This is a genomic window from Geodermatophilus sp. SYSU D00766, assembly GCF_054049915.1.
On the sequence record NZ_JBJGYI010000039.1, the window covers coordinates 1 to 45,697 of the forward strand.

44 protein-coding genes and 1 tRNA gene are annotated in these 45,697 nt (G+C 75.0%); 10 read left to right on the forward strand and 35 right to left on the reverse strand.

Annotated features, from left to right (window positions below; translation table 11 throughout):
• Positions 1-113: 113 nt before the first annotated feature.
• A complete protein-coding gene (locus ACI8AD_RS20845; RefSeq protein ID WP_456872442.1) occupies positions 114-875 on the forward strand; it encodes a maleylpyruvate isomerase family mycothiol-dependent enzyme in 762 nt (253 codons plus the stop codon).
• A gap of 31 nt (positions 876-906) precedes the next feature.
• Here the strand turns inward: ACI8AD_RS20845 and ACI8AD_RS20850 are convergent, their stop codons facing one another.
• The 5 genes from ACI8AD_RS20850 to ACI8AD_RS20870 form a co-directional block, all read right to left on the reverse strand.
• Complete coding sequence (locus ACI8AD_RS20850; protein ID WP_456872443.1) at positions 907-1,293, reverse strand: VOC family protein; 387 nt, start codon at positions 1,291-1,293, stop codon at positions 907-909.
• A 154-nt stretch (positions 1,294-1,447) separates the two neighbouring features.
• Positions 1,448-2,197: an SCO1664 family protein gene (locus ACI8AD_RS20855; protein WP_456872444.1), complete on the reverse strand. Its 750-nt coding sequence runs from the start codon at positions 2,195-2,197 to the stop codon at positions 1,448-1,450.
• Positions 2,198-2,213: 16 nt separating this feature from the next.
• Positions 2,214-2,765, reverse strand: coding sequence for a DUF3090 family protein (locus tag ACI8AD_RS20860; protein ID WP_456872445.1), 552 nt, complete (start codon positions 2,763-2,765; stop codon positions 2,214-2,216).
• A gap of 55 nt (positions 2,766-2,820) precedes the next feature.
• Entirely contained in the window at positions 2,821-3,519 is a 699-nt protein-coding gene (locus ACI8AD_RS20865) for a histidine phosphatase family protein (RefSeq protein ID WP_456872446.1), read from the reverse strand.
• Between the two features lie 138 nt (positions 3,520-3,657).
• A complete protein-coding gene (locus ACI8AD_RS20870) occupies positions 3,658-4,491 on the reverse strand; it encodes an undecaprenyl-diphosphate phosphatase (protein WP_456872447.1) in 834 nt (277 codons plus the stop codon).
• A 177-nt stretch (positions 4,492-4,668) separates the two neighbouring features.
• Between ACI8AD_RS20870 and ACI8AD_RS20875 the strand changes: the two genes are divergently transcribed.
• The gene (locus ACI8AD_RS20875) at positions 4,669-5,649 is read left to right on the forward strand and encodes an aldo/keto reductase (RefSeq protein WP_456872448.1); all 981 of its coding nucleotides are present in this window, start codon (positions 4,669-4,671) and stop codon (positions 5,647-5,649) included.
• On the forward strand, positions 5,646-7,622 hold the full coding sequence (locus tag ACI8AD_RS20880) for an AAA family ATPase (RefSeq protein WP_456872449.1): 1,977 nt from the start codon (positions 5,646-5,648) through the stop codon (positions 7,620-7,622). The genes ACI8AD_RS20875 and ACI8AD_RS20880 overlap by 4 nt, the downstream gene beginning before the upstream one ends.
• 45 nt (positions 7,623-7,667) lie before the next feature.
• Here the strand turns inward: ACI8AD_RS20880 and ACI8AD_RS20885 are convergent, their stop codons facing one another.
• From ACI8AD_RS20885 to ACI8AD_RS20895, 3 genes are all read right to left on the reverse strand, one after another.
• Positions 7,668-8,429, reverse strand: coding sequence for a DUF2470 domain-containing protein (locus ACI8AD_RS20885; RefSeq protein ID WP_456872450.1), 762 nt, complete (start codon positions 8,427-8,429; stop codon positions 7,668-7,670).
• 69 nt (positions 8,430-8,498) lie between these two features.
• Positions 8,499-8,690 carry a hypothetical protein gene (locus ACI8AD_RS20890; protein ID WP_456872451.1) on the reverse strand — a complete coding sequence of 64 codons (192 nt, stop codon included), beginning with the start codon at positions 8,688-8,690 and terminating at the stop codon, positions 8,499-8,501.
• 288 nt (positions 8,691-8,978) lie between these two features.
• On the reverse strand, positions 8,979-9,239 hold the full coding sequence (locus tag ACI8AD_RS20895) for a hypothetical protein (protein ID WP_456872452.1): 261 nt from the start codon (positions 9,237-9,239) through the stop codon (positions 8,979-8,981).
• Between the two features lie 129 nt (positions 9,240-9,368).
• On the opposite strand from ACI8AD_RS20895, the gene ACI8AD_RS20900 reads away from it, so the two are divergent.
• Complete coding sequence (locus ACI8AD_RS20900) at positions 9,369-9,572, forward strand: DUF5703 family protein (protein WP_089404027.1); 204 nt, start codon at positions 9,369-9,371, stop codon at positions 9,570-9,572.
• A 3-nt stretch (positions 9,573-9,575) separates the two neighbouring features.
• Here the strand turns inward: ACI8AD_RS20900 and ACI8AD_RS20905 are convergent, their stop codons facing one another.
• From ACI8AD_RS20905 to ACI8AD_RS20915, 3 genes are all read right to left on the reverse strand, one after another.
• Complete coding sequence (locus tag ACI8AD_RS20905) at positions 9,576-10,529, reverse strand: NADPH:quinone oxidoreductase family protein (protein WP_456872453.1); 954 nt, start codon at positions 10,527-10,529, stop codon at positions 9,576-9,578.
• Between the two features lie 242 nt (positions 10,530-10,771).
• Entirely contained in the window at positions 10,772-11,578 is an 807-nt protein-coding gene (locus tag ACI8AD_RS20910) for an SDR family oxidoreductase (RefSeq protein ID WP_456872454.1), read from the reverse strand.
• 7 nt (positions 11,579-11,585) lie between these two features.
• Positions 11,586-12,284: an aspartate/glutamate racemase family protein gene (locus tag ACI8AD_RS20915; RefSeq protein ID WP_456872455.1), complete on the reverse strand. Its 699-nt coding sequence runs from the start codon at positions 12,282-12,284 to the stop codon at positions 11,586-11,588.
• Positions 12,285-12,366: 82 nt separating this feature from the next.
• Between ACI8AD_RS20915 and ACI8AD_RS20920 the strand changes: the two genes are divergently transcribed.
• The gene (locus ACI8AD_RS20920; protein WP_456872456.1) at positions 12,367-13,239 is read left to right on the forward strand and encodes a LysR family transcriptional regulator; all 873 of its coding nucleotides are present in this window, start codon (positions 12,367-12,369) and stop codon (positions 13,237-13,239) included.
• 3 nt (positions 13,240-13,242) lie between these two features.
• Here the strand turns inward: ACI8AD_RS20920 and ACI8AD_RS20925 are convergent, their stop codons facing one another.
• On the reverse strand, positions 13,243-14,574 hold the full coding sequence (locus tag ACI8AD_RS20925; RefSeq protein ID WP_456872457.1) for a M20/M25/M40 family metallo-hydrolase: 1,332 nt from the start codon (positions 14,572-14,574) through the stop codon (positions 13,243-13,245).
• A 93-nt stretch (positions 14,575-14,667) separates the two neighbouring features.
• Here ACI8AD_RS20925 and ACI8AD_RS20930 point away from each other — a divergent pair.
• Positions 14,668-14,752: transfer RNA gene (locus ACI8AD_RS20930), tRNA-Leu, on the forward strand.
• A 208-nt stretch (positions 14,753-14,960) separates the two neighbouring features.
• Here the strand turns inward: ACI8AD_RS20930 and ACI8AD_RS20935 are convergent.
• The 5 genes from ACI8AD_RS20935 to ACI8AD_RS20955 form a co-directional block, all read right to left on the reverse strand.
• Positions 14,961-16,085: a 5-methyltetrahydropteroyltriglutamate--homocysteine S-methyltransferase gene (locus tag ACI8AD_RS20935; RefSeq protein ID WP_456872458.1), complete on the reverse strand. Its 1,125-nt coding sequence runs from the start codon at positions 16,083-16,085 to the stop codon at positions 14,961-14,963.
• 210 nt (positions 16,086-16,295) lie between these two features.
• On the reverse strand, positions 16,296-16,937 hold the full coding sequence (locus tag ACI8AD_RS20940) for a hypothetical protein (protein ID WP_456872459.1): 642 nt from the start codon (positions 16,935-16,937) through the stop codon (positions 16,296-16,298).
• A 208-nt stretch (positions 16,938-17,145) separates the two neighbouring features.
• Positions 17,146-18,300, reverse strand: coding sequence for an alpha/beta hydrolase-fold protein (locus ACI8AD_RS20945; protein ID WP_456872460.1), 1,155 nt, complete (start codon positions 18,298-18,300; stop codon positions 17,146-17,148).
• A complete protein-coding gene (locus tag ACI8AD_RS20950; protein WP_456872461.1) occupies positions 18,297-19,220 on the reverse strand; it encodes a hypothetical protein in 924 nt (307 codons plus the stop codon). The genes ACI8AD_RS20945 and ACI8AD_RS20950 overlap by 4 nt, the downstream gene beginning before the upstream one ends.
• A 5-nt stretch (positions 19,221-19,225) precedes the next feature.
• Complete coding sequence (locus ACI8AD_RS20955; RefSeq protein WP_456872462.1) at positions 19,226-20,449, reverse strand: ATP-grasp domain-containing protein; 1,224 nt, start codon at positions 20,447-20,449, stop codon at positions 19,226-19,228.
• A gap of 73 nt (positions 20,450-20,522) precedes the next feature.
• Here ACI8AD_RS20955 and ACI8AD_RS20960 point away from each other — a divergent pair, with 73 nt between their 5' ends.
• Positions 20,523-21,749, forward strand: a complete 1,227-nt coding sequence (locus ACI8AD_RS20960) for a hypothetical protein (protein ID WP_456872463.1) — start codon at positions 20,523-20,525, stop codon at positions 21,747-21,749.
• Positions 21,750-21,760: 11 nt separating this feature from the next.
• A complete protein-coding gene (locus ACI8AD_RS20965; protein ID WP_456872464.1) occupies positions 21,761-22,972 on the forward strand; it encodes an ATP-grasp domain-containing protein in 1,212 nt (403 codons plus the stop codon).
• 232 nt (positions 22,973-23,204) lie between these two features.
• Here the strand turns inward: ACI8AD_RS20965 and ACI8AD_RS20970 are convergent, their stop codons facing one another.
• Together ACI8AD_RS20970 and ACI8AD_RS20975 are read right to left on the reverse strand one after the other, a co-directional pair.
• Positions 23,205-23,801, reverse strand: a complete 597-nt coding sequence (locus ACI8AD_RS20970; protein ID WP_456872465.1) for a hypothetical protein — start codon at positions 23,799-23,801, stop codon at positions 23,205-23,207.
• Between the two features lie 343 nt (positions 23,802-24,144).
• Positions 24,145-24,870, reverse strand: a complete 726-nt coding sequence (locus ACI8AD_RS20975) for an esterase family protein (protein WP_456872466.1) — start codon at positions 24,868-24,870, stop codon at positions 24,145-24,147.
• Positions 24,871-24,972: 102 nt separating this feature from the next.
• On the opposite strand from ACI8AD_RS20975, the gene ACI8AD_RS20980 reads away from it, so the two are divergent.
• Positions 24,973-26,454: a hypothetical protein gene (locus ACI8AD_RS20980; protein ID WP_456872467.1), complete on the forward strand. Its 1,482-nt coding sequence runs from the start codon at positions 24,973-24,975 to the stop codon at positions 26,452-26,454.
• A 67-nt stretch (positions 26,455-26,521) separates the two neighbouring features.
• Here ACI8AD_RS20980 and ACI8AD_RS20985 read toward each other — a convergent pair whose 3' ends face one another.
• The 13 genes from ACI8AD_RS20985 to ppk2 all read right to left on the reverse strand — a co-directional run bounded on the left by ACI8AD_RS20985 (position 26,522) and on the right by ppk2 (position 40,550).
• Positions 26,522-26,974, reverse strand: coding sequence for a cupin domain-containing protein (locus ACI8AD_RS20985; protein WP_456872468.1), 453 nt, complete (start codon positions 26,972-26,974; stop codon positions 26,522-26,524).
• Between the two features lie 353 nt (positions 26,975-27,327).
• Positions 27,328-27,456, reverse strand: a complete 129-nt coding sequence (locus ACI8AD_RS20990; protein WP_456872469.1) for a hypothetical protein — start codon at positions 27,454-27,456, stop codon at positions 27,328-27,330.
• A gap of 103 nt (positions 27,457-27,559) precedes the next feature.
• Positions 27,560-28,813, reverse strand: a complete 1,254-nt coding sequence (locus ACI8AD_RS20995; protein WP_456872470.1) for an ATP-grasp domain-containing protein — start codon at positions 28,811-28,813, stop codon at positions 27,560-27,562.
• Between the two features lie 68 nt (positions 28,814-28,881).
• A complete protein-coding gene (locus tag ACI8AD_RS21000; protein ID WP_456872471.1) occupies positions 28,882-30,297 on the reverse strand; it encodes a M20/M25/M40 family metallo-hydrolase in 1,416 nt (471 codons plus the stop codon).
• Positions 30,298-30,483: 186 nt separating this feature from the next.
• Complete coding sequence (locus tag ACI8AD_RS21005) at positions 30,484-30,789, reverse strand: muconolactone Delta-isomerase family protein (RefSeq protein ID WP_456872472.1); 306 nt, start codon at positions 30,787-30,789, stop codon at positions 30,484-30,486.
• A 171-nt stretch (positions 30,790-30,960) separates the two neighbouring features.
• Positions 30,961-32,349 carry a pyridoxal phosphate-dependent decarboxylase family protein gene (locus ACI8AD_RS21010; RefSeq protein ID WP_456872473.1) on the reverse strand — a complete coding sequence of 463 codons (1,389 nt, stop codon included), beginning with the start codon at positions 32,347-32,349 and terminating at the stop codon, positions 30,961-30,963.
• A 110-nt stretch (positions 32,350-32,459) separates the two neighbouring features.
• The gene (locus ACI8AD_RS21015; RefSeq protein ID WP_456872474.1) at positions 32,460-33,380 is read right to left on the reverse strand and encodes an NAD-dependent epimerase/dehydratase family protein; all 921 of its coding nucleotides are present in this window, start codon (positions 33,378-33,380) and stop codon (positions 32,460-32,462) included.
• Positions 33,381-33,426: 46 nt separating this feature from the next.
• Positions 33,427-34,467 (reverse strand): alcohol dehydrogenase catalytic domain-containing protein, encoded by a 1,041-nt coding sequence (locus ACI8AD_RS21020; RefSeq protein WP_456872475.1) that lies wholly within the window; start codon positions 34,465-34,467, stop codon positions 33,427-33,429.
• A 54-nt stretch (positions 34,468-34,521) separates the two neighbouring features.
• Positions 34,522-35,562, reverse strand: coding sequence for a patatin-like phospholipase family protein (locus ACI8AD_RS21025; RefSeq protein ID WP_456872476.1), 1,041 nt, complete (start codon positions 35,560-35,562; stop codon positions 34,522-34,524).
• 73 nt (positions 35,563-35,635) lie between these two features.
• Positions 35,636-36,109, reverse strand: a complete 474-nt coding sequence (locus tag ACI8AD_RS21030; RefSeq protein WP_456872477.1) for a DUF7144 family membrane protein — start codon at positions 36,107-36,109, stop codon at positions 35,636-35,638.
• 74 nt (positions 36,110-36,183) lie between these two features.
• Complete coding sequence (locus ACI8AD_RS21035; RefSeq protein ID WP_456872478.1) at positions 36,184-36,681, reverse strand: NUDIX domain-containing protein; 498 nt, start codon at positions 36,679-36,681, stop codon at positions 36,184-36,186.
• A gap of 152 nt (positions 36,682-36,833) precedes the next feature.
• Positions 36,834-39,638 carry a cation-translocating P-type ATPase gene (locus tag ACI8AD_RS21040; protein ID WP_456872479.1) on the reverse strand — a complete coding sequence of 935 codons (2,805 nt, stop codon included), beginning with the start codon at positions 39,636-39,638 and terminating at the stop codon, positions 36,834-36,836.
• 57 nt (positions 39,639-39,695) lie between these two features.
• Positions 39,696-40,550: a polyphosphate kinase 2 gene (gene ppk2 / locus ACI8AD_RS21045; protein ID WP_456872480.1), complete on the reverse strand. Its 855-nt coding sequence runs from the start codon at positions 40,548-40,550 to the stop codon at positions 39,696-39,698.
• A 243-nt stretch (positions 40,551-40,793) separates the two neighbouring features.
• Between ppk2 and ACI8AD_RS21050 the strand changes: the two genes are divergently transcribed.
• Complete coding sequence (locus tag ACI8AD_RS21050) at positions 40,794-42,395, forward strand: MFS transporter (protein WP_456872481.1); 1,602 nt, start codon at positions 40,794-40,796, stop codon at positions 42,393-42,395.
• Positions 42,396-42,430: 35 nt separating this feature from the next.
• Here the strand turns inward: ACI8AD_RS21050 and ACI8AD_RS21055 are convergent, their stop codons facing one another.
• The 3 genes from ACI8AD_RS21055 to ACI8AD_RS21065 are packed head-to-tail and all read right to left on the reverse strand — an operon-like array spanning position 42,431 to position 45,467.
• On the reverse strand, positions 42,431-43,495 hold the full coding sequence (locus ACI8AD_RS21055; RefSeq protein WP_456872482.1) for a YeiH family protein: 1,065 nt from the start codon (positions 43,493-43,495) through the stop codon (positions 42,431-42,433).
• The gene (locus ACI8AD_RS21060) at positions 43,492-44,112 is read right to left on the reverse strand and encodes an RBBP9/YdeN family alpha/beta hydrolase (RefSeq protein ID WP_456872483.1); all 621 of its coding nucleotides are present in this window, start codon (positions 44,110-44,112) and stop codon (positions 43,492-43,494) included. Before ACI8AD_RS21060 ends, ACI8AD_RS21055 begins: the two co-directional genes overlap by 4 nt.
• Complete coding sequence (locus tag ACI8AD_RS21065) at positions 44,109-45,467, reverse strand: MFS transporter (protein WP_456872484.1); 1,359 nt, start codon at positions 45,465-45,467, stop codon at positions 44,109-44,111. The genes ACI8AD_RS21060 and ACI8AD_RS21065 overlap by 4 nt, the downstream gene beginning before the upstream one ends.
• Positions 45,468-45,697 lie beyond the last annotated feature (230 nt).

Consider the following 45,697-nt stretch of genomic DNA (forward strand, 5'->3'; position numbering starts at 1 on the left):
CGGGCCGGGGCCCGCGCACACCCGCGAGTCTCCCCCACCGGCGAGGCCAGCGGGGTGCCCGGTGGGCCGCCGACGGCGTTAGCGTCGCCGCGCGGGCACGAGGGAGGACGGCGATGCACAGCGACCGGATGCACACCCACGCGGCGGACACCCACGCGATGGACACCGCGGAGTACCTGCCGGCGCTGAGCCGCACCGACGCCCGCTTCGCCGACGCCGCCGCCGAGGCCGTGCTGGCCGCCGGCTGGCGGGCGCCGGTCCCCGGCTGCCCGGACTGGACGCTCACCGACCTGGTGCGCCACCTCGGCGAGGTCCAGCACTTCTGGGCCTGGGTGGTGCGCACCCGCGCGACCTCCCCGGAGGGCTACCCCGAGCCGCCGCGCCACCCCGACGACGAGCTGCTCGGCTGGTCGGTCGCGCAGGCGGCGGAGCTGGAGACGGCGCTGGCCGCCGCCGACCCCGCCGACCCGGTGTGGACGTGGGCGCCGCCGCACGACGTCGGCTGGGTGCTGCGCCGGCAGTGCCACGAGGCGGTGGTGCACACCGCCGACGTCGAGCAGGTCCTCGGCGACGTCCGGCCCATCCCGGCCCGGCTCGGGCTCGACGGCCTCGACGAGTGGCTGGAGGTCATCGTCCCCGGCGCGCTGCCCGACGGGCCGCCGCCGGGCGCGCACCCGGTGGTGCTGCACGCCATCGACGCCGGGGTGGAGCGGACGCTGTTCCCCGGGTCGCGCCCGCACCCGGTGGCCACGCTGCGCGGCACCGCCGGCGACCTGCTGCTCACCTGCTGGCGGCGGCTGCCGCTGGAGGTGCTCACCGTCGACGGCGACGGCCTGCAGGCGGCGGCGATGATCGGCGCCGTGCGGTCGGAGTGAGCCCGCTCGGGCAGGTGCTCGGGGTCCGCGCTCAGGGCCAGGTGCGGGCGTGGCGCTCGAAGGCCTCGCCGGTCTGGACGCCGACCACGCAGAACACCAGCCCGGCCGGGTCGGTCATCTGCCAGAACGAGCCCATGTCGGCCTTCCGCCGGGCGCCGAGGGCCTCCAGCCGCGCGACCTCGGCGGGGATGTCGTCGGTCTCGACGTCGACGTGCCAGCGCGGCGGCGTCCCCTCCCCGGTGCGCTGGACCTCCAGGGACACCGCACCGCCGAGGAACCCCAGGGAGTTCCAGGCGGGGTCGGCCATGTCGGGTTCGACGGGGTTGCCGGTGGCCGCCGACCAGAAGTCGAGCCCGGCGGGGTGCACCTCCGGCGGCAGGTCGAGCAGCAGGACGGCGAGGCGGCTGCGGTGCGGCATGCCGGTCAGGCTGGCAGAGCGCGTGCAGGCGCGCCGTGTTCCGGCACGCGGAACGCCGCACGAGCGCACCCGTTCGCGAAGCGGTGTGCTCTTCCGGCGTCCGCAGAGCGGTGACTGCGCCATCCGCGCACACCACCTCGGCGGAGCCGAGCGCTCAGAAGGGCGGCCAGGGCAGCGCGGGCCAGTGCCCCGACGGCTCGGGGTGCAGCTTGCTGCGCAGCAGCTCGGCCACCCGCTGCTGCGTGCAGCGCACCTCGCGGCGGGTCAGGTGCTCGTGCAGCGCCTCGCCGAGGTCGCCGCGCAGGTCCTCGGCCAGCCGCTCGAGCACCTCCAGCGCCGCCAGGGGCAGCGGCTTGCCCGCCCAGCGCCACAGCAGGGTGCGCAGCTTGGGGTCGGGCGAGAAGCAGATGCCGTGATCGACGCCGTACACGTGGCCCTCGGCCGTCGGGATGATGTGCCCGCCCTTGCGGTCGGCGTTGTTGACCACGGCGTCGAACACCGCCATGCGGCGCAGCCCGGGGTGGTCGGTGCGGACGAAGGCGGCGAGGTCGACGTCGGGGTCGCCGTCGATCCACAGCTGCACCATGCCGGGGCCGAACGGTCCCTCCCGCAGCACGGTGGGCGGCACGACGCCCCACCCGGTGGCCTCGCTGACCAGCGCCGCCGACACCTCGCGGCCGGCCAGGGTGCCGTCGGGGAAGTCCCACAGCGGCCGCTCGCCGGCGACCGGCTTGTACACGCACTCTGCCTGCAGCTCGGCGGTGCGGATGGCGCCGACCAGCGTGACGTTGCTGGCGTCGAGCATGCGGCCCTCGAGGTCGATGTCCCCCTCGAGCAGCAGGGCACGTGCCTCGGCGTCGCTGCCCGGCGCGCGCAGCTCCTGCGCCGGCTGACCGCTGGTCATCGCACCGGCCCCGTGCTCAGCGGCGGTAGCCGTTCTGCCGCGGGCACACGTGCCCGGTGGGGTCCAGCGGCAGCGAGCACAGCGGGCAGGCGGGGCGGCCGGCGGCGACGACGCGGCGCGCCCGGGCGACGAAGGAGCGCGCCGCGCCGGGGGTGATGGTGACCCGCAGCGCGTCGGGGCCCTCCTCGGCGTCGGAGAGGATGGCCTCCTCGTCGACCGGCTCGTCGGTGGCAGCCACCGCCTCCACGACGACGGCCTGCGCCTCGCCGTCCCAGGCCAGCCCCATCGCCGCGACGCGGAACTCCTCGTCGACGGGCGCGGTGAGGGGGTCGAGGTCGTCGACGTCGGCGGTCGCGGGGACGGCGGTGCCGGGCCGGGAGGCGATCTCGTCGAGCAGCTCGTCCATCCGCTCGGCCAGCACCTGCACCTGGGACTTCTCCAGCGCGACGCTGACCACGCGGCCGTCGTCGTCGGAGGCCTGCAGGTAGAAGGTGCGGTCCCCCGGCTGACCCACCGTGCCGGCGACGAACCGGGTCGGACGCTCGAAACGGAAGACCTGGCGCGGCACGCTGCCAGGTTACGCGGCGGTACGGACACCGGCCGCGACGTCGGGGACCGCGCCGTCAGGTCGCGCCGGCTCCCCCGCCGACGACGGCGTCGGAGTCCCGGCCCCGCCGGCGGCGGGGCCGCTTCTTGGGCGGGACGAGCGCGGCGACGTCGCCGCCGGTGTCGTTGACCCGGACGACGAACGGGCGGGTCTCGGTGTAGCTGACCACCGAGATCGACGCCGGGTCGACGACGATCCGCTGGAAGGCGTCCAGGTGCAGCCCCAGCGCGTCGGCGAGGACGGCCTTGATGACGTCGCCGTGGGAGCAGGCCAGCCAGACCGCGTCGGGGCCCAGCCGGGCGTTCCACTCGCGGACGGCGGCCACCGCGCGGGCCTGGGTCTGGGCCAGCCCCTCGCCCTCGGGGCCGGGGAACACCGCGGCGGAGGGGTGCTGCTGCACGACCTTCCACAGCGGCTCCTTGACCAGCTCCTTGAGCGCCCGCCCGGTCCAGTCGCCGTAGCGGGCCTCGCCGAGCCGGTCGTCGGTCTGCAGCTCGAGGTCGCGGCCGTCGAGCACCGCCCCGGCGGTCTGCCGGCAGCGCTCGAGCGGGCTGCTCACCACCGCGGCCAGCGGCACCGGCGCGAGCCGGGCGCCCACCGCGGCCGCCTGCGCCTGCCCCGTCTCGTCCAGCTCGACGCCGGGGCTCCAGCCGGCCAGCACCCCGCCGGCGTTCGCCGTCGTCCGGCCGTGTCGCAGGAGGATGACGGTGGTCACGGAGCCGAGGGTATGGGACCGGCGCCGTCGTCCTCCCCCACCGCAGGGGATCCTCCCGCACCGCAGCGCGTCCTCCCCCACGTCCCACCGTGCGGGAGGACGCCCCACGATCAGGTCACCTGATCGTGGCGGGGCGGCTCAGTTCGGGGCGAGCACCCCGGCGCCGACCAGCGCCAGCAGCGCCAGGCCGAGCACCACCCGGTAGACGACGAACGGGGTGAAGGTGCCGCGGTCGAGGTAGCGCAGCAGCCAGGCGATGACCGACAGCCCCACGCCGAACGCGATCGCCGTGGCCAGGACGGTCGGCCCCCAGGAGATCGTCTCGCCCTCGACGCCGCCGGTGAACGTCTCGTAGACCTGGAAGAAGCCCGAGCCGAGCACCGCCGGGATGGCCAGCAGGAAGGAGTAGCGGGCGGCGGCGGCGCGGGTGTAGCCGAGGAACAGGCCCATCGTGATGGTGCCGCCGGAGCGGGAGACGCCGGGCACCAGCGCCATCGCCTGCGCCAGCCCGAACAGCAGCCCGTCGCGGACGGTGAGCTGGCGCAGCTCGCGGTCCTTGCGGCCCACCCGGTCGGCCCAGTAGAGGACCAGCGAGAACGCGACCAGCGCGATCGCCACGATCCGCAGGTCGCGGAACGTCGTCTCGATGTCGTCCTGGAACAGCAGCCCGAGGAGCACGATCGGGATGCTGCCGACGATGATCAGCCAGCCCATCCGGGCGTCGGGGTCCGACCGCTTCGACCGGTCGGTCAGCGCGCGCAGCCACGCGACGACGATGCGCGCGATGTCCCTGCGGAAGTACAGCAGGACGGCGGCCTCGGTGCCGATCTGCGTGATCGCGGTGAACGCCGCCCCCGGGTCACCCCAGCCCGACGCCTCCCCGACCACCCGCAGGTGCGCGCTGGAGGAGATCGGCAGGAACTCCGTGAGCCCCTGCACCAGCCCCAGGACGATCGCCTCGAACCACCCCACGCCGCTCAGTCCCGGCGGCGGGTCGGACGGCGGACAGGGCGGGACGGGGGTCGCGACGGCACGGGGGGTCAGCCTACGGCGGCCGCCGCGGCCGGCCCGGGCACGACCCGGCGCGCGCCGTCCACACCCGCCGCGCCCCCCGGCTCCCGTCGTCCGGCGGCGGTAGGTTGGCCCGTCGTGGAACAACGGGCGCTGGGGCGCAGCGGCCTGGTCGTCTCCCGGCTGGCGCTGGGCACCATGACCTGGGGCCGGGACACCGACGAGGACGAGGCGGCGATGCAGCTGACCGCCTACGTCGACGCCGGCGGCACCCTGGTCGACACCGCCGACGTCTACTGCGACGGCGACAGCGAGCGCACCCTCGGCCGGCTGCTGGCCGACGTCGTCCCCCGCTCGGAGGTGCTGCTGGCCACCAAGGCGGTCGGGCGCACCGGGCCCGGGCCGCTGGGCCGCGGCGCCTCCCGCGGGCACCTGCTCGGCGCGCTGGACGCCTCGCTGCGGCGGCTGGGCGTCGACCACGTCGACCTGTGGCAGCTGCACGCCTGGGACGACCTCACGCCGCTGGAGGAGACCCTCGCCGCCTGCGACGCCGCCGTCGCCTCCGGCCGGGTGCGCTACGTGGGGGTCAGCAACTTCACCGGCTGGCAGACCGCGCAGGCGGCCACCTGGCAGCGCGCCTGGCCCGGGCGGACGCCGCTGGTGAGCACCCAGGTGGAGTACTCGCTGCTGCAGCGCGGCATCGAGCGCGAGGTGGTGCCCGCCGCCGAGGCGCTCGGGCTGGGCGTGCTCCCCTGGTCGCCGCTGGGCCGCGGGCTGCTCACCGGCAAGTACCGCACCGAGACGCCGGAGGGCTCCCGCGGCGCCTCCGCGCAGTGGGCCGGGTTCCTCGACGACCTGCGCTCGGCCACCGCCGACCGGATCGTGGAGGCCGTGGTCACCGCCGCCGACGGCCTGGGCACCACCCCGCTGGCCGTCGCGCTGGCCTGGGTGCGCGACCGGCCCGGCGTCGTCGCCCCGGTGGTCGGCGCCCGCACCGCCGCGCAGCTGCAGGAGTCCCTCGACGCCGACGCCGTGCGGCTGCCGGCGGCGATCCGCACGGCGCTCGAGGACGTCTCCGCGCCGCACTTCTCCTACCCCGACCAGCGGGCCGCCCGATGACCACCCAACCGACCGGCACCGCGCCGTCCCCCGCCGCGCCCGACCCGGTCTTCGCCGCCTTCTGCGCGGCCGGGCTGTGGCCGAGCCTGGGCAGGCGGGCGGCCGCCGAGCTGCCCGCGGCCGGCATCACCACGCCCGACGACGTCACCGTCGCCAGGCTCCTCAAGCTCCCGCGGGTGGGCAAGCAGCGCGCCGAGCGGCTGTTCTCCTCCTTCCTGGCCGCGGCGCCCACCTACGACGTCGTCACGCTGCTGGTGCGGGCCGGGCTGGAGGCGAGGCTGGCGTCCTCGGCCGCCGACACCCTCGGCGACGACGCCGCCCGCCGGCTGCGCGACGACCCCTGGGCGCTGCTCGGCCTGCACGGGGTCACGCTCACCGACGCCGACCGGCTGGCGATCTCCGTCCTGCCCGGCGCCGACCGGCAGGACGGCCGGCGCGGCCGCGCGATCGTCGTCCTGACGCTGCGCACCGCCAGCCGCGACGGGCACACCGTGCTCCCGGCCGACCTGGTGGTGGCCGCGCTGCGCGCCGAGGGCGTCGCCGACCCGGCGGCGGCGATCGTGGCGGCGGTGGAGTCCGGCGACGTGCTCGACCACGACCCGCCGGAGCCGGAGGAGGACGAGGACTCCGACACCGAGCCCCCGGAGCCCGACCCGGCGCTGCGCACGCTGTCGCTGGCCCGCTACGGCATGGCCGAGGAGGCCGTCGCCGAGGGCGTGGCGCGGCTGGCCGCCACCGCGGAGCGGATCGCCGACCCCGCCGCGGTGCGGTCGGTGGCCAAGGGCCTCGACGAGGCGCAGAAGCAGGCCGTCGCGCAGGTGCTCGGCGCCGGCGTCTCGCTGCTCACCGGCGGTCCGGGCACCGGCAAGAGCCGCACCGTGGCCGCCGTCGTGCGGCTGCTGCGGGCCAAGGGCACCGAGGTGGCGCTGGCCGCCCCCACCGGCCGGGCGGCCAAGCGGCTGGAGGAGCTCACCGACCACCCGGCGGTGACGGTGCACCGGCTGCTGGGCGCGCAGGGCTTCGGCGGCGGGTTCACCCGCAACGAGGAGTGGCCGCTCGACGCCGAGGTCGTCGTCGTCGACGAGGCCTCGATGCTCGACGTCGAGCTCACCGCGGCGCTGCTGGAGGCCTGCCCCGACGGCACGCACCTGCTGCTCGTCGGCGACCCCGCGCAGCTGCCCTCGATCGGCCCGGGCCACGTGCTCGGCGACCTCATCGACTCCGGCGCGGTGCCGGTGACCGAGCTGACCACGCTCTACCGGCAGGCCGAGGGCGGCGCGATCGCCCGGCTGGCGTCGGCGGTGCGCACCGGGCAGCTGCCGCCGGTCGACTCCCCCGACCGCGAGGTCGTCGTCGTGCCCGCGACGGGCAGCGGCGAGGCGGCGCGGCGGGTCGTGCAGCTGGTCACCGACTCCATCCCCCGGGCGCTCGCGATCGACCCGCGCAACGTGCAGGTGGTGACGCCGGTGCACCGCGGGCCGGCCGGCACGATCGAGCTGAACCGGGCGCTCAAGGAGCGGCTCAACCCGGGCGAGGGCACGGTGTTCGGCTTCGACGTCGGCGACCGGGTGGTGGCCACCGCCAACCACCTCGACCTGGAGCCCATCGGGTTCGCCAACGGCGAGGTCGGCGTGGTCACCGCCACCGGCGAGGGCTCGCTGACCGTCGACTTCGCCTCCGGGCCGGTCACCGTGCCCGGCGACGCGCTGCCCGACCTCAAGCACGGCTGGGCGATCACTGTGCACCGCGCGCAGGGGTCGGAGTGGCCCGGCGTCGTCGTGGTGCTGCCGCCGGAGGCCGGCGGGATGCTGTCGCGGCCGCTGGTCTACACCGCGCTCACGCGGGCGCAGCAGCACCTGTCGATCGTGCACGCCTCGGGCGCGGCGCTGGCGCGGGCGGTGCGGGAGGTCGACGTCCGCCCGCGGCGCACCCGCCTGGCCCGCCTGCTGCGCGAGGACGCGTCCCAGGCATAGGAAGCTCTCCGCACGTCCTGGGGCCCGGGACGTGCGGGAAGCCTCCTATGCCTCGCGGCTCCCGGCGCGCAGGGCGCACAGCAGCCGCGACGTCGCCGCGTCGACCTGCCCGGCGCAGGTCAGCGGGCGCGCGAAGGGCACCCGGACGTCGCGGTGGCCGCCGGCGCCCTCGACGCGCAGCCGGTAGCCGAACCGGTCGAGGCCCAGCGGGCGCGCCGTCTCCCCCGCCGCCACCGGCACCCGGCTGCGCAGCACGGCGACCACCTCGGGGTGGTCGCGGTCGAGGTGGCGCAGCAGCCGCTCCTCGATGCCGGCCAGGGGGTCGGGGCGCGCGGCGGCGTAGTCGGCCGGGGAGACCTCCGCGCAGCCGGGGCCCTCGCGCAGCACCACCTCGGCGAGGTCCAGGCGCAGCAGGGTGGCCGCGCCGCCGACGTCGAGCAGCGCCTCCTCGGGGCGGACCTCGGCGAAGGCGACGGCGGCCGCGCGCCGGTCGGCCTCGGCGACCGGGGTCAGCCAGCCCGACAGCCAGAGCGTGGCGCGCACCGGGTCGCGCAGCGGCACCGGCGCGCGGTCGCTGACCATGAGCAGCGCGCTGACGTCGGGCGTGCGGTCGAGGGCCGCGGTGACCGCGCCGTCGCCGGGGACCAGCACGAGCACCTGACCGGCGGCGGTGGTGGCGTGCGCCAGGGGCCGGCTCGGGTCGCGCCCGGCGAGGCAGAGCGCGGCCGCGGCGCGGGTGGCCACGGTCCGCGCCCGCTCGGGAGCGGCGGCCACCGGCAGCGCCTGCGGACCGTTGCAGGTGGTCATGACTCCCCCAGGGTGTCGAGTTAGGGAAGCCTAACCACAGTGGGTCGCCCTGGGAAGCGGTCTCGCCGCTCAGGAGGACGGCGGCCCGCTGTTGCGCTCGATCACCCGGCGCGGGCCGGTCGCCACCCGCCAGGCCGGGTACGCCAGGAGGACCGGCCAGAGCACCGCACCGGCGAAGGGCGACAGGGCCTCGGCCCAGCCGGCCTCGGCCGCCCGCGACGCGAGGCCCGCCCCGGCCACCAGCAGCACCGCGGCCCACACCAGCAGCCGGACCCGCCGCCGGCGCGCCGAGCGCTGCCGGGCGGCGTCCAGCGCGACCTGGGTGCTGCGCGACCAGTCGACGACGGCGGCCCGCAGCCGCGGGTCGGTCAGCTCCCGCCCCCAGGTCGCCGCCCGCCCAGCCAGGACGCCAGCAGCGGCAGCCCCACGAGCAGGACGACGATCGAGACGACGGCGGCGGTCACGCCGGCGATCGTCGGGACCGCCGTCGGTCGGCGCGACGCGCTCCCCCGATCGGGTGCCGCACCCCACGGGCGCGGACGGGGCGGCTCAGAGCGAGCGGTCGTCCTCGTCGTAGGGCACGTCGGCCTCCTGCTCGAGGACGTCGGCCTCGTTGGCGTCGACGTCGCCGACCGACCGCAGCGACCCGGCCGCGCCGGGCGCGGCGGCCAGCTGCTGCTCGAGGGCGTCGGCCTCGGGGACGCCGTCGGCGATCGGGTCGGCCTCCCCGGCCAGCTCGGGCGCGGCCGGTTCGAGGAGCGCCTCCTGCTCCGCGCGGTCGGCGTCGCTCGCGGTACCGGGATCGGTCACGGGTCCTCCTCGTGCTGCGGACGGTGCTGGGGAAGGCGCTGTCCATCCTGCCGCCCGACCGCAGCGGGAGCAGTCCGGGAGGCGGCCGACACATGACCGGCGGGTGTCGTGCGTGGCACCATCGGCCGGGTGAGCGCGGCCGACGACTGGGAGTACGCGCCGCTGCGGATCCCGCCGGGTACGTCCCGTTCCGCAGCGGCGACCATGCTGAGCCTGCAGGTGGACGTCGGCGGCTGGGAGCTCGCCCGTCTGCAGCTGCACGCCGACGGCACCCGCAAGGCGATCCTGCGGCGCCGGGCGCGGCTGTCCTACCTGCCGATGCCGGTCACCTGAGCCTCAGGGCAGCAGCACGACCTTGCCGACCGTGCCGCGGTCGGCGAGTGCGGCCAGCGCCTGCGGCGCCTGCTCCAGCGGGAGCACCTGGCCGACCAGTGGGTCGATCGCCCCGTCGGCGACCAGCCGCACCAGCGCCTCGTGCGTCTGCCCGATCACGGCCGGGTCCTTCTTCTTGTACAGGCCCCAGTGCAGGCCGACGACGCTGTAGTTCTTGACCAGCGCGTGGTTGGCCGGCGCCTCCGGGATGCGGCCGCTGGTGAACCCGACGACGACCAGCCGGCCCTCGAACGCGATGCACTTCCGGCTCTTGTCGAACACGTCGCCGCCCACCGGGTCGTAGACGACGTCGGCGCCCTCGCCGCCGGTGACCTCCTTGACGACGGGGACGAAGTCCTCGGCGGTGTAGTCGATGACGTGGTCGGCGCCGAGCTCGCGGCACACCTCCACCTTGTGCGCGCCGCCGGCGGTGGCGATGACCTTCGCGCCGGCGGCCTTGCCGAGCTGGATCGCCGCCGACCCGACGCCGCCCGCGCCGGCGTGCACCAGCAGCCACTCCCCCGCCTGCAGGTTCGCGCGGCGGTGCAGGCCGACGTGGCCGGTCTGGTAGGTGAGGTAGAGCGCGCCGGCCTTCTCGTCGCTCAGCGAGTCGGGCACCGGCCAGGCGTCGTCGGCGTTCATCAGCGCGTACTCGGCGAAGGCACCCGGGCCCCCGGCCGGGCTGCCGATGACCCGCCGGCCGTCCTCGGTCTCCCCGCACAGCTCGACGCCGGGGGTGTAGGGCAGCGGCGGGCGCTCCTGGTACATGCCGGCCGCCATGAGGACGTCGGGGAAGTTCAGCGCCGCCGCCCGCACGCGGACCAGCAGCTGCCCCTCGGCCGGGGTGGGCGTCTCGACGTCCTCCAGCTGCAGGACCGTCGAGGGGTCGCCGAGCTCGTGTACCCGCCATGCGCGCATGCGCCCGACCCTGCCAGACGCCCGGTGACCGCCGTCACCGGCCCCGGGGGGGGGGGGGGGGGGGGGGGGGGGGGGGGGGGGGGGGGGGGGGGGGGGGGGGGGGGGGGGGGGGGGGGGGGGGGGGGGGGGGGGGTGGGGCGTCCTCCCGCACGTCCCACCGCGCGGGAGGACGCCGCACGGTGTGGGAGGAGGCCCCAGGCGCACGGTGAGGGACGACGCCGACCCGAGCCGGGACGGCGCCGTCAGAGCATCGACGGCGGGCGCAGCGCCTCCGGCACGACGGCGGTCTCGCCGGTCGCCGTCTTCGCGCTGGGCACGCCCTTGAACCGGTAGGGCACGGTGCCGACGCCGGGCTGGATGACGTAGGCCGCGCCCGCCTCGCCGGACTCCCAGGCCATGACCATCGCGTCGGCGACCTCCGCGGCCGGGATGACCGGGAAGCCCGCGGCCTCGAACTGGTCGCGGATGCGGTCGATGATCGCGGTGTCGGCGAAGCCCGGGCAGATGGCGGAGATCGTGATGCCCTCGCGGGTCAGCCGCGGCGCCATCGACCGCACGAACGCGATCGCGCCGCTCTTGGCCACGCTGTAGCCGGGGTCGGTGGGCATCGGCGACAGGCCCGCGAGCGAGGCGGTCACCACGATCGCGCCGCCGCCGGCCCGCGCGATGGCCGGGCGGGCGGCGACCGCACCGTAGACGACACCGAACAGGTCGATGTCGACCACGCGCAGGAACTCCTCGAGGTCGAGGGCGTCGTCGCTCTTGGCCGCGGAGATGCCGGCGTTGAGGTAGGCGGCGTCGAGCCGGCCGTGCTCGGCCTCGACCTGCGCGACGACGGCCTCGTTGGCCGCCCGGTCGGTGACGTCGAGCGCGGCGAACGGGCAGCCGAGCTCCTCGGCGACCGACCGGTTGCGCTCGGTGTCGAGGTCGGCGAGGACGGCGGTGACCTCCCGCTCGCGCAGCTTCGTGGCGAGGGCGCGGCCGAAGCCACCGGTCCCTCCGGTGATCAGGGCGACGGAACCGGGGCGCAGGCGCGTGGGAGAGGTCACCCCGGCATCACACCACGAGCGCCGACGGCGCCAGCGCGGCGTCGACGGCGGCGGTGGCGTGCAGCCGCGCGGAGGGCAGGAGCGGCACCGGCGAGTCCTCCGGCCGCAGCAGCAGCTCCAGCTCGGTGCACGACAGCGCGACGGCGTCGGCGCCGCGTGCGGCCAGCCGGGCGGTCACCGCGCGCAGCTCCGCCCGGGTGCCGTCGGAGAGCACGCCGCGGCACAGCTCACCGAAGATCGCGTCGTCGACCCGGTCGACGTCGTCCTCCGGTGGCACCAGCACCGTGAGGCCGGCCGCCGCCAGCCGCTCCCGGTAGAACGGCTCCCGCACGGTGCCGGCCGTCCCGAGCAGGCCGACCACCGGTCCGGGCGCGGCCGCGGCCACCGCGTCGGCGATGTGCAGGAAGGGCACCGTCAAGGCGGCCTCCAGCGCCGGGGCGACCTTGTGCATGTAGTTCGTGCAGAGCAGCACCAGGTCGGCGCCGGCGGACTCCAGGGTCCGCGCCTCGGCGGCGAGCAGCGCCGCGGCGTCGTCCCACCGGTCCTCCACCTGGCAGGCCCGGACCTCGCGGAAGTCGAGGCTGCGCACCAGCAGCGAGGCGCTGGCCAGGCCGCCGAGCCGGTCGCGGACCAGCTCGTTGGCGACGCGGTAGTACAGCGCGGTCGACTCCCAGCTCATGCCGCCGAGCAGTCCGATCGTCCTCATGGGTCCCAGCCTCGCCCCGGCCGACCTCCCCCACCAGACCGCGGGGTCGACCGGCGGACCCAAGCGCTGCTTGGATGTGGCCGTGGACTCCCGCCGCCTGCTCGTCTTCCGGGAGGTCGCCCGCGCCGGATCGCTCGCCGGCGCGGCGCGCGCCCTGGGCTGGACGCAGCCGGCGGTGAGCCAGCAGGTCAGGCGGCTGGAGTCCGAGGCCGGGACGCCGCTGGTGGTGCGCGAGGGGCGCGGCGTCGTGCTCACCGAGGCCGGCCGGCGGCTGCTGCGCCACGCGGAGGCGATCGCCGACCGGCTCGCCGCGGCCGAGCAGGACATGGCCGCCCTGACCGGGCTGGCCACCGGGGTGGTCCGGGTCGCCGCGTTCCCGACCGCGGCCACGGTGCTCGTCCCCCCGGCACTGGCCGCGCTGCGCGACCGGGCGCCGGCGCTGGAGGTCCACTTCGCCGAGCTGGAGCCGCCGGAGGCCGAGGCGGCGGTGCGGGAGGGCGCCGCGGACCTCGCCGTCGTCTTCCGGCACGAGGACGACGACGACGAGGTGCCCGGCGACCTGCTGCGCGAGCCGCTGGCCCGGCACCCGGTGCAGGCGGTCGTGCCCGCCGGGTCCCCGGTGCCCGCTGCGCTGGCCGACCTGCGCGACGAGCCGTGGATCGCCGGGTGCCTCCGCTGCCGCCGGCACCTGCTGCGCTGCGCGCGCCGTGCGGGCTTCGTCCCCGACGTGCGGTTCGCCACCGACGACCACGTGGTGGTGCAGCGGCTGGTCGCGCGCGGGCTCGGGGTGGCGCTGCTGCCGGCGTGGGCGTTCGCGGTCGGCGCCCAGCCGGGCGTGGCCGCCGTCGAGCTGCCCGACGTCGACGGACGGGTGGTCGAGACCCTCGTCCGCCCCGACGCGCGGCGGGTGCCGGCCGTGGCCGCGGCGCTGGGGGCGCTGCGGGCCGCCGGCTGAGGATCAGACCGCGCGCAGGAACCGGTCGAGCACCCGGACGCCGAAGCGCAGCGACTCCACCGGCACCCGCTCGTCGATGCCGTGGAACAGCGAGGCGAAGTCGAGGTCGGCGGGCAGCCGCAGCGGGGAGAAGCCGAAGCAGCGGATGCCCAGGCGCTCGAAGCTCTTGGCGTCGGTGCCGCCGCTCATGGTGAACGGCACCGGGCGGGCGCCGTCGTCCTCGCTCTTCAGGGCGGCGACCATCTGGTCGACCAGCGGGCCGTCGAAGGTGGTCTCCACGGCCTGGTCGTGGACGATCCACTCGCGCTGGATCCCCTCACCGATCAGCGAGGCGAGCTGGCGCTCGAACTCCTCGGCCTGGCCGTGCAGGAAGCGGCCGTCGACGGTGGCGCTGGCGGTGCCGGGGATGACGTTGGTCTTGTAGCCGGCGTCGAGCATGGTGGGGTTGGCGGTGTTGCGCAGCGCCGCGCCGATCATCCGGCTGATGCTGCCGAGGCGGGCGAGGGCCTCCTCGGGCTGGTCGGGGTCGATCTCGATGCCGTAGGCCTCCTCGACGGCGGCGAGGAACTGCCGCATCGGCGGGGTGAGCACGGTGGGCAGCCGGGTCGAGCCGATCCGGGCGACGGCCTGGCACAGCCGGGTGACGGCGTTGTCGTCGTGGACGAACGAGCCGTGCCCGGGCCTGCCGCCGGCGGTCAGCCGCATCCAGGCCAGGCCCTTCTCCGCCGTCTGCACCAGGTAGAGGCGCAGGTCGTCGCGGACGGTGATGCTGAAGCCGCCGACCTCGCTGATCGCCTCGCTGCAGTCGGCGACCAGGTCGGGGTGCTCGTCGACCAGCCACCGCGCGCCGAGGGTGCCGCCGGCCTCCTCGTCGGCGAGGAAGGCCAGCACGATGTCGCGGGGCGGCCGGACGCCGGTGCGGGCCCAGTCGCGGACCAGCGAGAGCACCATCGCGTCCATGTCCTTCATGTCGACGGCGCCGCGGCCCCAGACGTAGCCGTCACGCTCCTCACCGGAGAAGGGGTGCACGCTCCACTCGGCGGGGTCGGCGGGGACGACGTCGAGGTGGCCGTGGACCAGCAGCGGCGGCCGCGAGCGGTCGGTGCCCTCGATGCGCGCGACCAGGCTGGCCCGCCCGGGCTCGGACTCGAGGATCTGCGAGCCGATGCCGACCTCGTCGAGCTTGCCGGCCACCCACTCCGCGGCGACCCGCTCCCCGGCGCTGGTGGCGGTGTCGCCGGTGTTGGTGGTGTCGATCCGGATGAGCTCGCTCAGCAGTTCGGCGACCTCGGCCTGGGCCTGGACGGGACCTTCGACGGGACCTTCGCTCTCCACCCGGCGAGCGTAGGGCTCCCCGGCCCCGACGCGACCCGGCGCCGGGCCCTCCTCCGGACCGGGCCGGTGGGTTGCTATCGTGGTCCCGCACTCGTCCGGGTGGCGGAATGGCAGACGCGCTAGCTTGAGGTGCTAGTGCCCTTTATCGGGCGTGGGGGTTCAAGTCCCCCCTCGGACACAGATCGGCCGCAGGGGGCGGCGGACCGTCGGCTGTGATCAGCGTGACACGCACGTTCCGGTCCTCCGACAGACGGGCCGCGATCACCGCGCCAGCGGATCCGGCCCCGACGACGACGAAGTCCACGCTGCTCGGCACGCGGCGAACCCAGCGCCGGTGGACCACCGAGGGAACCCGACGGATCGGCACCGTGACGTGGGTCGACGGGTCAGCCCCAGACCTCGCCGGCGGTCTCCACGATCAGTGCCAGCTTCGCGATCTGCTGGTCGCGGGTGAGCGCGTTGCCCTCGACGGTCGAGGAGAAGCCGCACTGCCCCGAGAGAGCCAGCTGGTCCAGCGGCACGAACTGCGACGCGTCGTCGATCCGCCGCTTGAGGTCGTCCTTGGACTCCAGCTCCGGCCGCTTCGTCGTGACCAGGCCCAGGACGACGCGCTTGCCCGGCGGCACGAAGCGCAGCGGCTCGAAGCCACCCGACCGGGCGTCGTCGTACTCCAGGAAGAAGCCGTCCACCTCCAGCCCGCCGAACAACGCCTCCGCCACGAAGTCGTAGCTGCCCTCGGCCACCCACGATGACCGGAAGTTGCCCCGGCACATGTGCGTGGTGACGGTCAGCCCGGCGGGACGGCCCGCCAGCGCCTCGTTGATCTGGCGGATGTAGCGCTCGTGCAGGTGCTCGGCGTCGCGGCCCTGGGCGGCGATCTCGGCCCGCTGGGCCGGATCGTTGAGGTAGGCGAGGCTGGTGTCGTCGAACTGCAGGTAGCTGCAGCCCTGCGCGGCGATGCCCCGCACCTGCTGGCTGTACGCCGCCGACAGGGCCTCCCAGAACTCGTCCTCGTCCGGGTAGACCTGCGGATCGATCGCCGCGGCCCCGCCGCGGTAGTGGACCATCGACGGCGACGGGATGGTCAGCTTCGCCGTCTGCCCCTCCCCCACGACCGACTGCAGGAAGGCGAAGTCCCGCCCGAAGATCGGCTCGTCGATGCGCAGGGGACCGTCGACGTGCAGCCCGGCGGGCGTGAAGTCGATGGTGCCGTCCTGGTTCTTGAAGTGGACGACGATGTTCTGGTCGCTGACCTTGGTGATGCCGCCGATGGCGTAGATGAAGTCCATGTGCCACGAGGCTCGGCGGAACTCGCCGTCCGTGGCCGTACGCAGGCCGACGTCGGCCTGCATCCTCACCACGTCGCGGATCGCCTCGTCCTCGATGCCCCGCAACTCCTCGTCGTCGATGTCGCCGGCCGCGTGCTTCGAGCGGGCCTCCAGCAGGTCCGCGGGGCGCAGGAGGCTGCCGACGTGGTCCGCGCGGAAGGGCGGTCCGGACGCATCGCTCATGAGCACAGCATCGTGACTGCTGCTGCACGGCGCAGCCCCTGGGCCAGGACCGCGCACCATCGACAGTGGCCGAGCTCCCCCGTGAGCGCGGGGGACGAAGGCGTGTGCTGGAGTACCGTGCCGCCCCTCGGACACGCGATCGCCCCGGTGCTCCTGCAGGTCAGGAGCCCGGGCGGGTGCGTTTTCGGACCAGCACGGTCTCGCCGGGGATCAGCCGGCCAGGGTCAGCACGCGCTCCCCGCCCTCGGCCCGGAAACCGGTCCGGGCCAGGTAGGCGTCCGCGGCCCGCACGTCGCGCGGGGCGAGGACCCGGCGCACCCCGCTCACCGCGAAGGGACCGTCGGGGCGGTACACGAACTCGCCGGGCGTGAAGTCCCGGTAGCGCGGCAGCACGTAGTCCACGTCGATGCGCGCCGTCGCGGGCTCACCGGTGCGGTGTGCCAGGACGACGCCCGCCGTCTCCCCGTCCCCGTCGCCGACCGCCAGCACGAGGAACGCCAGCGGCTCCCCCTCGACCGGCGGCCACTGCACGTCGGGGTGGAAGCGCCGGATGTCCTCACCGTGGCGCTGCAGGACGTGGCGCAGGTAGGGCTCCTCCGCGCCGATCGGGACGACGTCGTACCGGCGCACGTCGTGCCGGCCGCGCTGCATCCGCCAGATGACCCCGGCGTTGATGGCCGCGATGACGACGTTCATCGCGACCATCGGCCACACCGCGATGACGGCGTTGTAGCCGACGAGGACCAGCGCCGCCAGCAGGTTGAGGACGCGGAAGCGCAGGACCCGCGTCTGCAGCAGCGAGTAGACGAGCAGCGCCGACCCGGACCAGCCCACGAGGTCGATCACACCCACGCTCAGAACCCCTCCGGCACCCTCAGAACCCCGGACGGGACCGTCACGGGGAGCCGCCGACTCGACGGGCGCGCGAGCGCGGACGAGCCCGGCGGGAGGGCCGGGACGCCCGGATCCCGCGGCGGACCGGTCGGACACCCCGCAGGGTAGCCGCGGCCCTCCGAGGTCCGTCGCGGCGACCGCACCCCGGTCCGGGGCGCGGGCGACCTCACTCGTAGTAGAGCTTCTGCGGGCCCGGGTAGATCCAGGACAGCGCGTCGCGGAGCCGGTCGCGCCAGTTCTCCCAGGAGTGACCGTCCCGGGCCTCGGTGTAGCGGACCTGCATGCCGGCGTTCTCGAACACGTGCACCATCGACCGGTTGGGCACGATCAGCTGCTCGTAGACGCCGCAGGACATGAAGATCCGGTCGGCGACCGCACGCGGCTTCGCGCGGTAGCGGTTCACGAACTCCACGACGGGGTCGAAGACCGGCCCGCCGCCGTGGTCGCTGCCGATGTCGGTGAACACGAACGACCCCGACAGCAGCACCAGCGACCCGTACGTGTCGGGCGAGCGGTACGCGGCCGACAGCGACGCGACCCCGCCGAACGACGAGCCCAGCAGGCACCGCCCCGAGCGCTGCCCGACGAGCGGGAGCGAGGACTCCAGCTCCGGCAGCAGCTCGGAGGTCAGGAACCGGGAGTGGGCTGCCGAGTTCGCGTACTCCTCCAGCCGCTCCCCCGGGTGGGTGAAGGCGACCACGGTCTCGGCGACGTCGAGCCGGTGGATGAGGTTGTCGAGGACGGTCTTCATCGACGCGTACTGCAGGAAGTCCGCACCGTCGTGCACCACCAGGAGGGGGTACGACGCGGTCGGCCGGAACCGGGCCGGCAGGTACAGCGTCACGTGCGCGTCGCGCCCGAGGGCCTCGCTGGGCAGGACGAGATCCCTCAGCTCGCCCTGCCGCGCCTCGGGGTCCGGGAGCACCCAGTCCGGGGTCCGGTACCCGACGCCGAAGGCCAGGGACGACGACCCGACGGGACCGTGCGACCGCTTCTCGTTGAGCGGGTCGTTGAAGCGGTCGTGGTGCTCACCGCGCCGGATCTCGATCTGGTACTCGACCCGCGAGCCCTCCGGCAGCTCGAGCACGAGGTACCAGAGGTCGGTGCCGTGCAGGCGGCGCATGGGGATCCGGTCGGGCAGCCCGACGATCCGCTGGCAGACCCACGCCTCGTCCGCCTCGCCCCGCCAGAGGAAGGTGCACCGCGCCCCCTCGACCACGGGCACCTCGTGCCGGTCGAGGAACGCCTGCACGGCCTCCGCGTCCAGCGGCTCCGTGTCCTCGAGCCGGTTGATCGCGAGCTCGCCCTGGGCGGCGGTCACGCCGTCGCCCCGGCGATCAGCCCGTTGGTACCGACCACCCGCGCGTCGGGCGGCAGGGCGCCGCCGGCACCCAGGTCGACCCGCACACCGTCGTCCAGGACCAGGCAGGGAGCCGGCGCGAACCGGCGGGCCAGCGCCGACATCCGGAGGACGTCGTCGGTCAGCAGTCGCCGCCGCGCGTGCGGCAGCAGGACCAGGCCGGGGATCACACCGATCCCGGCGTCGAAGACCTCGGTCGGCGAGGCGCCCTGCGCCGCCCGGTCGTGGAAGAGCACCACCCGGTCGGTCAACGCCATCGCGCCCGCCGACCACGCCACCACCGTCGGCGGCAGGTGCGGCGCCAGGTGGAACAGGTGCACGAGGCGCACCAGCTCGCCGACGTGCCCACCGGCGACGACCAGGCACTCCGCCGTCGACAGGAGGTCGCGGACCTCCGCGCGGTGCCCGGCGATCGGCCCGCGCGACTCGAGCTCCCAGGTGCCGTAGAAGGTGTCGTGGAGCTCCTGCACCCGGGCGAGGTGGGTCGCGTCGAGCAGCCGGACCGCCTCGAGCGCGTCGGTCGCCGCCATGGCCAGGGTGTGCGCGTGCCCGTCGGTGCGCGCGGTCACCGCGGCCTCCGCCTGCAGCGCGTGGTCAAGCCGGATCAGGTAGAGCTGCCGGAGCTCGTCGAGGAACTGCCGGTGCTCGCGCTCGGCCTCGGCGTACTCGGGGTCGGCCCGCAGCACGTCCACCCAGCGGGTGAACAACCGCAGGTTCGTCGCCCGCTCACCGGCCAGCGCGAGGATCTCGGCGTCGTCGGACTCCCGCTCCTGCCAGCCGGCGTTGACGACGGCCACCGGGCCGGTGACGCCCAGGGAGGACAGCACCCGGTCGAGGGTCGGCCGCCGCTGCGGGCCGAGCAGGGTGATCGAGGGGGCCACGGGCGTCAGCCGGCGTGGACGTGCACGGTGCGCCCGACGTCGTCGAGCATCCCGCGCAGCGTGTCGAAGTCCGGGTGCCGCATGCGCACGTAGGCGTTGGCCATGTACCCGGCCGCCACCGGCTGGGTCGGCGTCCCGGGCGGGGGCAGGTGCGCGTCCAGGACCCACTGGCCGTGGCGCGCCTGGACCTCGTCGACACCGGAGTACCCCGAGATGGTGCCGTCGCCCTCCGGGCGCAGCGCCACGATGCCGGCCGAGTACTGCCGCGACGGCCGCCCCCAGACCTGCCCGTGCACCACCGAGTCGGCCCACTGGCGGTAGACGTCGAGGTCGTTGGCCGCCGAGTAGAGGTCCCACGCGCCGACACCGGGCGGCCGGCAGCCGATCTCGCTGAACCGCAGCCCCTTGGGTCCGAAGAACCACTCCATGTGCGTGGCGCTGGTGCCGATCCCCAGCGCCTCGTTGACCCGCCGGCCCATGTCCCGCAGCTCCTGGTAGTCGGCCACGGCGTCGATCCGGTTGGTGGCGACGAACTGGGGCGAGATCCAGCGGGTGCGCATCGCCTCGAGCACGTTCGGGAAGTAGTGCGACACGAAGTCCAGCGCCGGGACGCCGTCGACCGACAGCGTGTCGTAGAAGCCCTCGTGCCCCTCGACGAACTCCTCGACGGCGATCGAGTCGACCTGCTGCGCGCCGAACGCCCCCAGGGCCGCCTCGAGCTCGCCGTCGCCGTCGACCCGGGTGGTGTCCAGCGCGCCTGCGCCCGTCCGCGGCTTGAGGATGAGCGGGTAGCCGATCTCCCGCGCGAAGGACCACACCTCGCCGGCGGTGGACGCCGCGGTGGACGCCGCCGTCGGCACGCCGGCCGCCCGGAGGACCTCCTTCATCGACGGCTTGTCCCGGCACAGCCACGCCGTCCGCACCGACGTCCCGGGGATCGTGCAGTTCTCCCGCACCTGCGCGGCGGCCAGGGTGTGCGACTCGATGGTCGCCTCGAGCCGGTCGACCCAGACCCTGTCCTGGATCCAGCGGACGGCGTCGGTCATCACGCCGACGTCGGTGACGCTCGGGACCTGGTGGTAGTGCGCCAGCCACGACCGCAGCTCGTCGTCGAGCCACTCCCCCGGGCGGTCCCCGACGCCGTAGACCGACGCCCCCACCTCGGCCAGGGCGCGCACGAAGTGGCGTTGCGTCGACGGGAAGGCCGGATCGACGAACACCACGTTCATGGGCGGGAGCCTAGGAGCGCCCCGGCCTCCTCGCTGGACTGCCCCTTCCGGCCGGTGGCAGTAGCGTCCGCGCATGGTCGTCGCCGCCTTCGTCGCGCCGTACCTGATGGAGGCCACCACCCGGTTCGTCTCCGTCGCCGCGGAGCTGCCCGGCGTCCGGCTCGGGCTGGTCACCTGCGAGCCCGTGGAGCGGGTCCCGGCGCACCTGCGCGAGCGGCTGGCCGGTCACTGGAGGGTGGAGGACGCGCTCGACCCGCGGCAGCTGGCCTGGGCGGTGGCCGGCCTCTCGGGACAGCTGGGCCGGGTGGAGCGGCTCGTCGGGGCGCTCGAGCAGCTGCAGGTGCCGCTGGCGCAGGTGCGGGAGTCCCTCGGCATCGAGGGCATGGACGTGCGCACCGCGGTCAACGTGCGGGACAAGTCGCGGATGAAGGAGACGCTGCGGGCGGCCGGCATCCCCTGCGCCCGCCACGCGCTCGTGCGCTCCCCCGGCGAGGCCGTGGCCTTCGCCGAGCAGGTCGGGTTCCCGCTGGTGGCCAAGCCGCCGGCGGGGGCGGGGGCGCAGTCGACGTTCCGGCTGGACGACGGCGACATGCTCCGCGGCTGGCTGGCCGCGGTCCCGCTGGGCTCGCACGACCCGGCGCTGCTCGAGGAGTTCCTCACCGGCGAGGAGCACACGTTCGACAGCGTCACGATCGGCGGGTCGACCGTGTGGTCGTCGATCGCCGACTACCGCCCGCCGCCGCTGGAGGTGCTCCGCACCCCCTGGATCCAGTGGACCGTCCTGCTCCCCCGCGACACCAGCGGCCCCCGGTACCAGGGCATCCACCGCTGGGGGCCCGCGGCGCTGGAGGCGCTCGGCGTCACCGACGCGCTCACGCACATGGAGTGGTTCGCCCGGCCCGACGGCTCGGTCGCCGTCTCGGAGGTGGCCGCGCGGCCGCCCGGGGCGCAGCTGAGCTCGATGCACGGCTACGCGCACGACTTCGACCTGTACCGGGCCTGGACCGAGCTCGTGATCCACGGCCGGTTCGACCCGCCGGAGCGCCGGTACGCGGCCGGTACCGCCTACCTGCGCGGCATGGGCTCCGGGCGGGTGCGCGCGGTGCACGGCCTCGACGCCGTCCAGGAGCAGGTCGGGCACCTGGTCGTGGAGGCCCGGATCCCCCAACCCGGGCAGCCGGCCGCCACCGACTACCTCGGCGAGGGCTACGCGATGGTGCGCGACCCCGACACCGCGGTGGTGGAGGACGCGCTGCACCGGATCGTCAGCGGGGTGCGCGTCGAACTGGCCGAGGCCTGAAGGAGGTCCCCGTGGACGTCGTCGTGCTCTCCCCCGGCTACCCGGCGGAGATGGCGTACTTCACCCGGGCGCTGGCCGGGGTCGGCGCCCGGGTCATCGGGGTGGGTGACCAGCCGCCGGACGCGCTGCCCGAGGCCGCCCGCTCGTCGCTGGCCCACTACGAGCACGTGGACCTCGCCGACGAGGGCGCGGTGCTCGGTGCGCTGCGTGGGCTGTCGCGGCACGTCTCGATCGACCAGGTGGAGTGCCTGTGGGAGCCGTACATGCTCCTGGCGGCGCGCATCCGGGAGGTCTTCGGGTTGCCCGGCATGACGGTGGAGCAGACCCTGCCGTTCCGCGACAAGGAGCGGATGAAGCGGGTCCTCGACGCCGCCGGCATCCGGACGCCGTGGCACGTCAGCGCGCGCACGGTCGCCGAGGTGTGGGCGGCCGCGGAGGAGGTGGGCTACCCGCTGATCGTCAAGCCGATCGCCGGCGCCGGCTCGGCGGACACCTACCGGGTGGACTCGCCGCAGGAGCTGAGCGAGGTCCTCCCCCTGCTGCGGCACGTGCCCGAGGTCAGCGTCGAGGAGTTCGTCGACGGCGAGGAGTTCACCTTCGACACCATCTGCGCCGACGGCCGGATCCTCTTCGAACACGTCCTCTGGTACCGCCCGCGGCCGCTGCAGATGCGCATGCACGAGTGGGTCAGCCCGGTGTCGATCTCGCTGCGGGACCTGTCCGTGCCGCACCTGGCAGACGGACGGCGGATGGGCGAGGCGGTGCTGGCCGCGCTCGGCTTCCGGTCCGGCTTCACGCACATGGAGTGGTACCTCAAGGCCGACGGCGAGGCCGTGTTCGGCGAGATCGGTGCCCGCCCGCCGGGCGCCCGCGTCGTCGACCTGATGAACTTCGCCACCGACGGCGACACGTACGTCGGCTGGGCGCAGGCCGTCGTCCACGGGTCCATGCAGCCCCTGGAGCGCCGGTACAACGCCGGCGCGGTCTTCAAGCGCGCCCGCGGCTCCGGGCGGATCACGCACTCGGAGGGCCTCGACGCGCTGATGGGCCGGTACGGCGAGCACGTGGCGCTCATCGACCTGCTCCCGGTGGGCGCGCCGCGCCGCGACTGGCGCTCGACGGTCACCGGCGACGGCATGGTCGTCGTCCGGCACCCGGAGCTGCAGCAGGTGATCGAGATGACCGAGGCGTTCGCCCGCGACTTCCAGATGTTCGCGGGCTGAGTCCGGTCGGCGAGGTCTCGCTCCGTCCTCCGACCGAGACGGGGACACCACGTGCGTTCGCGGTCACGTGACGCGGGATGACCGCGTCGATGCGCCTCGGTGCGAGACCCGGTCACCGCTCCCATCGGCCGCCTCAGCCGGACGGACGGCGAGTGTCCGTCAGCGGCCCGTCCAGGGACAGCTGCCGCGCTGCTGACCGCACGGACGCTCGTGGGCAGGGTGGCTCGGCTCGTCACGTCGGCGGGCGCACCCGCTCGGTGTCCGGTGCCTCCACGATCCGCTCGAGCAGCCGGCACAGCGGTGCTGGGACCTGCTCGGGCTCCAGCGCTGCTGCGAGCGCGGCCGCCAGCAGGGCCTTGCGCCCGGACGCGATGCCCGCGAACCGGTGCAACTGGTGCTCCACGGGGCGGCCCCGCCAGGTCAGCTGGTTGCAGAAGGCCGCGAACCTCCCCCGCAGGCCCACCCGCTCCAGGACGTCGAGGACACGGTCCGGGCCGCAGGCACGGATGAGCTCGTCCTCCAGGTCGGCGTCGCAGACGGAGAACCCGTGGCCAGGCAGTTGCCGTGGGCCGTCGAGGCCGAGCGCCCGGACGACGACGTCCGCCTCCCCGGCGTCGCACATCCCGACGACCCGGACGGGCACCGGCCGGGCCCGGGAAGCCACCAGGTGGCGGTGGACGTTGGTGACACCTCCCATGTCGACGAGCCGGTACCGGTGAGCGCTCTCGAGCAGGCCCAGAGCCGCCGCGACCGTCCGGACCGCGGCCACGTCGCTGCGGCCCTCGAGCAGGACGACCGTGTCGACGGTGTCGCAGCGGTCGGGCAGCATGCACGGACTGTCGCACCGTCGTCGTGGTCCCGTCGCCGCGATCGCGGCACCGGCGCGTGCGGCAGTCTCGTTCGCCCGGGTGGCCCCCGGTGTCGTCCGACGCGAACCGGCGTGTGCCGCGGCCACACGCCGGTCGAGGCCGACGCGCCACGTCGGACACGTCAGCAGACGGGGCCGCCGGCGGGCAGACGGGCGCTCGACGCAGCTGACCGTTCGTCCGGAGGCCGCCCTCCGCGCGACGTAGGTCGCTCAGGTGCCCCTCGGGGACAGTCCTCGTTCTTGCCGGGATGGCCGTCCGTGATCCGAGTGGGGGCAGTGACGGTCCCCGTCGACGGCCCTGGACTCAGCAGAGCTCGTCGAGGTACTGCGGCAGCATCCGCTGCCAGGTCTGCCAGTCGTGCGGCCACTCCGGGCCCCAGACGTCGACCCGGTTGGGCACGCCCTTGCTGCCGAGCACGTCGCCGGCGTCCCAGGACGCGTCGACGTCCTCCCACGCCCCCCGGCCGGTGGCGATGACGGCGAACCGGGTGCGCAGCAGGTCGAGCTGCTCGCCCTCCAGCCCGGGGAGGAAGTCCAGCGGCGAGGCGAAGAAGAGGTCCGGCGAGGACCGGTGGTCGAGGAACTTCTGGATCCGGTAGGTGCCGCTCATGCCCACGGCGGCGCGGAACACGTCGGGGAACCGGCAGAGGACGGCGAGGGAGTTGAACGCCCCGATGGAGGCGCCGGTGACGACGATCGGCGACTCGTCCCCGCCGGAGTCGGCCCGGATGGCCGGGACCACCTCGTGCCGGATGGCGTGGTGGTACTGGTTGAACAGCCACATCCGGTACTCGGGCGGGCCTGCCTTCGCCACCATGGCCTGCCCGGGCACGCTGTCGCAGGAGTAGAGCTTGACCCGGCCGCTCTCGATCAACGGCCAGCAGGCGCCGACCACGCCGTTGCGCTCGATCTCCTCGGCGTCGCCGCCCGCCGTGGGGAAGACCAGGACGGGCGTCCCGTAGTGGCCCCACCGGGCCAGACCGATCGGCTGGTCCATCCGCTCGGAGTGCCAGCGGTCGGTCACCTTCACGCCGGGAACCCTGACACGGCCCCCCGCCGGCGACAAACGCGGCAGGCCAGCGCGTTCTGTGCCAACCTGGCCGCACGTCGGCACCGATGGGAGGCGACCGTCGTGGGGCAAGAGGTCGAGGCCCGGACGTTCTCGCGCGCGGACCGCCTGCGCTACCGGGAGAAGCTGCGCCGCTGCCTGGACGTCTTCGGCCGGATGCTCAACGAGTCGAAGTTCGACTTCGAGCGGCCGCTGACCGGCACGGAGATCGAGTTCAACCTGGTCGACGCGCAACAGGACCCGGCGATGCGCAACGAGGAGGTCCTCGCCGCGATCGCCGACGAGGTCTTCCAGGCCGAGATGGGCCAGTTCAACATCGAGATGAACGTGCGGCCGGCCACGCTGGCCGGCACGGCCGCCGCCGAGCTCGAGACGGAGTTGCGGGAGAGCCTCAACGCCGCCGAGGAGCGCGCGCGGTCGGTCGGCGCGCACATCGTCATGATCGGCACGCTGCCGACCCTCGGGCCCGAGCACGTCACCGGCGCGGCGATCACCGCGCACCCGCGCTACGCGCTGATCAACGAACAGATCTTCGCCGCCCGGGGCGAGGACCTGCACATCGCCATCTCCGGGCCCGAGCGGCTCGACGTGCACGCCGACACGATCGCGCCCGAGGCCGCCTGCACCAGCACCCAGTTCCACCTGCAGGTCAGCCCCCAGGACTACGCGGCCACCTGGAACGCCGCGCAGTGCATCGCCGGCGTCCAGGTGGCGCTCGGTGCCAACTCGCCGTTCCTGTTCGGCAAGGAGCTGTGGCGGGAGACCCGGATCGCGCTGTTCGAGCAGGCCACCGACACCCGCCCGCTCGAGCTCAAGGAGCAGGGCGTCCGGCCCCGGGTCTGGTTCGGGGAGCGCTTCATCACCTCCGTGTTCGACCACTTCGAGGAGAACGTCCGCTACTTCCCCGCGCTGCTGCCGGTCTGCGACGAGGAGGACCCGGTCGCCGTCCTCGACCGCGGCGACATCCCGCAGCTGTCCGAGCTGCGCATGCACAACGGGACCGTCTACCGCTGGAACCGCCCGGTCTACGACGTCCACCGGGGCCGGCCACACCTGCGGGTCGAGAACCGCGTGCTGCCAGCCGGGCCGACCATCGTCGACGTGTTCGCCAATGGCGCCTTCTACTACGGGCTGCTGCGCACCCTCGCCGCGCAGGACCGGCCGGTGTGGTCGCAGATGTCCTTCGCCACCGCCGAGGAGAACTTCGACGAGGGCGCCCGCAACGGCATCAACGCCCAGCTGTACTGGCCCGGCCTCGGCACGGTGCCGGTGACCGAGCTGGTGCTGCGCCGGCTGCTGCCCATGGCCCAGCAGGGACTGGCCGAGTGGGACGTCGACACCGCGGTCAGCGACCGGCTGCTGGGCGCCATCGAGCGACGCTGCACCGCCTACCGCAACGGCGCGGAGTGGCAGGCGGAGGTGTTCCACCGGATCGACGAGCAGCGGCAGCCGCTGGACCGCCGTGACGCGCTGCGGGAGATGCTGCGGCGCTACAGCGAGCTCATGCACGCCAACGAGCCGGTCGCGGACTGGCCGCTCGACTAGGGCCTGTCCTGCGGATCTCGTGCGCCGCTCACGTCCCTGGAGGCGGCCTCAGGGACAGGTGAGGCGGTCACGGCAGCCAGGTGATCCCGTACTCCCGGGACGCCCGCGCGTAGGCCTCGTCCATCGGCCCGCCGGTCTGCGTTGCCTCGGCCAGGATCCGGAAGAACCCCTCCAGGCCCCCGGGCACCAGGATGCAGACGAGCCGTCCGAAGCCAGGTACGAGCCGCCGGTGGGCGTGAGGGATCCCTCTGGGGAGGAAGACGAGGCCGCCCGGCCCGGCATGGAACTCCTGCCCGCCACAGACGAAGACGTGGTCACCCTCGACCACGTAGTACATCTCGTCCTCGCGAGAGTGCACGTGGGTCGGAGTGTCGAGCAGCGGAGCCACTTCCTCCAGGACGGTGCAGGAGCCGCCAGTCGTGTCTGCTGCCGCTCGCAAGACCAGGGTGGTGCCACTGAAGCTGAACCGTTCACCACCGTCGCGGGGGACGACGAACGGCGGCACCGACGACGGTGTCACGGCGGCAAACTACGCCTCGCCGACCCGTCCCGGGAGCCTTCCGTGCTCAGGCGCCCGGGCCCTCGTCGCGAACGGGCCGCAGGCCGTGACCATCCCGGTCCGAGGCTCTCACCTCGCTCACGGGACCGTCCTCGGTGGAACGACGCGGAGCACTGCCCCTGAGTGGGGCCCTCGGAGACAGGCGGATGCTCACCACGGAGCCGCTTTGAGGTCCTCGGCCTCCAGGTAGGCGTTCCCGCGGGAACGTCGTCAAGGGCACGGGCTTGCGCACGTTCCCGCGGGAACGCCTCCGGACCGAGCCGGCCCCGAATGGGGCGCCGAGGGGACACCGGCCGACTCGCCGGGCACGTGACTCAGGCCGGAGCATCCACCCGGTCCTGGTCGACACGGCCACCGGAGGACCCGAGCGCTTGCCGATGTCCGTGCTCGTCCTCCCAGGAGAAGACGACGTACTCGTGGTCGCCGTCGACGAACAGGTCCACTGCCGCCTGCGACCGTCGTCCGTGGGCCGGGCAGACCTGTCCCGTGCTGGGCCGATCGGGGATGCCGGCAGCCGTCGCGGCGCACGCGATCCGCAGGACGGCCCTAGATGCGGCTGAGCCGGTTCTCCTCGTCGCGCGTCCACATCCCGAGCAGCCCGCGGTAGTGCGCGATGAAGTGGTCGTGCTCGTGCGGGGGGAACGTGGACCGCACCGTGTCGACGAGCAGCCGGTCGAAGTCGGCGCTCTGCACCCACTCGAGCACGACGGCGTCGAGGTGGGCGAGCCGGCTGGCGCAGAAGTCGGAGTAGGCCTCGACCTGGAAGTAGTCGTCGGCGAGTCCGCGGTAGGCCCTGAGCTTCTCGTCGTAGCCCAGGTCGTCGCGGTCGGCGATGTCGAAGTACCGGCGCGTGTCGAGGTCGTAGCGCGGCCGTCGTCCGGTGGCGGTGCAGTACACCGACCACCGGACCAGCGCCTTCAGTGCCCACGGGAAGTAGTAGTGCAGGCTGGTCAGCGCGATGTCGGGGCAGGCGTTGGCGTAGTCGATGGGGTGGACGACGCCGTCCTTGATGAGCGTCTCGCAGGAGTTGAACTCCCAGCGGAAGAACGCGTTGACCAGCCGGCCGATGCTGACCGTCTCCTCGCCCGTGGCGGCGTCGAGGAAGCCGTGGGCGACCGAGTACCGGCCGTGCATGGGCTGGTCGGGGTCGAACTTCATCACCATGGTCTCGGGGCCGATGGACAGGCTCCGCGCGAAGACGTCGTACCCGGCGACGGCCTTCTGCAGGTGCATCAGCCGCTGTCCCGAGGCGTCGTAGGCCCGCTGCAGCTCCTCGGCGTCGCGGATCATCGTGACGCCGACCCACGCGCCGCCGTCGTAGGGCTTCATGAACAGCGGATAGCCCATCCGCTCGGCGATGGCCGTGAGGTCGAACGGCCGGTTGTACTTCTCCGCCGTGTAGGCGTACTTGGCGTGGTCCGGCGGGTTCTTGTACGGGATGAGCACCGTGTCGGGCACGCGCAGCCCCAGCCGGAGCATCGCGCAGTACGCCGCGTGCTTCTCCATGCTCTGGAAGGTGAAGGGGCTGTTGAGGAGGTAGACGTCGTCCATGAGCGCGGCCTTCTTCAGCCACTCACGGGGGTGGTAGTACCAGTAGGCCAGCCGGTCGATGACCAGGTCGTAGCGCGGCTTGGCGCACAGGTCGAACGGCTCGACCGTGATCCGCTCGACGTCGTAGTGGTGGGCGGCGCCGGCGCCGTCGTGCACGGTGCCGAGGCGGCGCACGATCGCCTCGAAGGCGGTGGGCCAGTCCTCCTCGGTGCCGAGCAGCAGCCCGATGAGGTGCCGGGAGTCGGACATCGACGCTCCTCCAACGATGGCAGGGCCTCCCGCGTCGCTCCGGTGACCTGGGCGGACGCGGACGGAGCCTATGACCGGCCGGGGATCCCGGCGAGTTCGCGCCACAGGTGCGCGGCGGCCTCGGCCCCGCGGTGCAGCATGGGCAGCAGCACCCGCTCGTTCGGTGAGTGGATCCGGTCGGTGGGCAGCATCGCGCCCAGGAACAGCAGGGGGGCGCCGAGCCGCTCGACCAGGGCGGCCTCCGGTCCGCTGCCGCCCTCGCGCAGGTGGAGCACCTCGTCGGGATCGCCGTCCCAGGCCCGGGCGAGCGCCCGCCGCAGGGCGCCCATGCCGGGCGAGTCGAGGTCGCTGGCGCACGGGGCGACGCCGGCCTTCTCGGCGCGCACCTCGGCGGTGATCCCCGCCGGCAGCCGCTGGTCGACCCAGGCGCGGACCTGGTCGGCCACGTCCGCGGGCACCTGGTCGGCCACCAGCCGGAAGCTGATCTTCGCGTGCGCCTCGGCGGGGACGATCGTCTTGTGGCCAGGACCGGTGTAGCCGCCCCACACGCCGTTGACCTCGGCGGTGGGCCGGGCGCCGATCCGCTCCAGGGTGCTGAACCCGGCCTCCCCGTACGCCGCGGAGCCCGCCGCCGGCCCGGCCAGCCACGCCTCCTCGTCGAAGGGCTGCCGGGCCATCAGCTCGCGCTCGCGGTCACCGAGGGGCCGCACCTTGTCGTAGAAGCCGGGCAGGGTGACCCTGCCCTGTTCGTCGTGCAGGCCTGCGAGCAGGGTCGCCATCGCGTGCAGGGGATTGGGGACGGCGCCGCCGAAGGACCCGGAGTGCAGGTCGACGTCCGGCCCGCGCAGGGTGATCTCCGCACCGGCCAGCCCGCGCAGCGAGACGACGGCGCCGGGCACGTCGGGAGCCGCCGTGCCGGTGTCGCTGACGACGACGACGTCGCAGTCCAGCCGGTCCCGGCGCTCGTCCAGCAGCGCGGTGAGGTGCGGCGACCCGGACTCCTCCTCACCCTCGACGAGCAGCTTGAGGGTCACGGCCGGGGTGGACCGGCCGGTGGCGGCGAGGTGGGCGCGCACGCCGAGCAGGTGCATGGCGACGTTGCCCTTGTCGTCGCTCGCGCCGCGGGCGTGCAGCTCCGGGCCGTCCGGTCCGTCGACGGCCGTCGGCTCGAACGGCGGGTGCACCCACAGCTCGAGCGGGTCCACCGGCTGCACGTCGTGGTGCCCGTAGACGAGCGCGACCGGGGCGTCGGCGTCGTCCGAGGGCCACTCGGCGAAGACCGCGGGCGCGCCGGGGGTCGGCCAGACCTCGACGGTCGGGAAGCCGACCCCGCGCAGTGCCCCGGCCAGCCACTGCGCGCTGCGGGCGACGTCGGGGGCGTGCGCGGGATCGGCGGAGATCGACGGGATGCGGAGCCAGGCGTCGAGATCGGCGCGCAGGTCGTCGCGGTGCGCGGTCACGAACTCGCGCTCGGGGCTGGTCACGACCCCCGACCGTAGCCCGCCGCCAGGGCGTGTCCGACGGACCCGTGCCGATGGGAGCGCCGGTCAGGTGCTTGCTCCGCGAGGCCGAGGAGCCGCCGGACACCGGGTCGTGTCCGGCGGCGCCTCGAACGCAGCGGAGCGCCGCCTGGGCGGTGCTACCGAGGCTGGAGGTCCGTCGGACACGCCCTAGGACTGCCAGCGTGCGCGCACGTCGTCGGCGAAGGCGGCGTACTCCCGGACCGGGAGGACCTCCTCGAGGGTGAGGTGGTGGCTCATCGGCAGGGCACCCATCACGATCTGGTCGAGCTGGTCGTGCGACTCGACCTCCACGATGCCGATGACCCGGCGCTGCCCGGCGACCTTGTACAGGCTCTTGATGACCCCGGCCTCGATCGCGCCGAGCGCCGCCTGCGTCTCCCGCTCCCACTCGTCCCAGAACTCGTCGCGGTCGAGCCGGGTGTGTTCGACGCGGAAGCTGACGTGGAACAGCATGGGGGCGCTCCAGGGACTCGGGCGGCGCCCGCCGACGCCGCGGCTGGTCGATGGCCGACAGCGTGCCCGCGCCCCACCCGGGGGACAAGACGTCGCGGGCCCCGCAGGTGCCGACCGCGGGGCCTTCGGCGTTCCCCCGGCCGACCCGACGTCAGCCCTCCCTCCGGGCCGTCACCCCCCACCGCGCCAGGCGGTCAGGACCGCTCTCGCGGCCCGGTCGACGTCCACCTCGGTCGTGGACCAGTTCGACACGGAGACCCGCATGAGCCGCATCCCGTGCCAGGTCGTGGCGCCCATCCAGCACTCGCCCGAGCGCTGCACGGCCGCCACCACGGCATCGGTCCTCGCGTCGTCGTCCCCGAACCGGACCAGGACCTGGTTGAGGACGACGTCGTTGACCACCGCGACGCCGTCGACGGCGGACACCTGGGCGGCGAACCGCCGGGCCAGCGCGCAGCAGCGCTCCACGAGGTCGGCGACGCCCGCACGCCCCAGCTCGCGGAGGGCCGCCCACGTCGCGAAGCCACGCGCCCGGCGGGAGGACTCCGGGACGTGGTCCCCGGGCGCGCGCAGGTCTCCCAGTCCCTGCCCGGTCAGGTACGCGGCCGTGTACGCCATCGCGGCCCGGTGCGCCTCCGGGTCGGCGCAGAACACGTAGCCGCTGTCGTAGGGGACGTTCAGCCACTTGTGCCCGTCGGTGGCCCAGGAGTCCGCGGCCGCGAGGCCCTCCACCAGGGACCGGGTGCTCGGGGAGGCCGCCGCCCACAGCCCGAAGGCACCGTCCACGTGCACCCAGGCCCCGTAACGGTGAGCGAGGGGGACGGCGGCGGCGAGGTCGTCGCAGGCGCCGCTGTTCACGTTGCCCACCTGCAGGCTGACGACGAGCGGCCCCGGGGGGCCCTCCTCCAGGGCACCGGCGAGAGCGGCCAGGTCGATCCGCCCCTGCTCGTCGGTCGCCACGGGGCGCAGGACGCCCGCACCGAGCCCCAGCAACCGCAGCGACCGGTCGATGGTCGCGTGCCGCTCCACCGTCGCCAGCACCCGGATCGCCGGGGCGCCCCCGAGCCCGTCCTGCTCCACGTCCCAGCCGGCGTCGGCGAGCACGCGGTGCCGGGCAGCGGCCAGACCGACGGTGTTCGCTCCCTGGGCGCCGGTCACGAACCCGACGGAGGTCGTGTCCGGCAACCCGAGCAGGTCCTTGAGCCACGCGCCCGCCACGTCCTCCACGACCGCTGCCGCCGGCGACGTGACCGCGTTGAACGCCGGCTGGTCCCACGCCACGGCGAGCATGTCCGCGGCGGTGGCCGCGTCCAGGGCACCGCCCACCACGAAGCCGAAGTACCGCGGCCCCGTCGTGGCCACCAGCCCCTGCTCGACGGCCGCCGTCAGCTCCGCCAGGACGACCGCCGGGTCGGTGCCCCCCTCGCGCAGCCGGCCCAGCCCGGCGCGCACGGCGCCCGCCGCCTCCTCCCGGGGGAAGACCACGGCGTCCCGGACACCGGCCCGGTAGTCGGACGCCCGCACCGCCACGTCGCTCAGCAGGGTGTGCAGATCGGTCATCCCCGGATGGTCACAGACCACGACCCGGCGGACACCCCCCTCGCGGCCGGGGACCCCGCGGCCCGGCGGCCGGGCCGACCGCGGTCACCGGCTCCGACGGGACGCCACCCTCACCGGTGCGACCGTGCGTCCGGCGCCAGGCCCTGCCGCAGCTCCTCGAGCGCCTGGGCGAGGCCCACCCGCGGCGCCCAGCCCCACCGGCGCGCGCGGTCGGTGCGCAGCTGCCCGGTCCAGACCGGCTCGTCGGTCCACTCCGGCGCGACGCCCAGCGCGTCGGTGACCGTGCCGAGGTAGTCCCGCCACGTCGCGGGCTCACCCGCCACGTCGACCGCGGTCGTCGCGCCGGCGACGGGGCCCTGCTCCGGGTCGTCGGCGGTCGCGATCGCGCCCGTGGCGAGGTCCGCGACGAAGCCCGCGAGGTCCTCGACGTGCACCCAGGCCCAGGTCTGCGCCGGGTTCGCGCGGCGGTCCCCGTCGCGGACCTCCCGCGGCCGCAGCGTGTTCCACACCGACGTCTCGCCGGCACCCAGGATCGCCGGCGGGCGCACCAGCACGGTCGTCAGCCCGCCGACCCGCGCCAGCGCGGCGTCGGTGGCGTTCTTGGTGTCGGCGTAGTCCCCGCTCCCCTCGGGCAGGAAGGGACCGTCCTCGGTCACGTCGCCGACGCCGGCCGAGCGGTCGTAGACCCCGGCCGTGGACAGGTGCACCAGGCGGGACACGCCGGCGTCCCGGGCGGCCCGGGCGAGGACCGGCGTGCCCTCGACGGCGACCCGGCGCTGCACCTCCCGGGGCGAGCCCATCGGGTGGACCGTCGTGACGACCGCGTCGGCGCCCCGGGTCACCGCGCGGGCGAGGGACTCGTCGGCGAAGTCGCCGACGTGCTCGGTGACCCCGTCGAGCGCCGGCGCGCTGCCGGCCCGGCGGACGACGGCGCGCACGCGCGCCCCGCGCTCGACGAGCGCCCGGCAGACGGCGCTGCCGACCAGTCCGTTCGCACCGGTCACCACGACGACGGGAGAGGAGTCGGCCACGCCGTCCACCCTGCCAGCGGCACCCCGACGGCGCCGCCGGGAGGCGTCAGCGGGACGGGTCGACGATCGTCATGCCGGCCACCGGTGCGCGGTCGAACGCCGGCAGGAGCGCCGCCGCCTCCTCGAGCCCGATGGTGCGCTCCACCAGCCGCTGGGGCTGCAGCGCGCCCTGCTCGACGAGCCGCACCATGCCGGGGTAGTCGGCCGCCGCCATCCCGTGGCTGCCCAGCACGTCGAGCTCCCAGCCGATGACCCGCTCCATCGGCACCCGCGGGTGACCACCGACGGGGGGCAGCAACCCGACCTGCACGTGCCGACCCCGACGGCGGAGGCCGAGGACCGCGGCGGCGCAGGTCTGCTCGCTGCCCACCGCGTCGACGGCGACGTGGCTGCCACCGCCGGTCAGGTCCGCGACGGCGGCCGGGACGTCGGCGCCGTCGGCACGGACCACGTGCTCGGCGCCGAGGGCGGAGGCGACGGCGAGGGCCTCGGGGTTGCGGTCCACCGCGACCACCCGACCGCCCAGCGCGCGGGCGATCATCACGGCGCTCAGCCCGACACCCCCGGCCCCCACCACGGTGACCCACTCCCCCGCGGTGAGCCGGGCGCGGGCCACCAGGGCGCGGTAGGCCGTGGCGAACCGGCAGCCGAGGCTCGCCGCAGCGGTGAGGTCGACCTGCTCGGGGACGGCGACCAGGTTCGCGTCCGCGGCGTGCAGCGCCACGTACTCGGCGAAGGACCCCCAGTGGGTGAAGCCCGGCTGCTGCTGGTCGGGACACACCTGGGCCTCACCGGCCCGGCACCACTCGCACCGGCCGCAGCCGCACACGAAGGGGACGGTGACCCGGTCGCCGACCCGCCAGCGGCCCACCCCCGCACCGAGCTCCGCGACCACGCCGGCGAGCTCGTGCCCCGGGACGTGCGGCCACGCGACGCCGTCGTCGTGCCCGGCCCAGGCGTGCCAGTCGCTGCGGCACAGCCCCGTGGCCACCACCCGCACCACCACGCCGCCGGGCGGTGCCACCGGGTCGGCCACCTGCCGGACCTCGGGCCGGGCCCGGACACCGTCGACGACGAGGGCACGCATCCCGGCATGGTGTCAGCCGCCGGCCGGCCGGGGCGCGCCCGGCACCGACCCACGTCAGGCCACGCCGTCGACGTCGCCGCACCGGACGGAGGCCGCCGCACCCGGGAGCAGCTGCGCCGTCGTCGTCCGCACCGCGGTCCGGAAGACCCGGCGGTGCCGGCCGGCGTCCATCCAGTCGGTGCCCATCGCCGCGAGGTCCTCGGGCGTCGGCGCCAGGACGCGGACGCTCGTCCCGGCCTCGATCAGCCGCCACACCTCCCAGCGCAGCCGCTGGGACAGCAGCGGGCGGCGCCAGTGCCCGAGCCGGGCGGTGGTGGACGACCGGGGAGCAGAGGCGGGCGGGGCCATCGGTGCGACGACCAGCACCTCGTCGAGGCCCTCCCCGGCCAGCAGGTCGGCGTTCGTGACGGAGACCGCGCCGCCGTCGACGTACCGGCGGCCCCCGATGGGCCGGGGCGGGAACCGGCCGGGCACCGAGCAGGAGGCCATGACCGCCTCCGCCGGTGTCGTCACCGGCTCACCCGGCGCCCCGAAGGCCACCCGCTGCCCGGAGTCGAAGTCCATCGCCACCAGCCAGGTGCGGGGACGGACGGGCCAGCCGCGGTCTCCCCAGAACCCGCCGACCAGCTCCCCCACCGGCGCGAGGTCCCCCCGGCCCCGGGGTGCGAGCGCCGCCGCCGCGGTCCGCACGGGCCGGCGGCCGGGCTGCCCCAGGGTCCGCGCCGCCAGCCGCAGGTTGCCCGGGAGGGGCACCGGCCGGGGGATGTCGCCGAGCGTGGCGCGCACCCGGCCCGACACCTCCGGCGGGACGGGGGCGGTGCCGTCGAGCGGGGACCCGTCGTCGGGGAACAGCCCGAGCATCTCGGAGGTCGGCACGCCGGCGGCGACGAGCACGGCGACCAGCGACCCGGCCGAGGTGCCCACGACGACGTCCGCCTCCGTCACCGGGAACGTCCCGGTCGCCTCCAGCGCGCACAGCGCGCCCGCGGCCCAGGCGCCGCCGACGGCACCACCCGCACCGATGACGAGGCCGCGGCGCCGGGTGCCCCGGCGGGGGACGGAGGCCGGGGCAGGGCCGGCGGGGCGGTGTTCCATGCCGCGAGGGTCGACCGGAGGGCGACCGCCGCGCCTCACCACCGGTGGGTGAACGCGGCCCGTGCCGGTCGCGTCAGGCGAGGGACTCCTCGATGTCCCGGCCGTGGACCAGCAGTCCGTAGATGACGAGGACGTCGAGGGCGAGGACGAGGATCGACGACGCCGGGTAGGCGCTCATGTAGGTGAACTGGGCGAGGGCGTTGATCCCGGCCAGGACGACCGTGCTCAGCCGGACCGCGCGCGTCGGCCGGGTGACCAGCAGGACGCCGAGGGCGAAGAGGGCCACCCCGAGGACGAGGTGCACCCAGCCCCAGACGGTGAGGTCCCAGACGAGCACGCGCCCGGTGCGGGTCACCGAGTAGTACGAGTCGTCGTAGATGGCGATGAGGCCGCTGATGGCGGTGGCGAAGCCGCTGAGCATCGCCATCGCGCCGGCGAACCACGCGACACCGACCCAGCCGGGACCGGTGGAGGTGCCGACCGGGGGCGGCCGCGTCGCGAAGGTGCCGGTGTCCGTCCGCGGGCCCGAGGGGGAACTGGTGGTCATGCGGCCCATCGTCGGGACCGGGGCCGCCGGCGCCTCACCCCGCGCGGGCGATCGCGCGCCGACGGCCGGGGACCTCAGCGCAGGACCGGCGGCTCTCCGACCGCGACCGCCTGCGCCACCCAGGCGCGCACCGGCGGTTCCATCGGCAGGCCCGGGATCTCCGCGACGGGGACCCACGCGGCGTCGCTGGTCTCGTGCCGGTCCCCGTGTGGCACCCCGCCGAGGTGGCGAGCCCGGAACAGCAGCGCGAACGGCTGGTGCACGTCGCCGTCCGCCGAGCGGACCACGTGCCCCGGATCGCTGAACAGGCCGGCGAACCCGGTGACCTCGACCCGGACACCGGCCTCCTCGGCGGTCTCGCGCACCGCGGCCTCGGCGGCGCTCTCGCCGACGTCGACGTGCCCGCCCGGCAGCTCCCAGGCGCCGCTGTCGCAGCGCCGCACGAGGAGCAGGGCGCCGTCGTGCCGGCGCACCGCGACGAAGACCGAGGGGACGACCCGGGTCGCCGCCGGGGCCAGGGGATCGTGGAAGTACACCTGCCGCGTCACTGCTGCGCGGTCGGTCGTGGTCATGGCGGTGCCCGTCTGCGTGGTCCGGAGCCTGCTCCGGACCAGCCTGCCGCGCCCGGGCGTCGCCGGCATCCTGCGCGCGGGGTGAGCCGGCGACACCCCCTGGTGCGGCCCGCCTCACCTCCGGCAGCGACGGCGCGGTCGGGGCCCACCGCTCACCGCGCACCACCGTCCGACGCCCCGGCGACGGCCGGGGCCTCCCACGCCGGGACCCGGCGCTGGTGCCGGAGCTGGAGGACCTTGTCGACGGCGACGACCGTCGGTGCGAGGAGGGAGAGGCCGAGCACGACCAGCCACTGCCCGCCGCTGAGGGACGTGGTGTCCAGCAGCCGCTGCAGCATGCCGAGCTCCACGGCGGCCCACGTCAGCACCCAGCCCAGGACGATCCACCCGAGGTAGGGGAACACCGGGGAGGACCAGGGCGCCTGCCGCTCGCGGCGCATCACCAGGCCGATGTTGACCGCGGACAGCGAGACGACGGCGAAGGTCATCGTCATGGCGACCGAGGGCTGCGTGGTGCTCGGCTCGCCCGGTCCCCACTGCAGCACCGACAGGGCGGTGGCGGCGACGACGAACCCGAAGACGAGCCAGCGGACGATCCACGGCCGGGTGACGATCCTCGTGCCGGGCCGGCGCGGCGGCCGCTGCATCACCCCGGGGTCCGGCACGTCGACGATGAAGCCGATGACCACGGTGATCACCACGAAGAACTTGCAGAAGAGCAGCTGGAGCGGGAACAGCGCGACGCCGCTGTTGATGTTCAGCACGGTGGCGAACACCATCAGCTGCAGCACCGACGACAGGACGGTGAGCTGCATCCGGATGTAGGTCGAGATCCGCCGGTAGATGTCGCGGCCCAGGTCGACGGCCTTGACCAGGGTGGCGAAGTTGTCGTCGGTCAGGACGATCTTCGCCGCCTCCTTGGACACCTCCGACCCGCTGCCCATGGCGACGCCGACGTCGGCCTGCTTGAGCGCCGCCGCGTCGTTGACGGCGTCCCCGGTCATCGCGACGACCTGGCCGTCCTGCTGCATGAGCTTGGCCAGCCGCAGCTTGTCCTCGGGAGCCACCCGCCCGAACACGTGCAGGCGGGGCAGCCGGCGCAGCACCTCGTCGTCGGACAGGTGCTGCAGCTCGGTGCCGGTGACCACACCCGGCCCGAGGCCCAGCTCGTCGGCGATCGCCCGGGCGGTCACGGTGTGGTCGCCGGTGATCATCCGCACGTCGATCCCGGCCCGCAGGGCGACGTGCACCGCGTCCCGGGCCTCGGTGCGCAGGGGGTCCACGATCCCCACGAGCGCGATGAGGACGAGGTCGGTGACCGCGGCCATGGGGTCGGTCAGCGCCGCTGTCATCGCGGCGTCGTCGAGGTCCCGGGCGGCGAAGGCGAGGACCCGCAGCCCGCGCTCGGACAGCTGCCGGTTGGCGGCCAGGATCTCCTCCCGCACGGCGGCGACGGGGACGACCTCGCCGTGCCAGAGCGCGGTGGCGCAGCGCTGCAGGACCACGTCCGGGGCGCCCTTGACGCTGGCGAAGTGCGGCTGGGTGAGGATCCCGCCGGCCAGCGCCTCGGGGCGGTCGTGGAACGTCGCCATGAACTTGTACTCGGAGTCGAACGGCACCTCCGCCCGGCGCGGCAGCGACTCGCGGGTCCGGGCGGCGTCGGCGCCCATCTTGGCGGCGAGCACCACGAACGCCGCCTCGGTGGGGTCCCCGATGACCGAGCCGTCGTCGCCGACGGTGGCGTCGGTGCAGAGGATCAGGCCCAGCGCCAGGCGGTGGAAGTCGGGGGGCCTGCCCCCGGCCACGCCCAGGATGGCGCCGGTCTTCTGGTAGCCCGGGCCCTCGATCGTGTACCAGTCGCCGCCCGCCAGCATCGTGGTGGCGGTCATGGCGTTCATCGTCAGCGTGCCGGTCTTGTCCGAGTTGATGACCGTGGTCCCGCCCAGCGTCTCCACGTCCGACAGCGACTTGACCACCGCCTTCGCCTCGGCGAGCCGGCGCGCCCCGGACGACAGCATGGCCTGGACGAACGTCGGCAGCCCCGTCGGGATGGAGGCGATCGCCGTCGAGATGCACAGCAGCACCAGCGTCGTGGTGTCCATCCCCCGGACCAGGCCGAAGGCGGCGATGACGGCGACCGCCACGAAGGCGAGCGCGCCGAACACCTTCGTCATGCCGTCGAGCTCGCGCTGCAGGGGGGACCGGGTGCGCTCGGTGGCGGTGACCATCCCGGCGATCTGGCCCATCTGGGTCGCGGCGCCGGTGCCGGTCACGACGAACACCGCCGTGCCGCGGGTGACCTGGGTGTTCTGGAACACCAGGTTGGTGCGGTCGCCCAGCGCGACCTCGTCCCCGGGCAGGGTGCCGGGGTCCTTGGGCACCGGGGCGCTCTCCCCGGTCAGCGCCGCCTCCTGCACCTCGAGGGTGGCCGCGGAGACGATCCGCCCGTCGGCCGGGACCACGTCGCCGGCCTCCAGCAGCACGATGTCGCCCGGCACCAGCTGGGTCGAGTCGAGCTGCTCGACCCCGCCGGACCTGCGCACCCGGGCGTGCGGCACCTGCAGCTTGGCCAGCGCCTCCACGCTGGACCGGGCCTTGAGCTCCTGGTTGGTGCCCATCACGACGTTGAACAGCACCAGGCCCAGCACCACCAGCGCGGTGGCGATCTGGACGATCGCGAAGCTGGCCCCGACCACCAGCAGCAGCATGACGTTCATCGGGTTGGCCAGCTGGCCCCGGGCCACGGCCCACGTGCTCGGTGGCGGCTGCTCGGGCAGCTCGTTCGGCCCGTACTCGGCCAGCCGCCGCTCCGCCTCGGCGGCGGCCAGCCCCTCGTCCGCGTCGACCCCCAGCTGCGCCGCCACGTCCAGCGCCGGCAGCGCGTACGGGGCGAGGTTCTCGACGGGGTGTTGCGCGATGACCATGTCGGCTCCCCAGGTGCGCTGCACCCGCGCCACGGCGGGCGGGGTGGTCTACGAGTCGTGCCGTCGTCGTGGCGGGCCCTCCCCGGCCGGTCAGAACGGCGCGGGGATCGTCCGGGCGTGGAGATCCGGCTCCGCGTAGCCGTCGGCCCGCTGCCGTTCGGGCAGCCTGACGTCGCGGAGGGCGAGCGGTTCGTACGGGACCTGGCCGAGCAGGTGGCTGATGATGTTCAGCCGTCCCCGCCGCTTGTCGTCGGTCCGGGCGACGAACCACGGCGCCCACGCGGTGTCGGTGGCGGCGAACATGGCGTCGCGGGCGCGCGAGTAGTCGTACCAGCGGCTGTAGGACCGCAGGTCCATGTCCGAGAGCTTCCAGACCTTGCGCGGGTCCTGCACACGGCTCATCAGCCGCCGCGTCTGCTCCTCGGAGCTGACCTCCAGCCAGTACTTGAGCAGGTGGATCCCGGCGTCGGTCATCGCGCGCTCGAACTCCGGCGTCATGGCCAGGAACCGCGCGGTCTCCTCCGGCGTGCAGAAACCCATCACCGGCTCCACGCCGGCGCGGTTGTACCAGCTGCGGTCGAAGACCACGACCTCCCCCGCGGCCGGGAGGTGCGGGACGTAGCGCTGCATGTACATCTGCGATCTCTCGCGCTCGGTCGGCGCGGGCAGGGCGACCACCCGGAACACCCGCGGGCTGACCCGCTCGGTGATCCGCTTGATCGTCCCGCCCTTGCCGGCGGTGTCCCGCCCCTCGAACACGACGCAGACCTTGGCCCCCGTCCTCCTGACCCACTCCTGCATGGCCACGAGCTCGCCGTGCAGCCGCCGCATCTCCGCCTCGTAGTCCCTGCGCTTGAGCCGTGCCGGCGGGTCGGTGCCGACGTCCCCGGCCGGGACCGGGGACGACGGGGCACCCCTCGGGTGCTTCCTGTCCTTCTTGGCCACGAGTCCCACCCCCCAGGCGCTGCGACGGGCCGGGGCGGGCCCGTCGGTGCTCGGTCTCCGTCGCCTGAGGGCGAACCCACGCGAACGTCCGTCCCTCTCGATCATGGAGGGCGGACACGCGCAGGCATCCTCCGAGGCGGATGGTTCGCCGTCGGACACCGCTGGGCACCCGACCGCGCCGGCGACGGGCGATCACCACGACGGGATGAGGCCCTCCGGAGCCGTCCCGCCCACGCTGGCGCGATGGCGACCGACCGCGCGGACCCGCCCTCCCCGCCGCGGGCGGCGGGCAACCGTCTGCTCGCCCTGCTGCTGGCCATGGCGATGTTCGTGCTCGTCGTGGACACGTCCCTGATGAACGTCTCGATCTCGGCGGTCGTGGCGGACCTGGACACCACCGTCTCGGGGGTGCAGTCCGCGATCGCGCTGGAGGCGCTGGTGTCGGCCGCGTTCATCCTGATCGGCGGGAAGGTCGGCGACCTGTTCGGCCGCAAGCGGGCCTACGTGCTCGGCCTGCTCGGCTACGCCGTCGGGGCCGTGGCCATGACGCTGGCCCAGGACCTCGTCGCGATCATCGTGTTCTGGGCGCTGGTCGGCGGACTCGGCGCGTCCCTGCTGCTGCCGGCCATGCAGTCGCTCATCCACGGCAACTTCGACGGCGCGGCCCGCACGAGGGTCTACGCCCTCGTCGGCGCCGCGGCGGCGATCGCGGCGGCGGTCGGCCCCCTGCTCGGGGGCTTCATCACGACGTTCCTGTCCTGGCGGGTCGGCTTCCTCCTCGAGGCCGTGATCATCGCGGTGGTGCTCTCGGGCATCCGGCTGGTGCGCGATGTGCCCTTCACCGGGCCGCGGCACGTCGACCCCGTCGGCTCGCTGCTGTCGGTGCTCGGCATGGGCGGCATCGTGCTGAGCATCCTGCTCTGGCAGGAGGGCGGCGAGTACGTGGGCGCGGTGCTGGCAGTGGGCTTGGTCGCCATGGGCGGGCTGGTCTGGTGGCTGCGGCGGCGCAGCCGCTCCGGGCGGCCCACGCTCCTCGACCCGGGGCTGTTCGCATCCCCGTACTTCAGGCTGGGGGTCTCCCAGCAGCTGCTCCAGCAGATCGCCCTCGGTGGCACCATGATCGTGCTGCCCATCTACCTGCAGATGGTGCTGGAGTACGACGCGCTGGGCGCGGGCCTGTCCATCGCGCCGTTGTCGCTGAGCATGTTCGGCATCGCCCTGCTCGCCGGCCGGCGGGCGGGCCGGCGGCGCCCGGCGACGATCGTCCGCTGGGGGTTCGCGTTGCTGACGGCCGGGCTCCTGGTGCTGCTCCCGCTGGTCCCCCGGGCCGACTCCGGCTGGTACCTGCTGGTGCCGCTGGTGATCGCGGGCTCGGGGCTGGGCCTGCTGGTCTCGCAGCTGAACAACTACACCCTGAGCCCGGTCTCCGACGAGCGGGTGAGCGAGGCCGCCGGCGTGAACTCCGCCGCGGGGTCGTTCGGCCTGTCCTTCGGGCTGGCCTTCGCCGGGGCGGTCATGCTCGCCGCGCTCTCCGTCGCCTTCACCAGCCGCGCCGAGGACAGCGACGTGCTGTCGGCGGCCGAGCAGCAGCGGGTCGCCGAGGTGCTGGAGGAGGACGCGCAGCTGCTGAGCACCACCGGCCTCGAGGAGCTGCTCGCCGACCAGCCCGCGACGACCCGCGAGGAGATCGTCCGCATCAACACCGAGACCCGGCCGCTGGCGCTGCAGATCGCCCTGCTCATCCCCGTCGCCGCGGGCCTGCTGGGGCTGGCCAACTCCTTCCGGATGTCCCGGCTGCCCGACCCCACCCCGTCGGGCTCGGCCGAGGGCGTGGTCCTGGGCTGAGGTCCCGGGCGTGACACCGCGCCGGCCGGGCGGGGTCAGGCCCCGAGCAGCAGGACCCCGGCCAGGGCGGTGCCGGCCAGGAAGACGGTCGACGCCGCCGACACCGCGAGCACCGGGCCGCCGCCCCGCAGCAGTGACCGCAGCCGCACCCCGGCGCCCATCCCGAACAGCGCGGCGGCGAGGGCGGTCACCTGCACCTGGGAGATCGCTGCCAGCGCACCCGCCGGGACCGCGCCGGTGCTGCGCAGCGCCACGCAGGCGACGAAGCCGACGACGAACAGCGGGACCAGTGGCGGGCGCCTCGCGCCGGCCTGCCCGCCGTCCCTGGTGAGCCGGCGGACGGTGCTGACCACCGCCACGACCGGCGCGAGCAGCAGCACGCGGGTCAGCTTGACGACGACGGCGACGCCCACCACGGCGGCGCTGCCGGCGCCCGCGGCGGCGACCACCTGGCCGACCTCCTGGATGCTCGCGCCGGCCCAGGTGCCGAACTGCTCGGCGCTGAGGCCCAGCGGGTGCCACAGCAGCGGCAGCGCGACCATGGCCACCGTCCCGAAGAGCGTGACCATCGCGATCCCGACGGCGACGTCCTCGTCGTCGGCGCCCGCGGTCTCCTCCATCGCCGCGATCGCCGACGCCCCGCAGATGGCGAAGCCGGTGCCGATGAGCAGGCTGCGGGCGCGGCCGAGTCCCAGACGGCCGGCCAGCCACGTGGTGAGGACGAGGGTCAGCACGAGGGTCACCGCCACCAGGGCCACCGTGCCGAGCCCGAGCGCGGCGATGGAGCCGAACGACACGGCGAAGCCCAGCAGGACGATCCCGATCCGCAGCAGGCGCCGGGTCAGCCGGCCGAGGGCCGCCCGGGCCGCCGACGGCAGCAGGCCGGTGTTGCCGGCGACCACGCCGAGCGCGACCGCCCAGGTGAGGACGCCGACCGCCGGCACGAGGCGGTGCGCGACGACGGCGGCGGCGAGTCCGAGCGCGGCGGCCAGCAGGCCCGGCCACCGGCGGGGCGACGCTGCCCCGCCGGCGACCGGACCCCCCGCACGCTCCCCGCCGGCGGCCGGGACGACCGCGGCCGGGGGGCGGACGGCGGTCACGCCGGCACGAGGTCGAGCGCCCGCCGGAGGCCGGCCCCGTCCGCGTCGCGCTCGACCGTGCCGGCACGGAGCCGCTCGACCAGCTCCGCCGCCTCCGGCCCGTGCCCGGAGCCGGAGGCCGGCTCCAGGTGGCCGACGGCGCCCAGATCGTGCACCTGGCTCCCCCACGCCGACGCGAGGGCGGCCACCCGGACGGGGTTGCCGAGCGGGTCGTCGCTGCTCACCGCGACGATGCTGGGGAACGGCAGCGGCCGTCGCGGGACGGGCAGCCAGCCGCAGGCCCGCAGCCGGGCGATCGGGGGGTACCCCGGGGGGAGCTCCGTGGCGAGGGCCGGCGGGGTGGCCAGCAGGGCACCGACCACGCCCCGGGTGTCGTACCGGGCGGCCCAGTGCACCGCGACCAGGGCACCGGCGCCGTGGGCGACGAGCACCACCGGGCCCGGCACCTGGGCGACGACCCGGTCGAGCACGATCACCCGCGCCCGCAGGCTCGCGTTCGTCCGGCCCAGCGGCGGGACGGTCCGCGCCCCGGGCACCGAGGCGGCCAGCCGCGTCTGCCAGTGGTCCTCGTCGTGCCCGCGCAGCCCCGGGACGCAGACGACGGTCGCCGGGCTCACCGGGACACCGCCGAGGTGCCGACCGTGGCAGCACCCGGGGTGCCGGCCGTGGCACCGACGCGGGCGAGGCTGCGCGGGTAGGCCCGCCGGCCCAGGACCAGCGCCACCAGCGCGCCGACCGCGGCCAGCGGCACCAGCGCCATGGCGCTCTGCAGGCCGAGCCGGTCGGCCAGGATGCCGGTGACGACCGGCCCGGCGGCCAGGCCGAGCAGGTTGTTGGCGAGCGTGAGCGTCCCGAACGCGGTCGCCCGGATCGACTCGTGGGTCAGGTTGGCCACCATCGCACCGGCCGGGCCGGTGGTGCCGGCGGCGAAGAAGACGCCGACGGCCAGCAGCAGCAGCTGCGGCGCACCCGGTGCCATCGCGAAGCCCGCGCCCAGGCAGACCAGCGACACCAGCGAGTACACGATCGCCGTCGTCCACTTGCGGACGGCCACGTGCCGGCTCAGCCGGTCGGTGACCCAGCCGCAGACGATCATCCCGACGCCCATGAACAGGATGGCCACGGCGGCCAGCGCGGCCGCCCGGTCGGGGGCCAGCCCGTAGGCGCGGTTGAGGTAGCTGGGCAGCCACGCGAACAGCGAGCCGGCGATGAACAGCTGCAGTCCGCTGCCGAGGTAGGCGAGGACCACCGAAGAGGTGCTGAACAGCGTGCGCAGGGGGACGCGCCCGCCCCGCACGGAGACCGGCTCGCCCACGGCGGCGTCATCGACCCGGAACCGGTCGAGCGTGCGGTCACTGACCAGCAGACGGAAGAGCAGGACCAGGACGAACCCGAGGACGGCCATCGCGCCGAAGGACCAGCGCCAGCCGAGCTGGACGGCGAGGGCACCGCCCAGGGCGACGCCGAGCACCGAGCCGAACGAGCCACCGGCCATGAACGCGCCGGTGAAGGAGGCGCGCCGGGTGGCCGGGAAGACGGCGAGGACGACGGCGAGGCCGACGCTGCCGTAGGCGGCCTCGCCCACGCCGATGAACAGGCGGGCGAGCATGAGCTGCTCGTAGTTGGCCGCGACCGCCGACCCGGCGGTCGCCAGGCTCCACACGACGGCCATGAGCACGATCGCCCGGACCCTGCCCCAGCGGTCGCCGAGCAGGGAGAGCGGGACGGCCAGCAGCCCGACGGTCAGCGCGACGACACCGGTGAGGGCGCCGAGCTGCGTGTCGCTGAGCGCCCACTCCAGCTTGAGGAAGGGGAAGACCGCCGCGAGGACCTGCCGGGACATGTAGTCCGACAGGAGCAGCGCGAAGGTGAGGGTGAAGACCACCCAGGGGAAGACCCGGCGGGCCCTCCGGGAGGGCTGCGGGTCGACGACGGTGACGTCGACCCTGCCCTCGGTGACCAGTGATGCCATGACGACGCTCCGGTGCGCGTTCCGATGTCGGGGTCCGGGGCCCCGTCCGGGAACGGGCGGACCGGGAGGGGTCGACCTCGAACACGCCGTTCGCAGTCGACGGGGTGGGGGGGGGGGGGGGGGGGGGGGGGGGGGGGGGGGGGGGGGGGGGGGGGGGGGGGGGGGGGGGGGGGGGGGGGGGGGTGGGGGGGGGGGCGGGGGGGGGGGGGGGGGGGGGGGTGGGGGTGGGG

What these genes read in the sequence shown, in the direction of transcription:
- ACI8AD_RS20845 (WP_456872442.1), top strand. Translation starts at nt 114, where the DNA reads ATGCACAGCGACCGGATGCACACCCACGCGGCGGACACCCACGCGATG.
- ACI8AD_RS20850 (WP_456872443.1), bottom strand. Translation starts at nt 1,293, where the DNA reads ATGCCGCACCGCAGCCGCCTCGCCGTCCTGCTGCTCGACCTGCCGCCG.
- ACI8AD_RS20855 (WP_456872444.1), bottom strand. Translation starts at nt 2,197, where the DNA reads ATGACCAGCGGTCAGCCGGCGCAGGAGCTGCGCGCGCCGGGCAGCGAC.
- ACI8AD_RS20880 (WP_456872449.1), top strand. Translation starts at nt 5,646, where the DNA reads ATGACCACCCAACCGACCGGCACCGCGCCGTCCCCCGCCGCGCCCGAC.
- ACI8AD_RS20885 (WP_456872450.1), bottom strand. Translation starts at nt 8,429, where the DNA reads ATGACCACCTGCAACGGTCCGCAGGCGCTGCCGGTGGCCGCCGCTCCC.
- ACI8AD_RS20905 (WP_456872453.1), bottom strand. Translation starts at nt 10,529, where the DNA reads ATGCGCGCATGGCGGGTACACGAGCTCGGCGACCCCTCGACGGTCCTG.
- ACI8AD_RS20915 (WP_456872455.1), bottom strand. Translation starts at nt 12,284, where the DNA reads ATGAGGACGATCGGACTGCTCGGCGGCATGAGCTGGGAGTCGACCGCG.
- ACI8AD_RS20935 (WP_456872458.1), bottom strand. Translation starts at nt 16,085, where the DNA reads ATGAGCGATGCGTCCGGACCGCCCTTCCGCGCGGACCACGTCGGCAGC.
- ACI8AD_RS20955 (WP_456872462.1), bottom strand. Translation starts at nt 20,449, where the DNA reads ATGAACGTGGTGTTCGTCGATCCGGCCTTCCCGTCGACGCAACGCCAC.
- ACI8AD_RS20960 (WP_456872463.1), top strand. Translation starts at nt 20,523, where the DNA reads ATGGTCGTCGCCGCCTTCGTCGCGCCGTACCTGATGGAGGCCACCACC.
- ACI8AD_RS20970 (WP_456872465.1), bottom strand. Translation starts at nt 23,801, where the DNA reads ATGCTGCCCGACCGCTGCGACACCGTCGACACGGTCGTCCTGCTCGAG.
- ACI8AD_RS20995 (WP_456872470.1), bottom strand. Translation starts at nt 28,813, where the DNA reads ATGTCCGACTCCCGGCACCTCATCGGGCTGCTGCTCGGCACCGAGGAG.
- ACI8AD_RS21005 (WP_456872472.1), bottom strand. Translation starts at nt 30,789, where the DNA reads ATGCTGTTCCACGTCAGCTTCCGCGTCGAACACACCCGGCTCGACCGC.
- ACI8AD_RS21010 (WP_456872473.1), bottom strand. Translation starts at nt 32,349, where the DNA reads ATGACCGATCTGCACACCCTGCTGAGCGACGTGGCGGTGCGGGCGTCC.
- ACI8AD_RS21020 (WP_456872475.1), bottom strand. Translation starts at nt 34,467, where the DNA reads ATGCGTGCCCTCGTCGTCGACGGTGTCCGGGCCCGGCCCGAGGTCCGG.
- ACI8AD_RS21025 (WP_456872476.1), bottom strand. Translation starts at nt 35,562, where the DNA reads ATGGAACACCGCCCCGCCGGCCCTGCCCCGGCCTCCGTCCCCCGCCGG.
- ACI8AD_RS21030 (WP_456872477.1), bottom strand. Translation starts at nt 36,109, where the DNA reads ATGACCACCAGTTCCCCCTCGGGCCCGCGGACGGACACCGGCACCTTC.
- ACI8AD_RS21035 (WP_456872478.1), bottom strand. Translation starts at nt 36,681, where the DNA reads ATGACCACGACCGACCGCGCAGCAGTGACGCGGCAGGTGTACTTCCAC.
- ACI8AD_RS21050 (WP_456872481.1), top strand. Translation starts at nt 40,794, where the DNA reads ATGGCGACCGACCGCGCGGACCCGCCCTCCCCGCCGCGGGCGGCGGGC.
- ACI8AD_RS21065 (WP_456872484.1), bottom strand. Translation starts at nt 45,467, where the DNA reads ATGGCATCACTGGTCACCGAGGGCAGGGTCGACGTCACCGTCGTCGAC.